Source organism: Flavobacteriales bacterium (genome assembly GCA_020635795.1).
Taxonomy (GTDB): Bacteria; Bacteroidota; Bacteroidia; order Flavobacteriales_E; family Vicingaceae; genus Vicingus.
This window is the reverse complement of sequence record JACJZD010000003.1, coordinates 1-57671: the sequence shown is the minus strand read 5'-3', so window position 1 is coordinate 57671 and position 57671 is coordinate 1. Positions and strand designations below refer to the sequence as shown.

The 57671-nt window shown below is 33.2% G+C and carries 65 protein-coding genes (1 of these 65 running past the window's edge); 13 read left to right on the top strand and 52 right to left on the bottom strand.

The genetic code is table 11. The annotated features are described in order from the left end of the window. From H6589_09395 to H6589_09365, 7 genes are all read right to left on the bottom strand, one after another. Positions 1-4413 carry the 5' portion of a hypothetical protein gene (locus H6589_09395; protein ID MCB9174810.1) on the bottom strand. 1782 nt of this gene lie to the left of the window's left edge, so 4413 of the gene's 6195 nt are visible here — the first part of the coding sequence; it begins with the start codon at positions 4411-4413; the stop codon falls past the left edge of the window. 132 nt (positions 4414-4545) lie between these two features. Further along, positions 4546-5214, bottom strand: a complete 669-nt coding sequence (locus H6589_09390) for a TonB family protein (protein MCB9174809.1) — start codon at positions 5212-5214, stop codon at positions 4546-4548. A 63-nt stretch (positions 5215-5277) separates the two neighbouring features. Continuing rightward, on the bottom strand, positions 5278-5544 hold the full coding sequence (vanZ, locus tag H6589_09385; protein ID MCB9174808.1) for a VanZ family protein: 267 nt from the start codon (positions 5542-5544) through the stop codon (positions 5278-5280). Positions 5545-5657: 113 nt separating this feature from the next. Then, complete coding sequence (gene gcvH / locus H6589_09380; protein ID MCB9174807.1) at positions 5658-6035, bottom strand: glycine cleavage system protein GcvH; 378 nt, start codon at positions 6033-6035, stop codon at positions 5658-5660. A 97-nt stretch (positions 6036-6132) separates the two neighbouring features. After that, positions 6133-13416 (bottom strand): cell surface protein SprA, encoded by a 7284-nt coding sequence (sprA, locus tag H6589_09375; protein MCB9174806.1) that lies wholly within the window; start codon positions 13414-13416, stop codon positions 6133-6135. 59 nt (positions 13417-13475) lie between these two features. After that, a complete protein-coding gene (gene ruvA / locus H6589_09370; GenBank protein MCB9174805.1) occupies positions 13476-14060 on the bottom strand; it encodes a Holliday junction branch migration protein RuvA in 585 nt (194 codons plus the stop codon). A gap of 3 nt (positions 14061-14063) precedes the next feature. After that, a complete protein-coding gene (locus H6589_09365) occupies positions 14064-16334 on the bottom strand; it encodes an NADP-dependent malic enzyme (GenBank protein ID MCB9174804.1) in 2271 nt (756 codons plus the stop codon). A gap of 108 nt (positions 16335-16442) precedes the next feature. Between H6589_09365 and H6589_09360 the strand changes: the two genes are divergently transcribed. Genes H6589_09360 through H6589_09350 form a run of 3 tightly spaced genes read left to right on the top strand, consistent with a single transcriptional unit; the run spans position 16443 to position 18354 of the window. Further along, positions 16443-17126, top strand: a complete 684-nt coding sequence (locus tag H6589_09360; GenBank protein MCB9174803.1) for an NAD-dependent deacylase — start codon at positions 16443-16445, stop codon at positions 17124-17126. A 28-nt stretch (positions 17127-17154) separates the two neighbouring features. Then, positions 17155-17778 carry an outer membrane beta-barrel protein gene (locus H6589_09355; protein MCB9174802.1) on the top strand — a complete coding sequence of 208 codons (624 nt, stop codon included), beginning with the start codon at positions 17155-17157 and terminating at the stop codon, positions 17776-17778. A 3-nt stretch (positions 17779-17781) separates the two neighbouring features. Further along, complete coding sequence (locus tag H6589_09350) at positions 17782-18354, top strand: UbiX family flavin prenyltransferase (protein ID MCB9174801.1); 573 nt, start codon at positions 17782-17784, stop codon at positions 18352-18354. Here the strand turns inward: H6589_09350 and queG are convergent. From queG to hemH, 4 genes are read right to left on the bottom strand one after another with little or no spacing between them, the layout of a single operon-like run. Then, positions 18351-19283: a tRNA epoxyqueuosine(34) reductase QueG gene (gene queG, locus H6589_09345; GenBank protein MCB9174800.1), complete on the bottom strand. Its 933-nt coding sequence runs from the start codon at positions 19281-19283 to the stop codon at positions 18351-18353. The genes H6589_09350 and queG overlap by 4 nt on opposite strands. Before the next feature lie 59 nt (positions 19284-19342). Next, positions 19343-20143, bottom strand: a complete 801-nt coding sequence (locus tag H6589_09340; protein MCB9174799.1) for an alpha/beta fold hydrolase — start codon at positions 20141-20143, stop codon at positions 19343-19345. Between the two features lie 13 nt (positions 20144-20156). Continuing rightward, on the bottom strand, positions 20157-21446 hold the full coding sequence (locus tag H6589_09335; GenBank protein ID MCB9174798.1) for an aminopeptidase P family protein: 1290 nt from the start codon (positions 21444-21446) through the stop codon (positions 20157-20159). Positions 21447-21493: 47 nt separating this feature from the next. Next, positions 21494-22519 carry a ferrochelatase gene (gene hemH, locus H6589_09330; protein MCB9174797.1) on the bottom strand — a complete coding sequence of 342 codons (1026 nt, stop codon included), beginning with the start codon at positions 22517-22519 and terminating at the stop codon, positions 21494-21496. Between the two features lie 70 nt (positions 22520-22589). On the opposite strand from hemH, the gene H6589_09325 reads away from it, so the two are divergent. Continuing rightward, entirely contained in the window at positions 22590-23144 is a 555-nt protein-coding gene (locus H6589_09325) for a CopD family protein (GenBank protein ID MCB9174796.1), read from the top strand. Here H6589_09325 and H6589_09320 read toward each other — a convergent pair. The 4 genes from H6589_09320 to H6589_09305 form a co-directional block, all read right to left on the bottom strand. Further along, positions 23141-23947: a UbiA family prenyltransferase gene (locus H6589_09320; protein ID MCB9174795.1), complete on the bottom strand. Its 807-nt coding sequence runs from the start codon at positions 23945-23947 to the stop codon at positions 23141-23143. The two genes, H6589_09325 and H6589_09320, sit on opposite strands and share 4 nt — an antisense overlap. Positions 23948-24026: 79 nt before the next feature. Then, positions 24027-24647, bottom strand: a complete 621-nt coding sequence (locus tag H6589_09315; protein MCB9174794.1) for a hypothetical protein — start codon at positions 24645-24647, stop codon at positions 24027-24029. A gap of 59 nt (positions 24648-24706) precedes the next feature. Next, on the bottom strand, positions 24707-25324 hold the full coding sequence (locus tag H6589_09310) for a leucine-rich repeat domain-containing protein (protein ID MCB9174793.1): 618 nt from the start codon (positions 25322-25324) through the stop codon (positions 24707-24709). After that, entirely contained in the window at positions 25290-26216 is a 927-nt protein-coding gene (locus H6589_09305; GenBank protein MCB9174792.1) for a bifunctional riboflavin kinase/FAD synthetase, read from the bottom strand. The genes H6589_09310 and H6589_09305 overlap by 35 nt, the downstream gene beginning before the upstream one ends. Positions 26217-26394: 178 nt before the next feature. Between H6589_09305 and H6589_09300 the strand changes: the two genes are divergently transcribed. The 5 genes from H6589_09300 (at position 26395) to H6589_09280 (ending at position 30538) form a co-directional block, all read left to right on the top strand. Beyond that, a complete protein-coding gene (locus H6589_09300) occupies positions 26395-27897 on the top strand; it encodes a F0F1 ATP synthase subunit beta (protein ID MCB9174791.1) in 1503 nt (500 codons plus the stop codon). Positions 27898-27947: 50 nt separating this feature from the next. Further along, positions 27948-28181: an ATP synthase F1 subunit epsilon gene (gene atpC / locus H6589_09295; protein ID MCB9174790.1), complete on the top strand. Its 234-nt coding sequence runs from the start codon at positions 27948-27950 to the stop codon at positions 28179-28181. A gap of 95 nt (positions 28182-28276) precedes the next feature. Continuing rightward, complete coding sequence (locus H6589_09290; protein MCB9174789.1) at positions 28277-28906, top strand: NifU family protein; 630 nt, start codon at positions 28277-28279, stop codon at positions 28904-28906. Between the two features lie 8 nt (positions 28907-28914). Then, a complete protein-coding gene (locus H6589_09285) occupies positions 28915-29622 on the top strand; it encodes a TerC family protein (protein ID MCB9174788.1) in 708 nt (235 codons plus the stop codon). Between the two features lie 55 nt (positions 29623-29677). After that, positions 29678-30538 (top strand): hypothetical protein, encoded by an 861-nt coding sequence (locus tag H6589_09280; protein ID MCB9174787.1) that lies wholly within the window; start codon positions 29678-29680, stop codon positions 30536-30538. A 257-nt stretch (positions 30539-30795) separates the two neighbouring features. On the opposite strand, the gene H6589_09275 is transcribed toward H6589_09280, so the two are convergent. Together H6589_09275 and H6589_09270 are read right to left on the bottom strand one after the other, a co-directional pair. Then, positions 30796-31683, bottom strand: coding sequence for an alpha/beta hydrolase (locus tag H6589_09275; GenBank protein ID MCB9174786.1), 888 nt, complete (start codon positions 31681-31683; stop codon positions 30796-30798). A 160-nt stretch (positions 31684-31843) separates the two neighbouring features. Then, positions 31844-32263, bottom strand: coding sequence for a hypothetical protein (locus H6589_09270; GenBank protein ID MCB9174785.1), 420 nt, complete (start codon positions 32261-32263; stop codon positions 31844-31846). Positions 32264-32307: 44 nt separating this feature from the next. Between H6589_09270 and H6589_09265 the strand changes: the two genes are divergently transcribed. From H6589_09265 to H6589_09250, 4 genes are all read left to right on the top strand, one after another. Beyond that, on the top strand, positions 32308-32592 hold the full coding sequence (locus H6589_09265) for a hypothetical protein (protein MCB9174784.1): 285 nt from the start codon (positions 32308-32310) through the stop codon (positions 32590-32592). Next, positions 32592-33371 (top strand): response regulator transcription factor, encoded by a 780-nt coding sequence (locus H6589_09260; protein ID MCB9174783.1) that lies wholly within the window; start codon positions 32592-32594, stop codon positions 33369-33371. Before H6589_09265 ends, H6589_09260 begins: the two co-directional genes overlap by 1 nt. A 137-nt stretch (positions 33372-33508) precedes the next feature. Then, positions 33509-34261: a response regulator transcription factor gene (locus H6589_09255; protein MCB9174782.1), complete on the top strand. Its 753-nt coding sequence runs from the start codon at positions 33509-33511 to the stop codon at positions 34259-34261. A gap of 5 nt (positions 34262-34266) precedes the next feature. Continuing rightward, positions 34267-37248 carry a histidine kinase gene (locus H6589_09250; protein ID MCB9174781.1) on the top strand — a complete coding sequence of 994 codons (2982 nt, stop codon included), beginning with the start codon at positions 34267-34269 and terminating at the stop codon, positions 37246-37248. Here the strand turns inward: H6589_09250 and clpX are convergent. From clpX to rpsL, 35 genes are all read right to left on the bottom strand, one after another. After that, a complete protein-coding gene (gene clpX, locus H6589_09245; GenBank protein ID MCB9174780.1) occupies positions 37245-38480 on the bottom strand; it encodes an ATP-dependent Clp protease ATP-binding subunit ClpX in 1236 nt (411 codons plus the stop codon). The two genes, H6589_09250 and clpX, sit on opposite strands and share 4 nt — an antisense overlap. Before the next feature lie 252 nt (positions 38481-38732). After that, a complete protein-coding gene (carA, locus tag H6589_09240; protein MCB9174779.1) occupies positions 38733-39851 on the bottom strand; it encodes a glutamine-hydrolyzing carbamoyl-phosphate synthase small subunit in 1119 nt (372 codons plus the stop codon). An 83-nt stretch (positions 39852-39934) separates the two neighbouring features. Further along, positions 39935-40486: a 50S ribosomal protein L17 gene (rplQ, locus tag H6589_09235; GenBank protein ID MCB9174778.1), complete on the bottom strand. Its 552-nt coding sequence runs from the start codon at positions 40484-40486 to the stop codon at positions 39935-39937. Between the two features lie 6 nt (positions 40487-40492). Beyond that, positions 40493-41485, bottom strand: coding sequence for a DNA-directed RNA polymerase subunit alpha (locus H6589_09230; protein MCB9174777.1), 993 nt, complete (start codon positions 41483-41485; stop codon positions 40493-40495). Positions 41486-41508: 23 nt separating this feature from the next. Then, a complete protein-coding gene (gene rpsD / locus H6589_09225) occupies positions 41509-42114 on the bottom strand; it encodes a 30S ribosomal protein S4 (protein ID MCB9174776.1) in 606 nt (201 codons plus the stop codon). Positions 42115-42201: 87 nt separating this feature from the next. After that, a complete protein-coding gene (gene rpsK / locus H6589_09220) occupies positions 42202-42588 on the bottom strand; it encodes a 30S ribosomal protein S11 (protein MCB9174775.1) in 387 nt (128 codons plus the stop codon). Between the two features lie 21 nt (positions 42589-42609). Continuing rightward, on the bottom strand, positions 42610-42987 hold the full coding sequence (gene rpsM / locus H6589_09215; protein ID MCB9174774.1) for a 30S ribosomal protein S13: 378 nt from the start codon (positions 42985-42987) through the stop codon (positions 42610-42612). Positions 42988-43003: 16 nt separating this feature from the next. Next, positions 43004-43120, bottom strand: coding sequence for a 50S ribosomal protein L36 (gene rpmJ, locus H6589_09210; protein ID MCB9174773.1), 117 nt, complete (start codon positions 43118-43120; stop codon positions 43004-43006). Between the two features lie 40 nt (positions 43121-43160). After that, the gene (infA, locus tag H6589_09205) at positions 43161-43379 is read right to left on the bottom strand and encodes a translation initiation factor IF-1 (GenBank protein ID MCB9174772.1); all 219 of its coding nucleotides are present in this window, start codon (positions 43377-43379) and stop codon (positions 43161-43163) included. Continuing rightward, positions 43379-44164, bottom strand: coding sequence for a type I methionyl aminopeptidase (gene map, locus H6589_09200; protein MCB9174771.1), 786 nt, complete (start codon positions 44162-44164; stop codon positions 43379-43381). Before map ends, infA begins: the two co-directional genes overlap by 1 nt. Before the next feature lie 6 nt (positions 44165-44170). After that, entirely contained in the window at positions 44171-45520 is a 1350-nt protein-coding gene (gene secY / locus H6589_09195) for a preprotein translocase subunit SecY (GenBank protein ID MCB9174770.1), read from the bottom strand. Between the two features lie 7 nt (positions 45521-45527). Further along, complete coding sequence (gene rplO, locus H6589_09190) at positions 45528-45974, bottom strand: 50S ribosomal protein L15 (protein MCB9174769.1); 447 nt, start codon at positions 45972-45974, stop codon at positions 45528-45530. Positions 45975-45992: 18 nt separating this feature from the next. Next, positions 45993-46169 (bottom strand): 50S ribosomal protein L30, encoded by a 177-nt coding sequence (gene rpmD / locus H6589_09185; GenBank protein MCB9174768.1) that lies wholly within the window; start codon positions 46167-46169, stop codon positions 45993-45995. A 4-nt stretch (positions 46170-46173) separates the two neighbouring features. Then, positions 46174-46692, bottom strand: a complete 519-nt coding sequence (gene rpsE / locus H6589_09180) for a 30S ribosomal protein S5 (protein MCB9174767.1) — start codon at positions 46690-46692, stop codon at positions 46174-46176. A gap of 24 nt (positions 46693-46716) precedes the next feature. After that, on the bottom strand, positions 46717-47073 hold the full coding sequence (locus tag H6589_09175) for a 50S ribosomal protein L18 (GenBank protein ID MCB9174766.1): 357 nt from the start codon (positions 47071-47073) through the stop codon (positions 46717-46719). A gap of 19 nt (positions 47074-47092) precedes the next feature. Beyond that, positions 47093-47647, bottom strand: coding sequence for a 50S ribosomal protein L6 (rplF, locus tag H6589_09170; GenBank protein MCB9174765.1), 555 nt, complete (start codon positions 47645-47647; stop codon positions 47093-47095). A gap of 18 nt (positions 47648-47665) precedes the next feature. Then, positions 47666-48067, bottom strand: coding sequence for a 30S ribosomal protein S8 (gene rpsH / locus H6589_09165; GenBank protein MCB9174764.1), 402 nt, complete (start codon positions 48065-48067; stop codon positions 47666-47668). Positions 48068-48119: 52 nt separating this feature from the next. After that, positions 48120-48389: a 30S ribosomal protein S14 gene (gene rpsN / locus H6589_09160; protein MCB9174763.1), complete on the bottom strand. Its 270-nt coding sequence runs from the start codon at positions 48387-48389 to the stop codon at positions 48120-48122. Between the two features lie 5 nt (positions 48390-48394). Further along, entirely contained in the window at positions 48395-48946 is a 552-nt protein-coding gene (gene rplE, locus H6589_09155; GenBank protein ID MCB9174762.1) for a 50S ribosomal protein L5, read from the bottom strand. Beyond that, the gene (gene rplX / locus H6589_09150) at positions 48946-49272 is read right to left on the bottom strand and encodes a 50S ribosomal protein L24 (protein MCB9174761.1); all 327 of its coding nucleotides are present in this window, start codon (positions 49270-49272) and stop codon (positions 48946-48948) included. Before rplX ends, rplE begins: the two co-directional genes overlap by 1 nt. 18 nt (positions 49273-49290) lie before the next feature. Beyond that, on the bottom strand, positions 49291-49659 hold the full coding sequence (rplN, locus tag H6589_09145; protein MCB9174760.1) for a 50S ribosomal protein L14: 369 nt from the start codon (positions 49657-49659) through the stop codon (positions 49291-49293). Position 49660: 1 nt separating this feature from the next. Beyond that, a complete protein-coding gene (gene rpsQ, locus H6589_09140; protein ID MCB9174759.1) occupies positions 49661-49918 on the bottom strand; it encodes a 30S ribosomal protein S17 in 258 nt (85 codons plus the stop codon). A gap of 11 nt (positions 49919-49929) precedes the next feature. Beyond that, entirely contained in the window at positions 49930-50124 is a 195-nt protein-coding gene (gene rpmC, locus H6589_09135) for a 50S ribosomal protein L29 (GenBank protein MCB9174758.1), read from the bottom strand. Between the two features lie 18 nt (positions 50125-50142). Continuing rightward, on the bottom strand, positions 50143-50562 hold the full coding sequence (rplP, locus tag H6589_09130; protein ID MCB9174757.1) for a 50S ribosomal protein L16: 420 nt from the start codon (positions 50560-50562) through the stop codon (positions 50143-50145). Positions 50563-50595: 33 nt separating this feature from the next. Continuing rightward, the gene (gene rpsC / locus H6589_09125; protein ID MCB9174756.1) at positions 50596-51330 is read right to left on the bottom strand and encodes a 30S ribosomal protein S3; all 735 of its coding nucleotides are present in this window, start codon (positions 51328-51330) and stop codon (positions 50596-50598) included. Positions 51331-51334: 4 nt separating this feature from the next. Then, on the bottom strand, positions 51335-51730 hold the full coding sequence (rplV, locus tag H6589_09120; GenBank protein MCB9174755.1) for a 50S ribosomal protein L22: 396 nt from the start codon (positions 51728-51730) through the stop codon (positions 51335-51337). Between the two features lie 11 nt (positions 51731-51741). Continuing rightward, positions 51742-52023 carry a 30S ribosomal protein S19 gene (gene rpsS, locus H6589_09115; protein ID MCB9174754.1) on the bottom strand — a complete coding sequence of 94 codons (282 nt, stop codon included), beginning with the start codon at positions 52021-52023 and terminating at the stop codon, positions 51742-51744. A 7-nt stretch (positions 52024-52030) separates the two neighbouring features. After that, the gene (gene rplB, locus H6589_09110; GenBank protein MCB9174753.1) at positions 52031-52855 is read right to left on the bottom strand and encodes a 50S ribosomal protein L2; all 825 of its coding nucleotides are present in this window, start codon (positions 52853-52855) and stop codon (positions 52031-52033) included. Positions 52856-52907: 52 nt separating this feature from the next. Then, the gene (gene rplW, locus H6589_09105) at positions 52908-53198 is read right to left on the bottom strand and encodes a 50S ribosomal protein L23 (protein ID MCB9174752.1); all 291 of its coding nucleotides are present in this window, start codon (positions 53196-53198) and stop codon (positions 52908-52910) included. Position 53199: 1 nt separating this feature from the next. Continuing rightward, entirely contained in the window at positions 53200-53829 is a 630-nt protein-coding gene (gene rplD / locus H6589_09100; GenBank protein MCB9174751.1) for a 50S ribosomal protein L4, read from the bottom strand. 16 nt (positions 53830-53845) lie between these two features. Further along, positions 53846-54460, bottom strand: coding sequence for a 50S ribosomal protein L3 (rplC, locus tag H6589_09095; GenBank protein ID MCB9174750.1), 615 nt, complete (start codon positions 54458-54460; stop codon positions 53846-53848). An 18-nt stretch (positions 54461-54478) separates the two neighbouring features. Further along, on the bottom strand, positions 54479-54784 hold the full coding sequence (gene rpsJ / locus H6589_09090) for a 30S ribosomal protein S10 (protein ID MCB9174749.1): 306 nt from the start codon (positions 54782-54784) through the stop codon (positions 54479-54481). Between the two features lie 12 nt (positions 54785-54796). Beyond that, a complete protein-coding gene (gene fusA / locus H6589_09085) occupies positions 54797-56902 on the bottom strand; it encodes an elongation factor G (GenBank protein ID MCB9174748.1) in 2106 nt (701 codons plus the stop codon). A 25-nt stretch (positions 56903-56927) separates the two neighbouring features. Next, entirely contained in the window at positions 56928-57398 is a 471-nt protein-coding gene (gene rpsG, locus H6589_09080) for a 30S ribosomal protein S7 (protein ID MCB9174747.1), read from the bottom strand. A gap of 22 nt (positions 57399-57420) precedes the next feature. After that, a partial coding sequence (rpsL, locus tag H6589_09075; protein MCB9174746.1) for a 30S ribosomal protein S12 occupies positions 57421-57671 on the bottom strand: 251 nt, incomplete at its 5' end.

The following is a 57671-nucleotide window of genomic DNA, read 5'->3' as shown; positions in this document are numbered from 1 at the left end:
TGATTGATTTCCTCGAATAGGCAAAGGCATACTTTCTGTAACTAACATTCTGTTGGTTAATACTGGAAGCACTTTTTCTTCGCCATCAGAAAAATCACCCGATTTTGCAACTACCTTATAAGTTATAGCTGAATAACCCTCTGGAATTGCAATTTCCCATTCCACCATAGTGCTTTTTGCTTTCTCCACCTTAAACGGATTTTCGGCATTGTCTTTAAGTATAAATGCTGTTACATCTTTCATGGTTAAAGCATCGTAAAAGAAAATTCTTGCCGCACCATTTTCAATGGTTGTATCCGAAAGATTTACAATTTTGGTGGAGAAAGTCATTTTATCCCCCTCTCTAAAAAAACGTGGTGCATTAGGATAAACCATCAACTCTTTTTGGGTAATAATTTCTTCGGTAAGCATTCCCGATTTTAAATCTTTGGTATGAGCCAAGCCCATAAATTTCCATTTGGTTAACGATTCTGGAATGGTGAAACTAATGATAATTTCTCCTGCTTCGTTTGTGGTTAAATGAGGATAGAAAAAAGCTGTTTCATTAAAATTACTTCGTGCTTTTACTTCTCCAAAATTATTATCACGAGCATCTTTTTGTTCTTCGTCTTTTAAATTTGATTGCTCCCTATTAGCCGCTAATTTACCAGTAGATTTTGTTACCGACTGCTGTGATACAGAAGCACCAGTAGCAACGGTTGTAGCATCCATAGCTATTTCTGCTTCAGCAAATTCTGCAAATTTATCTCCTGATGATTCTTCTAAAACACCATCAAAATCATTTTCCAACCCTCTACCAGCAGAATTTTTTGCTAAATAACCATAACGGTAATTTCTACTAAAATAATACCCAAACCAATTCAGTTGGTCGTATTCCTGATACGGAAAATTGATGAGTTTATTCCAGTTTTCACTAATCATGCTCGATGACATTGGTGCAAAGGAATTGTTTCCTTGCCAATAAATGGTTGAATAATAATAGTTTAAAATATCTAACAAAAAGTAGTTGGGGCGAAAAGCATCTAACGACGCATCGTACATTGTTGCTAGCATTTCGGCAGCTACTTTATCTCCTTTTTTATCGCTTATTTTTATTTTCCATTCTTCGTTTTGTCCTGGTAATAATTTGTTTCGAAATGTTTCGAACTTAACATCTAACATTTTGTTGGTGTAAGGCACATAAACCGCATCCGTAAAATTAAAATTTCGACCATGTTTTACAAAAGAAAAATGTACCACAAAGTTCCCTCTATGCTCCTCTGTTATTGGTATTTCTATTTTTTGCTGACTTCCACTTAACTTTATCCAGTTTCTTGAAACGATTTTGCCCTTATGCTCAATTTCGTACAAAACAGTCGCATTTTTTGCTGCAGACCCCACCAAATATGAAGCTTTTTCACCTGGTTCAACCACATTTTTTAGCTTGGTAAAAAAACTAATATCGTTTAACGGAAATGATTTTTCGTTTTCTCCAAACAAGGTAAAATATTTAATTTCTTTTACTTCATTACCAAACACATCAACACTTGTCGCTTCCAACACATAGTATCCAGAATTACACTCAGGCAATTTACCAAAACGAATTATTTTCTGATGTTCAGTATTAAAATTCACATCAAACACCTTCGTTGATTTTTCCCAATTAAATTTATTGTTCTCGTCTTTGTATTCATCAAAAGGAAAATCTTTCTGATATTCTTCTTTAGTCATTAAATGTTTATCAGCCTTAGCCCAAAGTTTTGACCTAAAAACCTGATTGGTTTTTTTTAATTGCCAAACTTTAATGTTTCCTTTTGCAAATTCAACCTCTCCATTTAAATTGGTAGTGCTCAAATAAAAACTGTCGGCTGCATTTTTGTTAACCAATTCAGGAATTGAAATATTGATTAACAAGGCTTTATTACTCACATACACATAAGTGGTGGTACTTTGTGTTTCGCCATTAATATCAACTACATCAGCATAAATAGTGTATGAATAAGTTGGTTCAAAATTTTGGTTTACCGTTTCATCGGGAATGGCTTTAAAATCAATATCAAAAGACCCATCGTTTTTAGTTGTGGTTGTTCCGTTAGTAATTTCCATTTGAGGCGATTGAGGATGATACCCCCAACGATAATAACACCAATACGGAAAACTTGCATTTCGAACCACGCGGTAATTTACCTCTGCACCATCTAAAGCTGCTCCCGAATAGGTTGTGGCTTTACCAACCGCTTTAATGTTCTGGTTAAGTTTATAACTCCCTTTTATGGGTTTAAATTCTGCCTCAAAAGTAGGTCGTTTATATTCCTCTACCGAAAAATATTTATTACCACTTGTTGTTGCAATATGCATCTGCCCGTTCAATCCTCCTTGTGGTGCAACGAAAGAACCACTAAACGTACCATATTCGTTGGTTGTTAATTTTACATCACTCACTTTTTGATAGTTGGCATCGTTAAACGTAACCGTTGTGGTGTAATTGGTTTTAATGTTGTTTTTATCTCCATCGGTATCAATTACTAAACCTTTAAAGTAAATGGTTTGTCCTGGTCGGTAAATGGCTCTATCAGTAAAAAATATAGTGCGTACTTGAGTTTGTTTTTGTTCTCTATAATTTCTATATTGATAATAGGAGTCGTCAGTATTTAATCGGTCTTTTTGATAGCTGAAATCAACATAATAGTTTCTATAATCATTGCTTGGTTCAATATTAAAATAACCATCTTCATTCGTAGTTTTTGTAGCCATTCTCTTTTGTTCGTACTTTCTAGTAATGTAGTTGTATTTATCATAAAAAACATCTGCAACAACATCTTTAAGAGGAGTTCCGTTTTCTCGGTCAGCCACAAAAAACTCAATACTTTGGTTTTCTGTTCTTCGAGTGGTATAACCCAAATTAGAAAACCAAAATGGCGTATAGGTTACTGCTTCATTAATACTCTCAAAATTTTTGTTTGATGCAACTAGCAACACGTAATAACCCATATCTTGAGCTGGAATTTTAAATTCTACCGAATGATTCTGATAATCCTCATCTTTTTCTAAATTAATTTCCCATTCAGAAACCGTTTTTTGAGCTTTTAGTTTTTTCAAAAAGTCTTCATCGCGCGGCATTCTATAATGTTCCTTATAATCATCATAAGAGATTTTAATTAATCGAGCATAAACTTTCGAAACATTTTTATACGATAATAACGCTAGTGCCGGTTTGTTTGGCGTATTAACCTTTTCGGTAGTAACCTGAATAGATTTGAGTTGAATTTGGTTAATTAAATACGCACATTTTTTTGCTCCTAAACTATTTGGAAATGCACCTATTGCATTAACACATACATCATACGCTTTTTTTACCTCTAGTTTATTCTCTGCATTTTTGCTTGTAGTATAATTGATTCCTTTTTGATTATGTATTTGAGCAATAACATAAGCTACTTCGGTACTTATATCGTGCTTACTATACTTTTCTTGAAGTTCGATTAATGCATCATAATAAAGTGAATCTGATTTTGCTAGTATCGAATTATTGTTAACAAACTTTAATCGTGTTAATTCTACATCAACCAAAGCATCAATATTGCCATCAACTACATGAGTTTTTGTTAAGTTTTGTAAGGTTTTTAGTGCGTAGTATTTTAATGATAACGAATCTTTACTCTCTATATTAACCTTGGTAAAATCTTCTGCTTCAGAAAAATAATTCACATTATTTAGTACAAACGCATAAACTGGTTTAATTACGTTTGGTTCTTCGTTCATAAAAAAGCTTAATGCTCTATGTGATAGAAAATCATACAAAAACGGACGAAATTTTTCTGAGCTATCTTTTTTAATGATAACATCTTCAAAAGTATTAACGGGAGTTCTTTTTAGCTCATCGATATCTTTTATTGATAACAAATAATGGTGAATAGTTCTTTCTATTATTTTGGTAATGTCCCAAGTTTCTATATCATCTTGAGCAAACCCAACAGTTGTAGTTCTGTTGTAAAATTTCCAACGGTTGTTTTGGTAGTATTGCCAGTACAATTCGGCAATAACCGAATGCAACATTGGTTTCAATGGATAAGTGGCTCCTTCAGCTTCTTTCTCAATTTCTGACAATGTTAATTTAAAAGCATTTTCTTCAAGATAAGATTGAAACTTGGCTTTTATAATCAATGCCTTTACAATTTGCTGATGATTGTTTTGAGTTCTTGATTTTGCTAAAATCTTCTCCACTTCATCTAAAGCAGACTTAGACAATCCATGCTGTTCCAACGAATCCACTTTTTTCCAATCTTCTACAAAAGCACTACCTTTTGCATAAACCAACAACACTTGTTGCTTGGGTTTAAAAAAACTAACATTTGCATACGAAAATATGCCTACAGAACTTGTTATTAATAATATTCCTATTGCAACAAGGACAACTACTTTTTTAGATTTCATATCGAGCCAATGATTTTATTAAAATTACTATTTTACAAGTAGATGACAAAACATTGTTTATTCCACAAAAAAATTCAAAAAAAAAGCATCCGCCAGCTGACGGATGCTTTTAATTGTTCATTTAAGAACCTATTATCTTAATGTAAATTTAACTGGTAAATTAAAATAAACTGGAACTGGTTTTCCTCTTTGTTTACCTGGATTCCAATTAGGCATAGCCTTCACTACACGTAAGGCTTCTTCATCCAATAATTTATTTACACCGCGCAAAACCTTCGCATCTTTTATCTTTCCATCTTTCCAAACAACAAACTGGACATAGACGGTCCCTTGAATACCATTTTCTTTAGCTATTACAGGGTATTTCATTTCTTTATTAAGGTACTTAAACAACTCCGCTGTTCCTCCTGGATATTCCGCTTGAGTCTCAACAATAGTAAAAATTTCTTCTTCTACTACTTCTTCTTTAATGGCAAATTCTTCTACCACCATTTTAGCATCAGCCTCTGTATCAATCATTTCTACCTCAGCAACTTCAACCTCATTTTCTACTACTTGAATAATTTCAGGAGCAGCTGGTGGAGGAGGTGGTGGAGGTGGTGGCGTGTTTTGTTGAGTAATTGGAATAATTTCTTCTTCCACTTGTTCAACAACCAATTGACCTAATTCGCTTGCAGAAAGATCATAAAACTTCATGTTTACAATGCTATAAACAATAATCATTGAAACTAAAAGACCAGCAGCCATAAAGGTGCCTCTAAGTTTATCTAAATCTGCTTTTGGGTTTTTCTTTAACTCCATAATATTAGTTTTTCAAGTTCTAAAATTAGTATTTTTTTTATTCAGTCGGTTATTTTTTCGGCATCATCTTTTTAACGGTAACAATTTAATAACAAACGGATAAATAATTACACCTATTGTTGCACCAATTGCATTGGCAAAAAAATCATACCAATTGCCACTTCTATTAATAAAGATGTAATGCTGAAGAATTTCCATAAAACCTCCGTAAAAAACTCCAAACAAAACAACTAACACATTGATTTTTAATTGATTATTTTTTTGTTCGTTAGTATAAATTGCAAAACAAAGTGTTACAGAAACCATCAAATAAATGCCAATATGCACCAATTTATCGAAATTAAAAAATGGTGCTTCAGGAATTTTATTACCTGGATAACCGCTTAAAATGGTAACAATAATTAGCCAAACAATAAACGGTAACAGATGTAATCTTTTCGGTTTTATCCTATTAAAGCTTTATACTGATCTGCAGACAATAAACCGCTTGCTTCAGATGAATTGGTCATTTTAACTTTAATCATCCAACCAGCTCCATAAGGGTCTGTATTAACGGTTTCAGGGTTTCTTTCTAAGCCTTTATTAAACTCAATTACCTCACCCGATACTGGCATAAACAAATCAGACACTGTTTTTACTGCTTCAACAGTACCAAAAGTAGCCTCTTGGTCAAGGGTATCACCTTCTGTTTCAACTTCTACATAAACGATATCACCTAATTCTCCTTGAGCAAAATCGGTAATTCCTATAATGGCAACATCGCCTTCTATTTTAACCCACTCGTGGTCTTTGGTGTACTTTAATTCTGATGGAATATTCATTTTAAATGATAATTGATATTATATAATTGATAATTGCGTATAAAAGTATTTATTATTTAGAATTTATCAAGTACAATCTTTGACAAATTATTAACCGTTATTGAGATAATATAAACCTTAAACTAAACCCTGCATTGGTATTGGTAGTTGGGAAAGTAGTTGATATTAAAGGATTTGTTGCGATGTAATCGTAGAACAATCTAAAATTAAGTTTCTGACTAATTTTATAATCTGCAGTAAACTTAACAGAAAATATACTTTGTCCACTTGTTAACTGATTAACACCCTCTACTATTTTACGAATAATAGTATTGTTGTTTCTTAAAGAGAAATCGACTCTAGTATCTATATCACTTTGTATTCTTCGTTTTATAAATGGCACACGAATTTGTCTAAACGTATATCCAGAACCAATACTCCACTCGTTACCTTTAACCTCAGTAATTTGATTATTTGCCATACTTAACGAAGCATTTCTATCTTTTTTGTATTCTACTTTAATTAAGATGTTATTCTCTAAAGTTACATCTACACCTAATAAAGGTCCGAATTGCTCAGTAATAGATACTGAAGATATTTGTAATGCTGGAATAAAATTATTTTCAACATTTCGAGCATTACCATCGGGCACATGAAATAAATTGGTTGTAAACGAACTTACATTAAAAGTAGATCTATACGAATGATTCAAACTGATTTTCTTAAACGCACGATTTAAAATTGGGATTTTCTCTAATCCATCATAAGTAATTCTCCAGTTGGGAATTGGTATGTATTTATCAAAATCTTTTAGCGATGCACTATTTGGATCGGAGCCAGAATATGCAGAAATAAACGTTGGTATTAAAACATCTTGAGCCGTACCACTATAACCATCGCTATAATCACCAACAAAGCCATTTGAATTGGGATTATCTGCTCCTCTACGCCTAGAAATAATTGCTCTGTTTTTTAAGAAATTATCAAACACATCAGAGTTCCAAGTTCCTTCTTCATCACCGCTAAACGCCGTAAATATAGAAACATACGACATACTAAAATTACCCGTCTCAATTGGTCGTGCAAATTCATAATCGCCATTTCCACTATTTAAAGAATCGTTCCAGAAAAACTGTCTAGCCATATTAGTAGCATAGTTTCTATTCATGGTTAATTGAATTCTCAGGTTTTTTAACGGGTTTATAGTTGCTCTTAAATTATACTCCTCTTTATAAGTAGTATTATAGGTATAAAGTAATGAAGCATTTGGTACCAACCAATCTCTTTCATAGGCTCGAACAGCAAAATCATCTTCCTGAATACCTGAAACAAAATTAAATCCTGGAGCTGAAAAATTTGGATTAAACCCTAGAATTGATGTTTCTTGATAATAACCTGGCAACAATGTCCCTCTATTTTTTGTATAAGTTCCAGATATATTTTTCGGACTCATCATAAACAACACAATATGGTCTATTGGCGAAAATGGCAATAATTTTCTCCACATTTCCACTTTTGAAGTATCTGAATCTTTAAACTTTTTTGTTTCAAACTGAATTGTTGCAGGAGGAACTCCAATAGCCCACCCTTTAACTTTAGCATTGTCTGCCTGAGTTTTAGTTTTATCTGGTTTTCTTCTATCTAAAGCACGCCTTTGTTGACGTTCATTAGAACGTTTTTCAATGTCTTTCAAATACTTAAATTGATTGTAAAATTTACCCATGTTTAGTTGGGCATTAAATGCCAATGTATTTGAATTCTGGATAGTATGACCTAAACTATCTGCTCCAATAGGTGCTCTTTGCCAATCAAAATCGCCATTGTATGATGTTGAAAGTGTAATAAAATCTAAATACGGGATTTTTGCAATAGGAATTTCGTAATTAAAACTAAACGAATGATGATAATTGGTGTTAATACCTCCTTCTCTAAAACTTTGATAAACGGTGTCTTTCCAATTTTGATACTCATCTTTATAATCTTTGTTAACTCGACCTTGAGCTGTTAACGGCTCGTTGATAGATGCCTTATTGGTGGCATTAAAGTTGAAAGTAAGTGCTTTAGTTAAATCAAATTTTAAGGCATACACCCTATTCCAATAGAAGTATTTTTGATAATATGTTGGCATCTCGAAAGCAAATCCAGTATTATTTCTTGCTCTTCGCTCGGAATACATCCTATCAACATCTGTTTGGAAGGTAAGTTGTTTTGGTGCTAAATAAAAATTAAAATCTTTAATAAAAGTAAATGCTTTTTTCTTGCCAATTTTTGAGTCGCTAAATGGCGTATAGTTTTTTGGATTATTACTAAAACCATAAGCTATACCTCCTTTGTAGTTTTTCTTAGTATCAAATTGGGTTTCTGCATTTCTCATGTAAGAATTTGAGTAGCCAAAATTGAAAGATAAGTTTGAAACATCATAAAAATGAGCTTTTGTTTGCCCTTTTGGTCTCAGCTTACGAACATTGGTAAAATTGATGCTTTTTCGTTTCATGTATTCTTCTGTTCTAAAACCTACAGAATCTCTATACTCTTGAGAAAAATCATTATTATCTAAAAGTTCATTTAGCAAAATATCTGGGTCAAGCGGATTGTATTTTGGAGTTATTTTACCCTCCGTTTGGCTAAAATACATCGGCAAACTAATCCCCACTTTTTCAGGAATAAATTTACCTAACTCAACACCTGTAGATAAATCATAACTTTTTTTGGTAACAATTTGACGTTCGTTTAACTTTTGCTGAATACTTCCAAAACCTGGTGTGGAGTAGCTTCCTGCCAAAGTTACATTTCCTAAATCTGCAATTTGAGCTGTCATACGTGCTTGTGCTGCCCAACCTCCTTCGTTATCAAAATCTGTCATTCTTAGCTCATTCACCCAAATTTCAGCACACTTTTCCAACCCATCATCACCTGGTCGGAGCGATGACTGTTTATTATTTCTAATACCAATCATAAATACTCTAACCTCAGCTAAGTTCGGATTACCTTTGACCTTTATCTTATTGTCACCATCTTCTTCTTCATAAGCTTTAATAATATTAACTCCCGATTGTGGGTCGGACATCAACTGATTCCGTTTCAACTTCAAATCAGTTAACTTCGTAAAAGTTAAATCTATATTATTGGCTTCAGGCCAAACAGAATATTGGTCGGATTCAATATCTTTATTGTAATATCCTGCAGGAGTAACTTTTAATGGAACTTCATATTCATAATAGTTGTTGTTGAAATCCGTTCCCATTCTTATAAAAACGGTTAAATCATTATCATTCAACGGTTTTGCAGGATTACTTTGTTCGGCATGGATAAACATTTTCATCTTTTTGTACCTACGGATGTCAATGTCCATAATCTTAAATCCTGCTCTAGCATCTCCATCTTTTAAGTTACAAACACTTAATGAAAGTGCTTGCTCATTTAATTGATTCAACCCTGTATTGTTACTTGTTGGATTAGGATTTATTTCTCTTAAAATTCCTGGAGGAATAACATAATTAACTGGTGTTTTACTACTATTTTCTTCAATATTAACTGCCGAAATTATAAAGGAAGTAGTATTATCATCTGTACCTATATAATCTCCTAAACTTAACAAACTACCATCGTATTTTCTCCATTCTCCCCGAACTAATTCTAATTGCGCAAAACGCAGAATTACCTTTTCATTAAATCCTTTCATAAACATTCTCATAAAACGAATGGACTTAAAATCCTGAATATTTCCAACCACTTTTTCAGGCTCTCGAATAGGAATTTTAAACTGATACCATCTAATGTTTCGAGTTTGTCCGTTAGGAGTTCGTACAGTAGTTTCGAGAACATTTGTTATGTAATTGTTACCTACATTATTTGGATTAACTTGTGACGGACTTAAGTTTACCACATATTGATAATAACTTTCTTTAAAATCAAGGTTATTATTTAGGTTGATATCCTCTACATTAGGTCGAGTTGTAGCCGATGTAGAATACGATTCTGTGTACTGTGCGGATGTAGGTGAGTTTCCCTCTGGTCCATTAAATTTTTTATATCGAGTAAGAATGTCTGTTCCTGCAGCATCAAAATCAGAACCTCTATAATGGTGGTAATTATCGGCAGAAGGGTCAGTACCAAATGCAGTACCAAAAAAAGCGGCTTCATCAGCATCATTGAAACCATCATAACCTACATCTTGAAATGGTCTAGTTGAAGGTGTATTATCAAAGGCATTAACCAATGCTTGTACTTTTGGCACTCTACCCCAAATAGTAGTATCAACTAAATTGGCATTTGCTCCTGTTGAATAATCAATAGCCGAAATTGGCAATCCATTTTCAAAACTTTTTCTAGAATCTTTTAAGATATCTTCTGATATATTACCCAAATTAAAATACAACTGCCCTCCACCATGAGCGGGGTTTCCATCTTCATCATTAAACGGGTCCATCACCCAAAACTGAATAAACTCGACATTCGATGATTCAAAATCGGTAGTTTCAATTCTTCTCATTACACCTCCCCAACGAGTAGTAGGGTTTACCAATGTTCCATCAGGAGCAATACCCGCTCCCAAAGAAGTACCATCATCAAAATTGTACGGACCTCTCTCATTAGGATAAAAAGCAAAATCTAAAATTGGCATATTGGTAATTATACCATTGGTTAAACTCTTATTAGGAAAAACCTCCGTTTGCAACACCTCTCTCATGTAGTGGTTCGACTGCATATTAGGGTTACTTTGGATGTGTGGAGGAGTTCTCGAATCATTTCTCCAAAACAAAGGGTCAATTACATACCAAGCAAATTTTGCTCTGTTAAACCCATAAGCAAGTGTATTTGATATTGGCCCATCACCTTCAGGAAACAAATCGGGTTGACCTTGTGGTGTACTAGCTAAGTTCCACATCGTAAAAGTTGATAAATCTATGGTTGATTGACTACCTTCAAAATCATCTAAATAAGCTGTACCTGCCTTGCTAATTGCCGAAGGATTACCTGGTAGCAAATGAGCAAACTCTCCCTCTATGGTTAATGTTGATTTTTCTTTGGTACTATAAATAGGAAGTTTATCTGCCCATCTTGTTAAAAAAGGAGCGTCAGTTGAATAGGTTAAATCAAAACCATAAATGGTATTATTTATTGGTTCATCACCCAAGTTAATTTTAGGAGTTAGTGGTCGCTCTGATAAATTTATTACCGTACCACCAATATTGAATTTCTCACTAATTCTATAATCCAACCTAGTTCCCATTAAGGTTTTAGTTTGAATATTAAACAACGACTGGCTTTCTAACGAAATTTTTATTGGTGTTCCTGACTGTAAAATACCATCATTAATAATTTTTACTCTACCTAAATTATAATCCACGGTATAATCAACATTTTCAGTCAAGGTAGCCCCTCCAGCAGTTACAACAACAGAACCTTGAGGAACATTTAATGCATTCAACGAAATATCGGCACTTGATGAAGATGAATATTTACCTTTTATTGTAAACCTGTTTTTATTTACATCTTGTTTTGCTAAAATTTGGGTAGTGGTATACAATGAATCAAACGCGTATTTATCGGCTGTTGCAGGATTAACAAATTTTGACCTTAAATGTGCCCCAAACGGTTCAAGAACTGGAAAATACACTCTACCAGTATTTGCATTAATGGTTATACCATTGATAAAGTCAAAAACCCCATCAGGGCTAGCCTGATTGTTATTGTTTAATCTATCCAAGTTCATTAACCCAATAATGGGTAAATCACTTAAATTATCTTCGGGAATAAATGGTATTTGAACCCCTGTTGCTGGATTTAAATAATCAATATTTAGAAAGAAATCGGTTGGAGAAATATTGTATGCCCCCAATGCATAAACGTTTTTCATCATTAAATCCCAAGTTGGTAAATTGGTATTTAAGATTGAAGCTTTTAACAACTTAACATAAAGTGCATCTTGCCCTGCAATACCATCTGTTGAAAATTCACCTACTTGATACACTTGTCCATCAAGGGTATACTGAAATGCAACACATAAAATTTGGTCTGGTTGTAAGGTTGAGTTTAAAGAGATATAACCCAACTGCGGGTTTAAAGTATATTCTGAAGGATTAAGCAACCTAGCATTTTCATATTTTTCAAAATCTGTTCCGTTTTCGAAATTTAAAAATTCCAATGCCTGACTAGATGACACAAATCCCCTGATAGAATCCTTATTAAAATATCCCGAATTTAGGTTATCATACAAATTATTTGCCGTATTGAATGGAAAATTGGTGTTTGGACTAATATTCGCATCAGTTACTAAAGCATCGTTATAGATGTTGTTTTGAGTAGCTTCTCCCAAATCCATAAACCCAATAATATTCTTGGTGTTTTCAATGGCGTTATTAATGTTCGATGTCCAAACCTCAACTTTTATAATATTTGCTCTAGAATTGATTACTGGTGGCGAAGACAAAAAACTTTCGTAGTTATCCCTAAAATAATGAGATAAAAAGTAATGTTTATTATCCTCATAATCTGAAGCAGGTTTTTCGTAAACTTGAATTTGAGCCCCTCCCTGAACATTAATTTCTTTTTTCTCACCACGTTCTTGGGAAAGAACACTGGTCACATATAGTCTTCCAAATTTTAATTCGGTTTTAACTCCAAAAAGCGTTTGACTACCCGTAATTAAGGAACCCTTTAAAGGAAGAGAAACGTTCCCTGCTTCAATTTTTTGAATAATCTCATCTTCATAACCAGTATATTCAATTTTCATTTGATTTTCAAAATCAAATGTAGCTTCGGTATTGTAACTTGTAGATAGCTTTAATTTTTCACCAATATTACCAACAACATTTAATTGAATTTTTTGATCAAAATTGAAAGTAGTAGTACTTCGTTGATTAGCAGGTAAAGCAGGGTTATCACGAGTAGAACGATTGAGCCCAAAGGTTAATTCAGCAGAACCTTGTGGTCTAATATCAATGGTGTTTCCTCCAAAAATTCTATCAAATGCTTTACCTTTTACAGTTAATGATGGTCTAAACCCTTTTGTTTGGTTGATATCATCAGCGGCAGCTTTTTCTCTCCAATAATTTTGAAGCGACTTTTTTGAATCATAGTTGATGTACTCCTCAAAATCCATGTAAGTAGGATATTTAACATATTTTCCTCCAACTTTTTCATAGTAATTATAATTCTCCGTTTCGGAATCATATTCAAAACCTTTTTCAACATTTGAAGGGTCATCTAAATATAGTCCGCCACTATTGTTTTCATCAGGATTCCCTACCCCATCTTTAAATGGAAATGGCAATTCTATTTCTGGGCTATCCAAAGGATTTTCCATGTTATATGCCAACATATTGTTGTGAGGAACAGCATTTGACAAACTAGGGTTTGCTAAATAGTTAACAAGGGTTATCAAAACTGATAACCCCACAATTAATAAAATATTATTATATGTTTTTTTACTATTTATCAAAACTAAACGTTAGCTAATTAAAGACTTTTTAAGGTTCGTTTAATCAACTCTTCTACTGTTAAACTTGGTGTTTCTGCCATAATTTTAGTCAATGCTTTCTCAGCTGGCATTTTTGAAAAACCCAACATAACAAGTGCACTTAACGCTTCTTCCTTGATAGTATTGTTTGATGAAGCTGAAAAAATTTCATTACCGTCAGAAGATTTCCCAATCTTATCTCTTAAATCAATTATAATTCGCTCTGCAGATTTTAAGCCAATGCCTTTAACACTTTTTAGCACATTAACATTTCCAGAAATAATTGCAGCTTTTGTTTCGTCGGGTGAAAGTGATGAAAGAATCATCATTGCAGTACTCGAACCAACACCTGAAACTGAGATTAATTGTCGAAACAATTCTCTCTCACTTTTTTCTTTAAATCCATACAATAAATGGGCATCTTCGCGCACTACAAAGTGCGTAAAAAGTAAACAACTTTCATCGTTTCCAATTTTTGAAAATGTATTTAACGAAATGTGAAGTTGGTATCCGACACCACCACAATCTATCACCACATAAGTTGGTGTTTTTTCTATTAATTTACCTTTTATTTGAGCTATCATAATTTATTTTCGTGTTTGAACATCAGCAACAGCAATAGTTACCATGTTTACAATTTCTCGAACCGAACTACCTAATTGAAGAATATGAACAGGTTTTTTCATACCCAACAAAATTGGACCGATGGTTTCAAAATTTGCCATTTCTTGCATTAATTTATAAGCAATATTTCCAGATGATAAGTTTGGGAATATCAATGTATTGGTATTCTTTTTTGATAAATCTGAGAAAGGGAAAATCTCATCTCTTAACTCCGTATTTAATGCAAAATTGGCTTGAATTTCTCCATCAACAATCAGTTCTGGATGTTGCTCATGTAAAATTTTAGCAGCTTCTCTCATTTTTATTGCGTCTTTTTCTTCTGAAGATCCAAAATTTGAATACGACAATAATGCAACTCGCGGAACGATATTTAACCTTTTCACCATTTTTGCAGTTAACAGTGTAATATCAACAATATCCTGAACTGTAGGATCGACATTTACGGTTGTATCAGCAAAAAAGAATGGACCTTGTTTGGTAAACATGATATACATTCCTGCAATTTTACTTGTAGTATCATCTTTACCAATAACTTGCAACGCCGGACGAATGGTGTTTCTATAATTTCTTGTCAATCCAGAAATTAATGCATCGGCATCACCAAATTCAACCATACATGAACCGAAATAATTTCTACTTCGCACCATGTCGCGTGCTTCCATTAAAGTAACTCCTCTACGTTTTCTTTTTTCAAATAGCATTTGAGCATACTTGGTTTTTCTTGCCTGTTCTTTTGAACTTCTTGGATCGATGATTGTTAAGCCTTCAATATCTAAACTAAATTCTTTTGCTATCTCCTCAATTTTTTTAAGCTTACCTAATAAAATCGGTTTTGCAATACCTTCATCATGTACTATTGTTGCAGCTTTTAAGGTTTTATAGTTATCTGCCTCAGCAAACACCACTCGTTTAGGACTTCTTTTTGCTTTTTGGGTAATGTTTTTAAGCAACTTGTTATCTAATCCAAGTCGTTTAGCCAGTTGCTCTTTATATTCGTTCCAATCTTTAATAATAAACTGAGCAACACCTGAGTCGATTGCAGCTTTTGCAACTGCTGGAGCAATAGAGGTTAATAATCTTGGGTCTAAAGGTTTGGGTATAATAAAATCTTTACCAAATACAATATTTTTTTCAGAATAAGCTTCGTTAACTTCTTCCGGAACAGTTTCTTTAGCCAAAGCAGCAATTGCTTTTACTGCTGCAAGTTTCATTTCCTCATTAATACAGGTAGCTCTTACATCTAAAGCTCCTCTAAAAATAAACGGAAATCCTAAAACATTATTAACCTGATTAGGGTAATCTGAACGTCCAGTTGCAATAATAATATCTTTTCTAGCTGCTACTGCATCTTTGTACGGAATTTCTGGATCAGGATTAGCTAATGCAAAAACAATAGGGTTAGCAGCCATAGACTGAACCATTTTTTTAGTTAATATTCCTCCTTTTGAAAGCCCTAAAAACATGTCTGCATCTTTCATTGCCTCTTCCAAGGTATTCAAATCACGTTTGGTTGCAAACTGTTTTTTGGATTCTGCTAAATTCTTTCTATCAGCTCTAATTACACCGTCGCTATCCAACATCACAATATTTTTAGGGTTAACTCCTAAAGTAATGTATAGTTTTGTACATGAAACAGCTGATGCTCCTGCTCCACTTACTACCAATTTTATATCGCCTATTTTTTTACCTGCTAAATCTATTGCATTTAAAAGAGCTGCAGAAGAAATAATTGCTGTTCCATGTTGGTCATCGTGCATCAAAGGAATGTTTAATTCTTCTTTTAACCTACGCTCAATTTCAAAACATTCTGGAGCCTTTATATCTTCTAAATTAATGCCACCAAATGTTGGCGCTATTGCCTTAACCGTATTCACAAACAAATCAACATCAGAAGCATCTACTTCTATATCAAAAACATCAATGTCAGCAAATATTTTAAACAACAACCCCTTCCCTTCCATCACTGGTTTTGATGCCAAAGCACCTATATCACCTAAGCCAAGCACTGCCGTACCATTTGAAATTACAGCAACTAAGTTCCCTTTAGCAGTATATTTATATACATCTTCTGGATTGGCTGCAATTTCTAAACAGGGAACAGCCACCCCTGGAGAGTACGCCAACGACAAATCTCTTTGCGAACTATATGGCTTTGTTGGTATAACTTCAATTTTACCAGGTTTACCTTGCGCGTGATACTCTAAAGCATCTATTTCTTTTCTACTTTTCCCCATGTTTTTATTAATTTCTCGAACCCGTAAAAGTAATAATATTCTGATGAATGAAAAACTTGATTTTTCAATTAATATTTGACTATATTTATGTCGAATTTTAACTCTCGTATGCAAAAAATTGTAGTGTTTTCTGGAGCAGGAATAAGTGCTGAAAGTGGCTTAAAAACGTTTAGAGACTCCGATGGTCTTTGGGAAAATTACAAGATTGAAGAAGTTGCAACACCAGAAGCATGGGAAGCCAACCCTTCATTAGTGTTAGAATTTTACAACATGCGCAGAAAACAACTGCTGGAGGCTCAACCAAATCCTGCACATTATTCTATCCCATTACTTGAAAAAAAATTTGAAGTTAGCTTAATTACGCAAAACATCGACGACTTGCACGAACGAGCGGGCTCTAAAAATGTTTTACATCTTCATGGCGAACTTTTAAAATCAAGAAGTACAAAAACAGAAAAAACTTATTCCATAAAAGGCGACCAACTCAATTTAGGTGATTTATGTGAGAATGGACATCAATTACGTCCAGATGTAGTTTGGTTTGGCGAACATGTACCAAACATGGATAAGGCTGCCAACATTTGTGACCATGCCGATATTTTAATTGTAATAGGAACATCATTAAACGTATATCCAGCTGCAAATTTGGTGGATTGTGTTCCCAACAATTGCTTAATTTATTTAATCGACCCAAAAGAAGTTTCTATTTGGAAACGTAAAAATTTAATTCACATTAAGAAAAAAGCTACCGAAGGACTTCCTCAATTAATTAAAGAACTCTTAGCGGAATAACAGTTTAATTTTTGGTTAATTTTACTACATGAAAAAGCTACTGTTTTCAGTTTTATTTTTTTGTGTTTTCTCCACCTTTTATGCTCAGGTTTTTAAAGTTGGGACTATTGCAGGATTGAGTGGCTCGCAAGTTGAAGGCGATGGTTATGGAGGATATAATAAACTTGGTTTTATTTTAGGTGGATTTACCAACGTATCCATTTCCGAAAAATTCTCTACACAATTGGAAATGTACTACATCAACAAAGGCAGTCAGAGAAACCCTAACACCAGCCAAGGTGATGTCGACGAATTTCATTTAAACATCAACTACATTGAAATGCCTTTAGCCATTCGCTACCATTACAAATCATTTTTGTTTGAAACTGGTGTATATTACAGTGTTTTTCTAAACTACACCATGAGTGATGAATTCGGCACAAGAGATGACCAGCCTTTTCCTTTTAAATCGTATGATTTTGGTGCTTTTGTGGGATTTCATTATAAATTAAACGACCATTATAGTTGTAATTTACGTTCGAAAAATTCGGTTCTACCCATTCGTGATTTTCAAAATCTTGACCAACAAATTGGTATTTTAAACCAACTATTTAATCGTGGTTGGTACAATTTAGATTTAAATTTCACTTTAAGTTATCAATTTAACAAATAAAGCATGAAAAGAAAAATTGTAATAGCCATAACGGGTGCATCGGGTAGTATTTATGCTAAATTGTTGTTGGATTTTTTAAGCACCCTTCGACAAGCTCAGGATGACAATATGCTTGAAGTTGGTGTAGTTATGAGCGATAATGCCAAAATGGTTTGGAAACACGAATTAGACAATGAAGCTTACCGCAATTATAATTTTCAGTTTTATGATAAAATGAATTTTAATGCACCTTTTGCTTCTGGCTCTGCAAGGTTCGACACCATGATTATTGTTCCATGCTCGATGGGAACAATGGGCAGAATTGCTAGTGGAATCTCTAACGACTTAACCACTCGTGCTACTGATGTAATTTTAAAGGAAAGACGAAAATTGATTCTGGTTGCTCGTGAAATGCCTTACAATTTAATTCACCTCAACAACATGAAAACCATAACTGAAGCTGGCGGAATTATTTGCCCAGCAACACCAAGTTTTTATAGCAAGCCAAAAACCATTGAAGAAGTTGCTAAAACGGTTGTTGACCGTGTAATTGATTTAATGGGATTAGAAAACGAAAGTTATCGTTGGGGAAACTAGTCACTAATCAAAAATCTGACATTCCTTTTCAACCCTTCAAATTTGGTTCGTTTTACTGGCGATTTTTTAAAGATTTCATTAAAAATATCTGCGGTTAATTCTGTCCATTCTTTTTTAGAATAATTCAATAAGTTGTGATTAGGACTAAACAATTTTTCTTGTGTCGGCTCAGAAAACCGATTCCAAGGGCAAACATCTTGGCAAATATCACATCCAAACATCCAATCATCAAATTTTCCTTTTACCACATTGGGAATGATTTCATTTTTCAATTCAATGGTAAAATACGAAATGCACTTGCTGCCATCCACCACTTTATTGGGTAAAATTGCCTCGGTTGGGCAAGCTTCCACACAAGCATTACAAGTACCACAATAGTCTTTTATTGGCCCATCAGCATCCAATTCAACATCTAAAATAATTTCAGCCAAAAAGAAAAAAGAACCTTTTTTGGGGCTAATTAACATGGAGTTTTTACCTATCCAACCCAAACCACTTTTTTTAGCCCAAGCCCTATCTAAAACTGGTGCAGAATCAGTAAATATTCGAGCATTTATTTCTCCAATCTCATCAATTAAAAATTGAGTCAATTCTTTTAGTTTATTTTTGATAACATGGTGGTAATCTTCACCGTAAGCATATTTCGAAATCTTAAACGAATCTTCACACTGAAGCTCTTTAGGATAATAGTTATACATGAGCGAAATCACTGATTTTGAACCTTCAACCAATAAAGTTGGGTCTAATCGCTTATCAAAATAGTTCTCCATGTATTGCATTTCTCCATGCATATTTTGTTTCAACCAACTTTCCAATCGAGGAGCCTCTTCTTCTAAAAATTCAGCTTTTGAAATTCCACAGAACGAAAAACCCAAACGACTTGCTTCAGCCTTAATTTGTTGAGTTATATTAATTTTTTTTGAATTCATTATTTTTTTAAGAAACTTATGAAAACACACCCCTAACCCTTCTCAAGAGGGGAAAGCAATTAATTTTTAGAAAAAAAGGTTTGTAGGGCTTTCAATGTTTTGGTTTTTGCTTCTATAAAACCAACATGTCCAACTTCTTCAAGCAACAAGCAAGAACCTTTTTCAGGTAATTCCGCTTGTTCAACTAAGGTTTGATAGGGTAAGATATTATCTTCTTTACCAATAATATAAAATACTGGATAAGGGGCAAAATTCAAAATTATTTCCCTATCCATTCTGTTTTTCATGCCCTCTAAAGCTGCTACTATTCCTTGTAATGAAGTGTTTAATGCTATGGTTTTTATTTGATTAATTTCTTCCTCGTAGTGCTGGTTTTTGGTGTAAAACAGGTTCGGAATGGCTTCATTGATAAACAAATTTTTGTTTTGCTTCACCACTTTTATTGCTCTATCGCGGTCCTTTTGTTTTTCCTCACTATCGCCACGAGCGGTAGAATGAAACATACACAAACCTTTAATATTGTCCGGAAATTCTTCTGCCATGGCTAAACTCACATAACCACCTAAAGAGTGTCCAACTAAAAAAAACTTTCTGATTTTTAATTTTCGTAAAACGAAATAAACCGCTTCTGCCATTTCTTCCATGGTATGGATGTAACTCAAACACTCGGTTTTTCCATGTCCCAACAAATCGACAGTTATTACCCTATATTTTTTTGAGAGTTGAGATGAAAAATCTTTCCAAATGCTTTTATCTTCCAAAAAACCATGTAGCAACACTATAGCTGTACCTTTTCCTTCTTCGGTATAACTAACCTGTATATTTTTAAAAACTAGTGATTTTTCAACAAAAGTATCCAACCTCTAATGTATTTTATGAGTTCATCAAAGCTTCAATTTCGTCAGCTTCAAGCGGAATGTTTTTCATCAAATCAACAGGACCATTGTTGGTAATCAAAATATCATTTTCCAATCTAATCCCTAAATTTTCTTCACGAATATAAATACCTGGCTCAACGGTCAACACCATTCCTGCTTCAAAAGGTCTGTTTCTTTCTTCTACATCATGTACATCTAAACCCATGTGATGCGATGTTCCATGCATAAAATATTTCTTATACAAGGGATTTTTAGGATCTTGTTTTGCCACCTCGTTTTTATCTAACAAGCCTAAACCTATCAATTCAGCTTCCATTATTTGTCCCACTTTTGTGTGGTATTCGTCGTGCAAAGTTCCAGGTACAAGCATTGCTGTGGCAGCTTTCATCACTCTTAAAACCGCATTATAAACTTCTTTTTGTCGTGGAGTAAACTTACCGCTTACCGGAATACAACGCGTTAAATCTGAAGCATAATTCCCGTATTCAGCACCTACATCCAACAAAATAACATCGCCAGCTTTACACTCCTTATTATTTTCAACATAATGCAATACACAAGCATTAAACCCAGACGCAATAATTGGTTCGTAAGCAAAACCACGAGAACGATTCATTAAAAATTCGTGAGCCAATTCTGCCTCAATTTCGTACTCCATTACTCCTGGTTTGATAAACTTTAACAATCTCCTAATTCCTTTTTCCGTAATGTTACACGCATGTTGAATAGAATCAATTTCTAATTGAGACTTAATTGGACGAAGATTTCTCATAATTGGAGCCAACCTTTCGTATTCGTGCAAAGGATATTTTTCTTTACAGGTTTTTCTAAATCTGTCATCACGAGTTTCAACAGTTGTTACTGCTCTTAAATGTTCGTTTTGGTTTAAATAAACATGTTCAGATTCAGTCATTACAGCATGGAAAATTTGATCAAACTGCGAAGTCCAATACACCGTTTCAATACCCGATTGTTCAGTAGCTTGTTCTTTTGTCAACTTAGCACCTTCCCAAATGGCTATCAATTCGCTTGTTTCTTTCACAAACAATATTTCGCGATGCTTTGGATTTGATACATTTGGAGCAATTAATAAAATAGACTCTTCTTGGTCGATACCCGATAAATACAACAAATCGTTGTTTTGACGAAACGGCATTGAACCATCTGCATTAGTTGGCATAATATCGTTAGAGTTAAAAATTGCAACCGAATTCGGTTTTAAGTGTTTTACAAAATTTGCTCTATTGTTAATGTATAACGATTTGTTGATTGGAGTGTATTTCATCTTTTTATATTTTGTTGCTCAAAGGTAATTATTTGAGTCCGTTATTTTTATTTGTTTAAAATCATTTGTTCTATTGCTTCAATCCAAATCGGACTTTCGTTTAAACTTTCAACCAATTGCCAATTTTCTCCACCATTTTCATGGAAAATTTCTTTAAACTCCTCGCCTACTTCAATAGTTGTTTCTAAACAATCGGCAATAAACGACGGAGAAAACGCCAACACATTTTTAACACCATTTTTAGGATATTCGGCAGTCACGACATCCGAATAAGGTTTAAGCCATGGGTCGCGGGCACGAGTTTCTAATCTTGATTGAAAAGCAACATCGTATTCGTTTTCTTTTAAATTCATTGCTTTGGCAATTAAACGAGATGTTTCGTAACATTGAGCACGATAACAAAGTCTGTTTTTATCGCTATACACCGCACAACATTTTTCGTTTAACTCACAATAGCCGTTTTCACAATCTTTAATAATATGTCGTTCCGGTATACCGTGATAACTGAACAAAACCTTTTGATACTTACCTGTTAACCAATGCTTATTTCCGTTTGCAGCAAAAGCCTCAATAAATTTAGGATTACTAACAAAAGTTTCTACCATTCTTACTTTTGGATGATAGTTAAGTTCACCAAAAACAGCCTCTACTTTTTTAATGCTCGACAACGTAGATGAAGACGCATGTTGTGGATACATGGGAATGACTACTAAATCAGTAATATTATTTTTTTTAAATTGTTCCAAAACACTTTTTATAGAAGGATTTTGATAACGCATCGCCAACTTCACAAAATAATCGTTTCCCATTTTTTGTTGTACCAATTCTTCCACTTTTTTACCGTAATACAACAACGGAGAGCCTTTCTCTGTCCAAAGTTCTTGATAAATTTTAGCCGATTTAGGACCTCTAAATGGTGCTATAATTAGATTTACCAATACCCATCGAGTAACAAATGGCAAATCAATCACGTAGCCATCCATTAAAAACTCTCTCAAATATTTTCTTACATCTTTAACAGAAGGACTATCAGGCGTACCTAGATTTACCAACAAAACTCCTTTTTTTTCCATGCTCCAAAATTACTGATTATGCAAAACCAATTAAAAGATTATTGTAATTTAGTTTTTTAAAGAAATCAACATGGATTATTTTTACTTAAAAGCACTTCACATCATTTTTGTAGTTACTTGGTTTGCTGGTTTATTTTACATTGTTCGCCTATTTATATATCATGTTGAAGCTGAAGATGAAGACGAAAATGCTAAAGCCATTTTACAGCGACAGTACAAAATAATGAGTAAAAGATTGTGGTACGGCATTACATGGCCATCAGCAATACTAACCTTAATTTTTGCTTCTTGGTTGTTGTTCGGCACACCTCAAGGTCAAGGTTTTTTACTATCTCCATGGATGCACATAAAATTAACTTTTGTGGTAGCTTTATATGTTTACCACTTTGCTTGTCATCGTATTTATAGCCAACTGCAAAAAAACGAAGTCAAGTATTCATCTTTTAAACTACGTATTTGGAACGAAGTAGCCACCATATTGCTTTTCGCTATTGTATTTTTAGTGGTGCTTAAAAATGAAATTGGTTGGTTCTGGGGTATTTTAGGATTAATTGTTTTCTCTATTTTATTAATGATTGGAATAAAAATCTACAAAAAGAATAGAGAAAAAAAGAATCTGAATTAGTATTCTAAAATAAGCATTCCTAAATACATTATTATCATTGTGCCATCAACAAAGCCAGAAAAAAACAATTCGGCTCTACGATGCGAAGTAAAAGCGATAATAAATCCTGAAAGAAAAATTGTTACTCCTGTAGCAATAAGTTGAGATAAGTTTAACTGTCCTAAATAGGCATATTGAATCCATTTTAGAGCAAACACCAAAACCAATAAACCATGCGACAAGGTAATGGTGTTTTTAATACCTATATATGATGGTATTGTTTTTATATTAGATTCCATATCGTACCTTAAATCGCGCACATCAAAAGGCAAGGTAATCGCTAAAATAAAAAGAAACTGTTCCAACAATAACATCAAAAAAGAGCTATTAGTTAAGCCCTCAAATCCACTAAAATTTACTACAGGAATGGCGACCATAACTACCGACCAAACAATTGAAATCACAAATATTTTGGCAAAAGGCAAATCTCGAATGGCTTTTTTTTGTGGAAAAACTGGAATAACATATAACACAGAAAACAATGCCAATGGAATAATTAATAAAAACACATTCAAACTTAGTTGAAACAAAAAATAAATACTCAAAATCAACGACAAGACGGATGCAAAAAACAATCGTTTTCTGTTACGAATAATCCAGCCTAACCTTATACCAATAAGTTTACCTAATAATTCAACACTTCTTAACCTATAAATACGCTGAAAATTGTAAGTAAAAAATGTAGAACAAAAAATAAGTGCTAAAACATTAAACGATTCTGCTTGTGGAATTTGAAGTATTAGAAAAGTTTGGTGAGCTAACAAGGTTATACAAAGCGAAACAAATAAATTGCTGTAAACGATACTTCTTATTAAAAAAATTAATGACCTCAATGGAATGAAATTAATTAGAATTTCCGTTCACTAAAAAACTAATTAAAAATCCTGCTCCCATACCCAAAAAACTACTTTTAAGTGCATTTTGAGTACGCTTGCTTCGAGCTACACGTTCGTGCCCACGTAAATATTCGTCCTCTTTTAAGAATTGCAAATCAGACAACCTTTTTTGTTTTACTGATGTTGAGAAAGGCAATGTAAAGGTAGTATAAATTAATGGCGCAGCTGCATATATAAACGCTTGTTCCTTATGCATAAAATAGCCTGCAACACCTCCTGCCGCAAACCCCATTGCATTCGAAAATCTTGAATGGTATGATTTGTACGCATCCTTTTCGCCATAAACAAACATTCTCATGTCTTGTTCTTTTAAAAAATTACCCTCTAAAGTATCATATTTATAAGTAAGCGTTTCTTTATTATTTTTATGGTAAGAAAACACCCTGTAGTTGTCTATAACCATTTCTTTACCTTTAAGGTCTTTAAAGGTAATTTCATAATTAGTAACATTAAGTATTTCTCCTTTTAATTCCTTACCATTTAGAAACAACAATTCATCTTGAGCAAAAGAACTCTTTGCACAAATCATTGCTACTAATACAAAAATGATATAATACCTCTCCCTCATTAACTATACTTAAACGATGATAAACCTTTAAAGGTTGTGAACAAAAGTAAATAATATAGTTAGAAACCGCAATTACACGATTTAGAAAAATGGATTTTAGTGGTTGGAAGCAATTCCTTAATTTTTTTATGCTCGGCATCACTCATCATTATCACGCGCATGTCTATCTCTTTGAGTGTTTCTTGTAGTTGACTAATTTCTTCGGGAAACGAGGCTAAGTTCGAGCCCCAAACATCCAAATATTTCAACTCTTTTAGCTTACCAATTTCAGCAGGTAAGGTAGAAATTTCAGTTTGATTTGCACTAAACTCTTTCAAGTATATCAAATCCCCTATTTCGGCAGGTACAGCATCAATTTTATTGTCGGATATATTCAGGTTCTGTAAAAACTTAAACTTAACAATTAAGGATGGAAAATGTTTTAGTTTGTTTTTACTAACATCTAAGGTTTGTAGATTTTTAAATTGTGTTATGCTCTCAGGCAAATCAACCAACTTTTGTCGTTTTAAATCAAGTCGATAAACAGTTAAGGGGTCTTTTTTTAAGGCTTGCTCTAACGTTAACTCAGGTATGGTATCAAGCGATTTGTAATCAAAAACCTGCGACTGAGCATGGATTGAACAAACCAACACGAAGATGATGCTAAGAAAATAGTTGTTGTACTTTTTGTTTGTCATTATTTAATTGTTGTTGTAATTCGGATAACTCGTTAAATTTAATCTCGTTTCTTATCTTCTCAAAAAACTCTATACGAATAGGTTTATTGTAAATCTGTTCGTTAAAATTAAAGATATTTACTTCAATGGTTTCTTCTTCTCCATTTAACGTAGGTCTATTACCTACATTTAACATGCCTGTAAAACTTTGTTGTTCGATATTAACTTTAACTGCATAAACACCGTTACCAGGAATCAACTTATAAGCTTCGTCAACTTTTATGTTTGCAGTTGGAAACCCTAATTCTCTTCCTATCTTATCACCATCAACAACTGTTCCATTAATAAAATAAGGATACCCTAAAAATTGATTTGCCGCCCTAATTTCACCTATTAATAAAGAGTTGCGAATCTTTGTAGAACTGATGTTAATCTGTTGTATTTCCTGCGCTGGAATTTCTTCCACTTCAAAGCCATAAAGTGGTCCATACTCTTTTAAGTGCTGAAAAGAACCTTCTCGATTTTTACCAAAATGATGGTCATATCCAATAACCAATCGTTTGGTATTCAGTTTATTTACTAAAATATCCCGAACAAAATCAAGCGAAGTAATTCTTGAAAACTCCATCGAAAATGGGTGAATAATTAAATGGTCGATTCCAGAATCTTTTAAGAGTTCAATTCGTTCATCAATGGTATTTAATAACTTTAAATCATTGCTTTCTGGGTACAACACCATTCGAGGATGAGGAAAAAAAGTTAAAATAACCGATTCTCCACTTATTTTTTTTGCGGCAGAAACAACCTGCTCAATTATTTTTTTATGTCCCAAATGAACCCCATCAAAAGTACCTGTAGTTATCACTACATTTTTTTTTGACGAAAACTCATTAATATGACGGTAAACATTCATTAAATCAGACTGTAATTTTGGGTTTTTTCTGTACCAAATTCGACTGCAAATATCACTATTAAAATGATTTTAATTTTATAAAAATAATATTATTCATTATGCTTTAGTAATTAAATAAAATATTTTACTTTTGCAGCCAATTTAAAACAGACATTAACACATTAAAATATATATACAAATGTCAACAACACACGGTAAAATAACTCAAATCATCGGACCAGTTATCGACGTAAGTTTTGAGAACGGACAAACTCTTCCAAACATCTTAGATTCATTAGTAATTACTAAAGAGAATGGTCAAAAAATCATTCTTGAATGTCAGAAACACGTAGGAGAAAACACTATTAGAACTATTGCAATGGATGCAAGTGATGGTTTAAGAAGAGGAATGGAAGTAGTTGCAACTGGTGCTCCTATTATTATGCCTATTGGCGAAAAAATTAGAGGAAGATTATTTAACGTAGTTGGAGAAGCTATTGACGGTATAGGGGTTGTTGACAAAGCAAATGGTTTACCCATTCACAGAGAACCACCTAAATTTGAAGATTTATCAACTTCTACCGAAGTTTTATTTACAGGTATTAAAGTAATCGATTTAATTGAGCCTTATTCAAAAGGTGGTAAAATTGGTTTATTTGGTGGTGCTGGTGTTGGTAAAACTGTATTAATCATGGAGTTAATCAACAACATTGCTAAAGGTCACTCAGGTTTATCTGTATTTGCTGGGGTTGGTGAAAGAACTAGAGAAGGAAACGATTTATTAAGAGAGATGATTGAATCTGGCGTAATTAAATACGGCGAAGAATTCAAACATTCTATGGAAAAAGGCGGATGGGATTTGTCTAAAGTAGATAAAGCTGGAATGGAAGAATCAATGGCAACATTAGTTTTTGGTCAAATGAATGAGCCTCCAGGTGCAAGAGCAAGGGTTGCTTTATCTGGTTTAACCTTAGCTGAATATTTTAGAGATGGTGATGGCGACGGAAAAGGAAAAGATATCCTATTCTTTATCGACAACATTTTTAGATTTACACAAGCAGGTTCTGAGGTATCGGCTTTATTAGGTCGTATGCCATCTGCGGTAGGTTACCAACCAACTTTAGCGTCTGAAATGGGTGCGATGCAAGAGCGTATTACTTCAACTAAATCAGGTTCTATTACGTCGGTACAAGCAGTTTACGTACCTGCGGATGATTTAACTGACCCTGCTCCTGCTACAACTTTTGCTCACTTAGATGCTACTACAGTACTTTCTCGTAAAATTGCTGAGTTAGGTATTTACCCAGCTGTTGACCCGTTAGATTCTACTTCTAGAATTTTAACTGCTGATATTGTTGGTAAAGAACACTATGAAACAGCTCAACGAGTTAAAGAAACTTTACAACGATACAAACAATTACAAGATATTATTGCTATTTTGGGTATGGACGAATTATCGGAAGATGATAAATTGGTGGTTCACAGAGCTAGACGTGTACAACGTTTCTTGTCACAACCATTCCACGTAGCAGAACAATTTACAGGTTTAAAAGGAGTATTGGTTTCTATTGAAGATACAATCAAAGGATTTAACATGATTTTAGATGGTAAAGTAGATGAATATCCTGAAGCTGCATTTAACCTTGTAGGTTCTATTGAAGAAGCTATTGAAAAAGGTAAAAAAATGTTGGCTGAAGTATAGAAAGCTGGAAGTCCGAAGGCAGAAGTAATCAATGACAAATAACTAAAAAGATGCACTTAGAAATTATTACCCCAGAAAAAAACATCTACTCAGGCGAAGTTAGCTTAGTTAACTTACCAGGTTCTGATGGCTCGTTTGGTATTTTAGAAAACCATGCTCCAATTATCTCTACATTAAAAGCAGGTACTATTAAAGTTGTGCAAAACGACAAAGAATTGTTTTTTGATGTGAAAGGTGGCGTTATTGAAATGAGCAATAACAAAATCATTGTTTTAGCTGAGTAATTATTCTAGACAATAAATATATAAAAGGCTATCGAAATCGATAGCCTTTTGTTTTTAAACCAATTTCTTGCTTAATTTTACAATAAAAATAACCCATGGAACAAACAAAATCGCCATATACTTTTTACGCTGAAATGACCCCAAACCCAAACACCATGAAATTTGTTTCTAACAGATGGTTGGTGTTAAACGGTAAGTCTTACGAATTTTTGGCTACTCAACGAATCGGAAGCCCTTCTCCTTTGGCTGAGAAACTATTCAATTTTCCTTTTGTGAATGGCGTATTTATTTCAGCCAACTATGTAACCATTACCAAAAGCGACGCAATTGAATGGCAAGACATTATGATGGAATTGCGTGATTTTATTAGTGGCTTTATGAACACAGAAAATGCTGTTGCCATTAACCAAGATTTTTTAGACCAAGAAACTACCGAGGATACTCAACCAACAGGAAACAAAGCAAGTGAAAACATTTCTAGTAAAGATTTGAGCGATTTTGAACTTAAAATTGTAGAAATTTTAGAAGAATACATTAAACCAGCTGTTGAAAATGATGGCGGAGCAATAGAGTTCGACTCGTATGTTGATGGTGTGGTAAAAGTAATTTTAAAAGGTTCTTGCAGTGGTTGTCCTTCATCTACGGTTACACTTAAACATGGTATCGAATCGTTGCTAAAAAGCATGTTACCTGAAGTAAAAGAAGTTGTTGCACTTAACGGCTAATACATAAAATGGAATTATTTTTATCGCTCGATACTTGGATTGCGTTATTAACCCTAACATTTTTAGAAATTGTTTTAGGAATAGACAACATTATATTTATCTCTATAGTTGCGGGTAAACTACCTAAAGAAGACCAGCCAAAAGCTCGTATAATTGGTTTATCATTAGCTTTAGTGGTTCGAATTATTTTGCTTTTGGGAATTTCGTGGCTAATAGGTTTAACCGACCCCGTTTTAACCATTTACGACTTTAAACTAAGTTGGAGAGATATTATTTTAGCTGTAGGCGGATTGTTTTTAATTGCAAAAAGCACCTCCGAAATACACCACAAAATGGAAGGCGACGAGCACGAAATGGAAGTGAAAAAACCTAAAGCATTTAGTAATGCCATTGTTCAAATTGTTTTATTAGACATCATTTTCTCGTTCGATTCTATATTAACTGCTGTGGGTTTAACCGACGAAATTGTTTTAATGATTATTGCTGTTTTCTTATCCATTATAGTAATGATGCTTTTTGCTAAAGCCATTAGCGATTTTGTAAACAAACACCAAACCTTACAAATATTGGCACTTTCGTTTTTAATATTAATTGGTTTTATGTTGGTAGTTGAAGCGGTTCATACCCATGTACCAAAAGGCTACATTTATTTTGCAGTGTTCTTCTCGTTAGTGGTAGAAGTAATTAACATTAGAGCTAGGAAAAAATCGAAGTAGTTTTAAAACATTTTTGATTAGATTTGATAGTAATATATACTTCAGTAGTATTAGAATGAATCAAAAAGGAATTATACATATCATTCTATTTCTATTTATTACTCTAGGGTTACATGTTCTGTTGGGCATACTAAATTGGCCAGGCAAACATACTGTACTAATATTGATTCCATTTTTATTCGGATTTTATCATCTTATTAAATGTATTATTTACATAGCAAAATCTGAATATAAAACCGCAATATACTCAATCATAATATCCCTACTTTTTATCTTAATTACATTAAAAATATCATATGTATATTACAATGTATTAATAAATATTTTCCTAATCATTTCTGGAGTAATTAGCTATTTAAACCCTGTAAAAAATGATGTCGGGGAAAAAATTAAAACAACTAGTATTTTTCTTATAATAATTAATTTCGGTTTATTATTAACTCCAGACAGTACAATTTTAAAATATTTTAACGATAATAATAGAACATGGACTCCTAATATTACATGGGAATTTTTTAAAGGTAAGCCAGATAATAATTCTCCTTATAGTGCCTTAATATCTACAGATTATAGATGGAAAACAAATAAATTATTCAATTACCCTCCAGCGATTCTTTTAGCGGTTGTTATCCCTGATAGCTCTTGGAAAAAGAGTTCTAATACTATTTATGATTATTTATTATTAGAGCACGAACAAGGTCATTTTAATTTAAAAGAAGCATTTAAAAGAGAAGCCGTCGATAGCATTAATAGAGAATGGGGAGAGGGTCCTGAGAAGATAGAGAAGATATTAGAGTATTTTTTTAAAATGGAGAGTGTTTTTCAACAACAATATGATTCAATGACTATTCACGGTTCCGACACCATTGCACAACGAAAATGGAATACAATAATAGAAATTAAAATGAATAAATAAAATACCACACAACCATCAGCCTTTGTTTGTATCCTTACAAACAAACCAACTATCGTTTGTGAGGACGCAAACGGAGGCAATGACATTAACTAAAAACAAGATATTTAACAATAACCCTATTTATTTTAAATCAATGAATTGTTGCTGCTTCGCGGTCAACTTCATTTTTCTATCCCGAAAAAAATCGGAATTAGTAGGAATGAAAAGTTCTAGATTCCTGCCTACGCAGGAATGACGCAGAGGGTTCAAAAAAATCATTACTTCCCAAAAAGCTCCTCCATTTTTTGTAAAATGTTTTCAGCAAAATAAACTGGCCCACAAATGTGGCATTTATCTACTTGGTAAAATTGTTTGGGTTGGTTAGCTAATTCAAATAGCTCTTCTCCCATATGGTAAGGAATAATTTCGTCGTGCGTACTGTGTATAATCAACACTGGTTTTTTAAACTGTTGTATGGCTTTTTTAGCACTGTATTTTTCTGCTATAAGCAAACGAGCAATAAAACCAGCCGAGTTTGCTCCAATATCTTGGTGCGAGGTAAACGCACCTTCTACAATTATCCCATCAATTAATGGCTCGTTAGCCAATGCTACAACTGGAGTTAAATGTCCTCCCAACGATTGCCCATAAATTATCCATTTGTGCGTTGTGTCAGCATCTAAATTGGTAAAATAAGTTATTGCAGCATTTCCATCCATTAACACATTTTTACGCGTGGCTTTTCCTGTAGAAAATCCAAAGCCACTGTAATCAGCCATAAAAACCTTGTAACCAGCTTTTACAAAAGGCAACATCATTTTATGTTGCGAAACCAAATTACCTGCATTGCCATGAAAAAAAATGATGTTCTTTCCGTTGTAAACAGAATCGTTAGCAATAACCCAGGCGTGTAATTTGTTTCCACTTTTGCTGTCAATAAAAAAACTTTCCATGCTATAACCAACTTCTATTGGTTTGTTTTCGACATTTTTAAAATACGGTTTTAGTGTTTCTTTATTTTCTATAATTAAAGTATCTGCTTTTTTGTTGTAAACCGTTTTAAAAGGAAGTTGTGTTGTACTAATTTTTGTTGGTACAAGAAAAACCTTGTTAAACCCACATGAACTAGTAAAAACAAGCAACAAAATATATAAAACAGTCTTCATTGTATCTCCAAAATTATTTTTACCACATAGAAACATAGTTAAAAGTAGTAAAGTTTATCATAGTATCGCATTAGTTTTATCCCGATATATCGGGATATCTATGTAGCACTATACCAATTAGTATTGTTGAAAAGCTACGTGTCTATGTGGTTTATTTGTTTTAATTAAAAACTTGAAGTGTAGCACCATCAAAAGAAGTTCTATACTCCTTTAATGGACGTGATGCTGGTCCTTGTGTAACTTGACCTGAGCTTAATAAAAATCTTGAGCCACAACAATCGTCGATTCCAATTAAATTGGTAACATCAGCCGACACCAACCCACAACTACTTGCTGCATTATAAGGGCAATGCCTATCAAAAGCTTTAAAATCGCTTGCCGAATTTCGGTAAATAATAATACCTCTCGAACCTCCCGAAACATACGTCCAGCCATTGTCTACTTGTAAATGAACAAACTCAGGGTTATTCAAATTAAACGACAAGTTTACCGTAACCAATGGCACAGTAGAATTGTCCTCTTTTTTGCACGACAACACCAATAAAATTATAAAAGTAAATGCAGCAAATAATTTTCTCATCATCGTAAAATTAGTAAATTCGGCTCAACTAAACTTGTTTCATAATGAATCCTATCAAATATCTTTTATTTTGTTTAATATCAGTAAGTGTTTGTTTTACTTCGTGTAAATCAAGTTCAAATAAAATGGTTGAAAAACAAAAAAAGGTATTGCAAAAACAAGAAGTTGAAAAAGCAAAGGCCGAAAAAAAAGCCATGGAACGTGGTAAAAAACGACACGAAAACATTCAAACCAAAGAAGTTCGAAAACGAATGAAACAGTCGGCTAAGAAATCGAAAAACTTAGGCAAACCTAAAAAGAAATTTTTTATTGCTAGATGGTTTAGCTAATGAAAAAAATAACCGCAATAATAGTTGACGACGAAATGATGGCACGTGAAAATTTACACATGCTACTCACCGAATTTTGCCCCGAAATTGAAGTTGTTGGTATGGCTGAAAATGTTGATCAAGCCAGAAGTTTAATAAAAAGCAAACAACCCGAAGCCGTTTTCCTTGACATTAGAATGCCCAGCAACGAAGAAGGACTGGAACTGCTTGACGATGTTAGTACCAATAATTTTCAAATCGTATTTGTTACGGCGTTTAAAGAATTTGCTGTAAAAGCATTTAATGCCAACGCCATACATTACATACTTAAACCCATTGACATTGAAGATTTACGACTTGCCGTTGATAAATTGATTCAATACAAGCAACTTTTTCTTGAAGATAAAAACAACATCAAAACCTATCACGATTCTATCGATAATTTTTCGAAACACATTAACCAACAGCCCAACTCAAACAAAATAACCATTTCGCACATAAAAGGCATTAAAATTATTGAAGACGAATCTATCATTTACATTGAAGGCGAAGGGAATTGCACCAACATTTATTTTAAAGATGGCACTCATTTTTTTGATACCAGAACATTAAAAGTGTACGAAGACATGTTAAATCCTAACCTATTTTTTAGGATACATAAAAAATACATCATTAACCTCAATTACTTAACCGATTACCTCCATACCGATGGATATTTAGCTAAACTAAAAAACAATAAAACACTGCCTGTAGCACGTGCTCGTGTTGCCGATTTTTTGAAGCGACTAAAGAGTTTATAAATGACTCCTTACCATTTAATCAGTCATGAGTACTGTTTAATAAACAAAACCTACCATTCAATTGATTCATGATTCATTGACAAAACTTTTTATCTAAATTTAGGTAAGATTAAGCACTAACTTAAAACTAACAACTTATGGGTATTTCAGCAATAATTATTGACGACGAGCAACATGCTCGAAGCAATTTAAGAATTCTTCTAGAGGATTATTGTCCAAATGTAACAGTAGTTGCCGAAGCACAATCTGCTGATGAAGCTCGAGAACAAATAGCTTTACACAATCCAAACTTGTTATTTTTAGACATAAACATGCCTGGAGAAGACGGTTTTGATTTGTTAAACTCGTTAGAAGATAAAAATTTCTCTGTTATTTTTATCACAGCACACAACCAATTTGCGTTGAAAGCACTGAAAGCTGGAGCTATTGATTACTTAGAAAAACCCATTGATATCGAACAACTTATTGAAGCTGTTGGAAAAATAAAAGTGAGCAACAATGAAATTTCTGATTTCAATACCATCAAAAAATTGATTCAGTATTATCAACACGAAACAACAACTGGCACAATAGCCATTCCTACCTTAACTGGTTACGAAATCATAAAAACTTCAGATATTGTTAGACTTGAGGCTGACGAAAGCTACACCAAAATATTTTTAGCTGATGGTAAAAAATGTGTAAGCAGTATGACCATTGCTCGTTATGAAAAAGTATTAAACGAAAACGTATTCTTCCGCGTACACAAATCTCACATTATTAACACCAAATACCATTTAAAAGAATTTAACCGTCAAGATGGAAACATTGCCATAATGGATAACGGATCAGCAATTCCTGTATCGAGAAGAAAAGTAACCGAATTTATTAATGCTATTAAGACGTTTTAATATAAATGAGATTATTTTTCGCTTTAATTGCAACACTATTTTTATCATTTAGTGCTTTTTCACAACAATACAATTTCATCAATTATTCCGTCGAACAAGGTTTAATTCAATCGCAAATCAATGCGCTTTGTCAGGATGATAACGGTTACATTTGGATTGGAACATTGGGTGGCGTTTCAAAATTTGATGGTATCAATTTTAAAAATTATTCTACCAAAGATGGGTTAATTAATAATCAAGTTAATGCCATATTTAAAGATAATGCTAATAAAATATGGTTAGGCTCGCTGGGTGGTGTTTCCATTTTTCAAGGCAATAAGTTTGAAACACTCCTTTTTAAAGATGAATTGAGTAGTTTTTTTGTTACATCAATTACGCAAGATGAAAAAGGAACCATTTGGCTTTCTACTGATGGTGGTGGAATTGTAAGCTACGCAAACAAAAAGTTTGAGTATTATTCCATTCCATCCAAAAACCTAGCTGAATCAAATTATGTTCGCCATATTTTTTGTGATGCCAAAAACAACAAATGGATTTCTACAAAAAAAGGGGTTTATCGATTAGACAATCAAAACAATATTAAAGACACGATTCCCAATGTAAATGCTTCACAACTTTTTGTAGATTCACTTGGCACTATTTGGTGTTCAACATTTGGCGATGGTGTTTTAAAAATATCAAAAAACAACCAAAGAAATTTCACATCAGAAACAGACGGATTAATCAGCAATCATATACGTTCGTTTAAAGCTAAAAGCGATGGTTCGTTTTGGTTTACATCAAAATCTGGTATTTCTAAACTTGATGACAATACCATTGTTAATTTTTCGGAAAAAGATGGTTTAACTGCTCCGAACATTAAATGTATTATTGAAGATTTAGAAGGCAATGTTTTTATGGGTTCTGATGGGGGTGGCTTAATAAAATTTACCAACGATAAGTTTGTTAGCTATACGCAAAACGATGGTTTAAACAGTAACATCATCATGTCGATTATCGAAGACAATGAAGGAGCTATTTGGTTTTCTACTTACGGCAATGGGGTGTGCAAAATGCTCAACAACAATTTTACTTTTTATACTGAAAATGATGGTTTAGGAAACAATACCGTTTGGTGTAGTATGTTAGGAAAAAGAAACAAGGTTTGGTTTGGAACATCAACAGGTTTTTCAGTTTTTGATGGAAAAAAAATAAAATCGTACAATTCAAAACATGGATTAAATGCCAATAAGGTTTATGCTTTAGCACAAGACGAAAACGAGAACATTTGGATTGGCTCTAAAGAGGGATTATCCGTTTTATACCTTGCAAAAGATAGCTTGTATAATTTTTCCACCGACTTCCAATTACCCACTAACATTAGAAGTATAGTTATTGAAAACCATTCAACTATTTGGCTTTGCTCATCAGAAGGATTGATAAAATTTAACCCTCTCACCAATAAATACATCAAATTTGGTACTGAAAGTGGTTTGCCCGACAACAGTGTAATGACGCTTGTAAAAGACGAGTCAAACAAAATTTGGGTAGGCACAAAAAATGGCTTGGCTTATTTAAAAGATGGAAAATTTATTAGTGTTCCAGTAGCTGAAGATTACCCCTCAAATAACACTAATTTTTTAAAACTTGACAAATTTAATTCGTTGTGGATAGGCACAAACAATGGGCTGTTTCATTTAAAAAATTTAGATGTGAACACTATATCAACGTCTTCATTTATTCGTTATTCAAATTTAGATGGTTTAAAAAGTTTAGAATGTAACCAAAATGCTGTATTTATTGACAGCAAAAACAATCTTTGGTTCGGCACCAATTCGGGCTTAACCAAACACAACATTAAGCTTGAAGCTAAAACCATTCAACTCCCAAAAATAAATTTAAAAGAAATTAGGTTGTTTTTTGAAAATCAAGATTGGAAAAAATATACCTCAGCATTTGACCAAAATCAACTGCCCAAAAACTTGGTTTTACCTTACAACAAAAACCACCTTACCTTCGACTTTGATGGTATTTACCACAAAAGCCCTGATAAAGTACGTTTTAGATTTAAATTAAATGGTTTTGACGAAAATTGGCAACCTGTTACCAAAGCAAATTTTGTAACATACTCAAACATTCCTTTTGGCGATTACACTTTTGAATTAGCTGGTTCTGTAGATATGATTCATTGGTCAGAATCAATAACATTTAACGTTACCATTAAGCCTCCGTTTTGGTTTACATGGTGGTTTTACATTATTGTTGTTCTATTTTTGGCAGGCTTTACATTGTTAATTATTGAATTACGAATAAGAGCAATTAAGCGCCAACAAGCCACTCAATTAATTGTTGACCAAGCCAAGATGCTTTCGTTAGAGCAACAGGCTTTAAATGCCAGCTTAAACCGCCACTTTATTTTTAACGCATTAAATTCTATTCAATATTACATTAACCGACAAGATAAACTCTCGGCAAATAAATACCTGACCAGCTTTGCTAAGTTGGTTCGCAAAAATTTAGACAGTACACTTGAAAACGAAATAGAATTGGATGATGAAATAGAACGCATTGAACTTTATTTAAAATTAGAACAAATGCGATTTCAGGATAAGTTCGATTTTAAAATAGATATTGACGAAAGCCTACGATTTAGCTCAGTTAAAATACCGTCGATGTTACTTCAACCGTATATCGAAAATTCGATTTGGCATGGAATTCTTCCCGCAAACAAACATGGTGAAATTTTAGTTAAAGTCTTTAAAGAAAACGACCAACTTATTATTACCATACGAGATAATGGTATTGGTATTGAAACCAGTTTAAACGAAAAGAAAGACAAAAAACAATTGCACATATCGAAAGGTATGGAATTAACCAAGGGTCGTATAAACCTTATCAACAGAATTACCGATAAATCGTGTTTTGTAAAAGGACCTTACCAAATATATGATGCTAACAAAAACATTGCTGGAACTGAAGTTTCGATAACTATAAAGCTCGATAATTAAGCCACCTTTAAACTAGATAACTTGGTGTTTTTGAATTTTTCTTCAGCAAAAGCCAAGGTAATTTTAAACTCTTTGTTGGTTTTATCCGAAGGCATATCAAACATAGCATCTAACATTATAGCCTCACAAATAGAGCGTAAACCCCTAGCTCCAAGCTTATATTCCATAGCTTTATCCACTATAAAATCCAACACTTCTTTATCAAACGACAGTTTAATGTCATCCATTTCGAACAACTGAACATATTGCTTAATAATAGAGTTTTTTGGTTCAGTTAAAATTCTACGTAAAGCACTTTTATCAAGCGGTTTTAAGTGTGATAAAACTGGTAAACGACCAATTAATTCTGGAATTAACCCAAACGATTTTACATCTTGAGGTGAAATGTATTGCAGCAAGTTATCTTTATCATATTCTTCTCTGTCCTGAGATTTATATCCCACTACTTGTGTTTGTAATCGGTTGGCAATTTTTCGTTGAATTCCATCAAAAGCTCCGCCACAGATAAACAATACATTTTTTGTTTCTATGGCTATTAATTTCTGTTCTGGGTGTTTTCTCCCTCCTTGCGGTGGAACATTTACCACTGAACCTTCTAATAATTTCAACAGAGCTTGTTGTACACCTTCTCCAGAAACATCACGAGTAATTGAAGCATTATCACTTTTACGAGCAATTTTATCTATTTCGTCAATAAAAACGATGCCTCGTTGTGCTGCTTCAACATCATAATCAGCAGCTTGTAAAAGTCGTGTTAAAATACTCTCAACATCTTCTCCAACATAACCTGCTTCGGTTAAAATAGTGGCATCGGCAATGCAAAATGGAACATGCAATAATTTAGCAATGGTTTTGGCTAAAAGCGTTTTTCCTGTACCTGTTTCGCCAACCAACAAAATGTTCGATTTGTCTATTTCAACATCGTCTTTCTTTCTATTCGAATCAAATTTTAATCGTTTATAATGGTTGTAAACAGCCACCGAAAGCACTTTTTTGGCTTCGTCCTGACCAATTACATATTCATCCAAATGATTTTTAATTTCAATTGGTTTAAGCAACTGTAATTGATTGGTTATATCTTTGTTTGATTTTCCAGAAACTTCTTCTTTAACAATGGTTTGTGCTTGTGTAACACAAAAATTGCAAATGTGACCAGTTACCCCAGCTATCATTACATCAACCTCACCCTTTGGGCGACCACAAAACGAACATTTTACTTGTTGCTTTTCCATGCTACAAAGTTAGTAAAAAAGTAAACACTAAATATTTATATAAAAACATCTAACCACATAGGCACAGCGTTCTTTTTCATTATAAATTTAGTTTTGCAGTTAAAACAAATGAAGAAAAACATAGCTTTTCACGCTAGCGTGAAAAATCTATTGTGACTCTATTATTTATTCAGTATCTATAAAACAGAAAACTATGTATCTATGTGGTTAAATTTCTCTAATAAAGAAAATAAGATTGAAATTAAAGCAATACTATACTGTAACTTGGTTTTTTGATTTCACAATATTCTCAACAAAATTGTCAAATAAATATCTTGAATCGTGCGGACCTGGCGAAGATTCTGGATGATATTGTACAGAGAACACATCTTTATATTTAATTCTAAAGCCTGCCAAGGTATCGTCGTTTAAATGCTTGTGAGTTACAACAATATTGTTGTCATTTTTAGCAGAATCCATATCAACCACAAAGCCATGATTTTGAGAAGTAACTTCGCCTTTTCCAGTTTCTAAATTTAATACTGGATGGTTACAACCTCTATGTCCATTATGCATTTTACTTGTAGTCAACCCACATGAAATGGCTAAAATTTGATGTCCTAAACATATTCCAAAAACAGGTAATCCTGAATTTTTGATTTTTGCTACGTTTTCTATTTGAAATTTCATTACCGAAGGATCTCCAGGTCCGTTAGATAACATGAAACCATCAGGATTCCATTCCATCATTTCATCGTAAGAAGCGCTCATTGGAAAAACTTTCAAGTAACAACCTCTATCAGCTAAACATCTTAAAATATTCTTCTTTACCCCAAAATCGTAAACAGCTACTCTAATGTTAGCATTTTCATCACCAAAATAAAAAGCCTCTTTAGTACACACTTTCGATGAAAGTTCTAAACCTTCCATTGATGGAACTTTACTCAATCTATTTTTAAGATCGTTGATGTCAAATATTTCTGAAGATATTATTGCATTCATAGCGCCTTTATCTCTTATATGACGAACAATTGCCCGTGTATCAACATCAGAAATTCCAACAATTTTATCTTTTTCGAAATATTCTTGTAACGATGAATCAGCAGCTGGTCTTGAGTAAACTTCAGAGAATTTTTTACAAACTAATCCAGCAATATTTACATGGTCGGATTCTATTTCTAGATTAGAGACTCCGTAATTACCTATATGAGTAGTTGTTGCCACTAATATTTGACCATAATATGAAGGGTCAGTGAAAATTTCTTGATAACCAGTCATTCCTGTGTTAAAACAAATTTCGCCAGTTGTGGTACCAATATGTCCAGCAGCTTTGCCTTCAAATACCGTTCCGTCTTGTAATAATAGGATTGCTTTTTTGGTTGAATTTTCCATATAAATCGTTTTTTTGGGTCAAAAAAAAAGGATAGAGCAAAAATACTTTATCCTTTTCTTATTATCTAAAAATTAAACTTCAATTATTGATCTTTTTTATCTTCTTCAGTTGAGTTTGATTCTTCACTAGCTTCATTAGTTGGTTCTTCAACTATTGGCTCTTCCACTTTCACTTCTTCAACTGCTTTTACTTCAGTTGGAGCGTCAGCTTTTTTAGCACTTGGTTTTCTTCTTCTTGTTGATGAAGATTTTTTCTTAACATCTTTCAACATGTTTTCGTTGTAATCAACCAACTCAATTAAACACATTTCAGCGTTATCACCAATTCTGTTGCCAGTTTTTAAAATTCTTGTGTAACCACCTGGTCTATCAGCAATTTTAACTGCTACATCTCTAAATAGTTCTGTAACTGCTTCTTTGCTTTTTAGGTAACTAAACACAACTCTTCTAGAGTGTGTTGAATCAGTTTTTGCTTTAGTAAGCAATGGTTCAACATACAATTTAAGAGCTTTTGCTTTTGCAACTGTTGTATTAATTTTTTTATGCTCGATAAGAGAGCATGCCATATTAGAAAGCATTGCTTTTCTGTGACCAGATTTTCTTCCTAAATGATTAAATTTCTTTCCGTGTCTCATGTCTTTTTACTCCTTATCTAATTTATAAGCCGCAACGTTCATTCCGAAGTTTAAGCCTTTATTTTCAACTAACTCATCTAATTCAGTCAATGATTTTTTACCAAAGTTTCTGAATTTCAACAAGTCATTTTTATTAAATTGTACTAAATCACCTAAAGTATCTACATCAGCAGCTTTCAAGCAGTTTAATGCTCTTACTGATAAATCCATGTCAATCAACTTCGTTTTTAACAACTGTCTCATGTGTAATGAATCTTCATCAAATTCTTCAACAGATGATTTTTCTTCTGTGTCTAATGTAATTCTCTCGTCAGAGAACAACATAAAGTGGTGAATTAAAATTTTAGCTGCTTCTTTTAAAGCATCTTTTGGATGTATTGATCCATCAGTAGTTATTTCAAAAACCAATTTCTCGAAATCCGTTTTTTGACCAACTCTAAAGTTTTCAATATTGTATTTCACATTCTTAATAGGGGTGTGAATAGAATCGATAGCGATAACACCAATACTTGAATCAGAAACAGTATTATCTTCAGATGGAACATAACCACGACCTTTGTTAATCGTTAATTCCATTTGAATTTTTACATTTTTCTCAAGGTGGCAAATAACGTGATCTGTATTTAACACTTGGAAAGCTGATGTAAATTTACCTATATCCCCTGCAGTTACAGTTTCTTGTCCGCTTATTGAAACAATAAGTTTCTCGTTTTCTGTATCTTCAATTTGTTGTTTAAAACGAATTTGTTTTAAGTTTAGGATAATTTGAGTAACATCTTCAACAACACCTTTAATTGTAGAAAATTCGTGATCTACTCCTTCAATTTTTACTGATGTTACAGCAAATCCTTCAAGTGAGTTTAATAAAACTCTTCTTAAAGCATTTCCTATTGTAATACCATAACCTGGTTCTAACGGACGAAATTCGAATGTTCCGAAATGATCGTCAGAATTAATCATGATTACTTTATCTGGTTTTTGGAAATCTAAAATTGCCATAGTATATATTTAGTTAAAATAAATTATTTAGAGTAAAGCTCTACTATTAATTGTTCTTTAATGTTTTCAGGTATTTGTTCTCTTTCTGGAGTTTTAATAAATCTACCTGTCATTAATTGTTTATCCCAATCTAACCATTCAGATTTAACTGGATGTGCAGCTAGTGAAGAAGTAATCGCCTCTAATGATTTTGATTTTTCTCTAACACCAATTACATCACCTTCGTTAACAATGTATGAAGGGATATTTACTAAATTACCGTTAACGGTTATATGTCTATGTGCAACTAATTGTCTAGCACCACTTCTTGATGGTGAAATTCCTAATCTGTAAACTACATTATCAAGTCTAGACTCACATAATTTTAATAAGTTCTCACCAGTAATACCTTTAGTTCTAGAAGCTTTGTTAAATAAGTTCTCAAACTGTCTTTCTAAAATACCATAAGTATATTTAGCTTTTTGCTTTTCAGCTAACTGAATTGCGTATTCTGATTGTTTACCTCTTCTTTTGTTAGGACCATGTTGTCCTGGAGGGTAATTTTTTTTCTCCAATACTTTATCAGGACCAAAAATTGGCTCTCTGAATTTTCTTGCGATTTTTGACTTTGGACCTGTATACCTTGCCATTTTACTTTGTTGTTTTATAAAGGAACATTATGAATTAAGGTCAATATCCTTCGATAACTTAAATTCCTTTCGGTTTATATTAATTTACTATACTCTTCTTCTTTTTGGAGGACGACATCCATTGTGAGGTAGTGGAGTAATATCTACTATCTCAGTTACAAGGATACCTGCATTATGGATTGTTCTGATTGCAGACTCTCTTCCTGCTCCTGGTCCTTTTACAAAAACTTTAACTTTTCTAAGTCCATTTTCATAAGCTTCTTTTGAACAATCGGCAGCAGCTAATTGAGCAGCATAAGGAGTGTTCTTTTTAGAACCTCTAAAGCCCATTTTGCCAGCCGAAGACCATGATATAACTTGTCCACTATTGTTAGTTAAACTAACAATAATATTATTAAAAGAGGCGTGAATATGAGCTTGTCCGTAAGCCTCAACAATTACCTTCTTTTTCTTCTTTACGTTTGTTTTTGCCATTTTATAAAGACTCTTTATTTATTATTTAGTTACTTTTTTCTTGTTAGCAACTGTTTTCTTTTTACCTTTTCTTGTTCTAGAATTGTTTTTTGTGCGTTGACCTCTTAATGGTAAACCAGATCTATGTCTAACACCTCTATAACAACCTATATCCATTAAACGCTTAATGTTTAATTGAACCTCTGATCTTAAAGCACCTTCTACTTTAAATTCATCATTAAGAATCTGTCTGATTTTTGACAAATCATCATCATCCCAATCTTGAACTTTTTTATTTTCATCAATACCAGCATTACCTAAAATCTTCGTAGCTGAAGATTTTCCAATACCATAGATGTATGTTAGGCCTATAACGCCTCGTTTGTGTTTTGGTAAATCTATACCTGCAATTCTTGCCATAATTACTAATTATATTTTATCCTTGTCTTTGTTTAAACTTCGGGTTCTTTTTGTTAATTACGTACAAACGTCCTTTTCTGCGAACAATTTTACAGTCTGCACTTCTTTTTTTAACTGATGCTCTTACTTTCATCTTTTCTAATATTTATCCGTTAATCAACGGAGTAATTAATTTATTTGTATCTAAATGAAATTCTTCCTTTTGATAAATCATAAGGAGACATTTCCACTTTTACTTTATCACCTGGTAAAATTCTAATGTAATGCATTCTCATTTTACCAGAAATATGTGCCGTTAATATATGGCCATTTTCTAACTCTACTCTAAACATTGCGTTTGACAATGCTTCGATTATCGTTCCATCTTGTTCTATAGATGCTTGTTTTGCCATTAATTTTTATTATTTAATACTTCTTCTATAAATTTATGTGATGATAACACTTCAGCTTTTCCTTTTCTTACCACAACATCATGCTCAAAGTGAGCAGATGGTTTTCCATCTTTAGTTATTATCGTCCAACCGTCTTTATCTTGAATCACATTTCGAACTCCCATATTAATCATAGGCTCTATTGCAATTACCATCCCTTCTTTTAACATTAACCCTGTACCTCTTTTTCCATAATTTGGAACTTCTGGTGCCTCATGTAAATCTTTTCCTAATCCGTGTCCAACCAACTCTCTAACAACACCAAAACCGTTCTCTTCGGCATGACTTTGAACTGCGTAACCAATATCTCCAATTCTGTTACCAGCAACTGCAGCATCGATAGCTTTATTCAAACATTCTTTTGTTACTTGTAAGAGTTTTTTAATTTCATCGCTAACATTACCTACTTCAAAAGTATAAGCAACATCGCCATAGAAACCGTTTTTTAAAACTCCACAATCAACTGAAATAATATCGCCATCTTTTAACGGTTTATTATTCGGAATACCATGAACAACAGCAGCATTTAAAGAAGTACATAAGGTATTAGGGAAATCATACATTCCTAAAAAACCAGGAACTGCATTGTTATCTCTAATAAACTCTTCTGCTATTTTATCTAACTCTAATGTTGTTACACCAGGCTTAATAATTTTAGCAACTTCCGCTAATGTTTTACCAACAAGTAAAGAACTTTCTCTTATTAACTCAATCTCTTCTTCTGTTTTATAAAAAATCTTTCCCATAAAACATTATCCAGCCATACCCATTCCTGTGCTAGATCTTCCTTTTATTTTCCCTGTTTTCATTAATCCATCATAATGACGCATTAATAAATGACTTTCAATTTGTTGCAATGTATCTAAAATAACACCCACCATAATTAATAGTGAAGTTCCACCGTAGAAATAAGCAAATGAATTATTTACTCCAGCAACCATAGCAAAAGCTGGTAATATTGCAACCAATGCTAAAAATATAGATCCTGGCAATGTTATTCTCGACATCACATTATCAATAAACTCTGAGGTTTTTTTACCTGGTTTAATACCTGGTATAAAACCACCATTACGTTTCATATCATCAGCCATTTGATTAGGATTTACTGTTACCGCTGTATAGAAGTAAGTAAATGCAATAATCATTAATGCAAATGTTAAGTTATATGCAAAACCAGCTGGATTACTAAATGTAGTTACAAACCATGATGTTACCGAACCTTCACCAAAACCAGCTAATGTTAATGGAATAAACATAATTGCTTGAGCAAAGATGATTGGCATAACTCCAGCAGCATTAACCTTTAAAGGAATATACTGACGAACACCACCATATTGTTTATTTCCAACAATTCTTTTAGCATATTGTACTGGAATTCTTCTAGTGCCTTGTACTAACAAGATAGATAATACAATAACTAATAAAAGTAATGCAACCTCAATTAACAAGATAATTGGACCACCAACACCACCAATACCAAATCTCGAAGCAATTTCAAAGATAAACGCAGATGGTAGATTAGCTACGATACCAATCATAATCAATAAAGATATACCGTTTCCAATTCCTTTTTCAGTAATTCTTTCACCAATCCACATTACAAACATAGTACCTGTTACAAGTAACAATACGGTAGAGAACCACCACATTGGACCTGCATCAGGAACAACTCCTTGATGGGTTGTAATTTGTGAAGCAATGTAACCTGGCGCTTGAAATCCAGTAATAACTATGGTTAAAAATCGAGTAATTTGATTAACTTTTCTTCTACCACTCTCTCCTTCTTTTTGTAACCGCTGAAAATATGGTATAGCCATACCTAGCAACTGAATAACAATAGAAGCAGAAATGTAAGGCATAATCCCTAAAGCAAATATCGACGCTCTAGAAAAAGCTCCACCGGCAAATATATTAATCAAATCCAATAACCCTCCACTTGCATTATTAGCATTTGCTGCCTCTAATGCTGAAGAATCTACACCTGGAAGAACAACATAAGAACCCAATCTATACACTAATAATAATCCTAGTGTAGTAATAATTCGAGCTCTTAGGTCTTCAATACTCCAAATGTTTTTTATTGTATTTATAAATTTTTTCATTCTTTATTTAAAGAGTATTTGCTGTACCTCCTGCTGCTTCAATAGCTGCTTTAGCAGTTGCTGAAAAAGCGTGAACAGTTACATCTAATTTTGCTTTTAATTCACCTCTTCCTAAAATTTTAATTTTATCATTTTTAGAAGCTAAACCGTTTTCTAAAATCACGTCAATTGTAATTTCTTTAACTTTTTTGTTGTCTACTAAAAATTGAAGAGAGTCTAAATTGATTCCTTTAAATTCTTTACGATTTACGTTGGTAAATCCAAATTTAGGGACACGTCTTTGAAGAGGCATTTGACCACCTTCAAAACCAATTTTTCTTGAATAACCTGATCTAGATTTCGCTCCCTTGTGTCCTCTTGTTGAAGTACCACCTCTTCCTGATCCTTGACCACGTCCTACTCGCTTACGCTGTTTTGTTGAACCTTCCGCAGGTTTTAAATTTGATAAGTTCATCTTAATTATATTATATTATTATTTTTCAACTTGAACTAAATGTTGAACAGTTCTAACCATTCCTAATATTTGAGGAGTAGCTTCATGTTCTACAGTTTGGTTCATTTTTCTTAAGCCAAGAGCAACTAACGTCTTTTTTTGGTTAGCTGGTCTTTTAATTTGACTTTTTACTTGTTTGATTTTAATTTTTGCCATTTTCTTAACCGTTAAATACTTTATCTAAATCAATACCTCTTTGGTCAGCAACACTGTAAGCATCTCTTAATTGTTCTAAAGCATTTAATGTAGCTTTTACAACGTTGTGAGGATTTGAAGATCCTTTTGATTTTGCTAATACATCAGTAATACCAACACTTTCGAATACAGCACGCATAGCACCACCAGCAATAACACCAGTACCGTGCGATGCAGGTCTGATGAATACTCTAGCACCACCAAACTTACCGTTTTGTTCGTGAGGTATTGTTCCGTTTAATACTGGAACTTTAATTAAATTTTTCTTAGCAGCCTCAATACCTTTAGTAATTGCTTCGGTTACTTCATTAGCTTTACCTAATCCGTGTCCTACCACATTTTTCTCATCACCAACAACTACTATTGCTGAAAAACTGAAATTTCTACCACCTTTAGTTACTTTAGTTACTCTATTAATAGCAACTAATTTATCTTTAAGTTCAGTTTCTATTGATCTAACTCTTTTTGTGTTTGAATTTGTCATAACAATTTTCTCTAATACTTTTATTTAGAATTTTAATCCACCTTCACGAGCACCTTCGGCAAGAGCCTGAACTCTTCCATGGTATAAATAACCATTTCTATCGAAAGCGATATTTTCTATTCCTGCTTTTACAGCTTTTTCAGCAATTGCTTTACCAACTAAGGCAGCAATTTCCTTTTTAGTTCCTTTTGCAGATTTAATGTCTTTTTGAACAGAAGATGCAGCAACTAGAGTTGTAGCTGTTTCGTCGTTAATAATTTGAGCATAAATCTCATTATTACTTCTAAAAACAGATAGTCTTGGATGCGAGGTAGTACCTTTCACAACCTTTCTAATTCTTCTTTTAATTCTTAATCTTCTATCTTTTTTACTTAGTGCCATAATACTTTTTTATTATGAATTATTTTTTACCTGCAGATTTTCCTGCTTTTCTTCTTAATTGTTCACCAACGAACTTAATACCTTTACCTTTATATGGTTCCGGTTTTCTTAGTGATCTGATTTTTGCAGCTACATGACCTATTAACTGTTTGTCATGTGACTCAAGAATAATTGTTGGATTTTTCCCTCTTTCAGTAGCAGTAGTAACTTTAATTTCTGCTGGTAATTGAAAAACAATATTGTGAGAAAATCCTAGAGATAATTCAAGATTTTGACCTGTATTGCTTGCTCTATATCCAACACCTACTAATTCTTGTTCAGTTTTAAAACCTTTAGAAACACCTTCAACCATATTGTTGATTAAAGATCTGTAAAGACCATGTTTTGCTTTGTGAGGAATTTCCTCAGTTTTTCTCTTTACATTAATAACTTTATCTACCACTTCAACAGTAACACAGTCATCAACTTCTTGAGTCAAAACACCCTTTGGACCTTTAACTGTAACAAGACCATTTTCAACTTTTATTTCAACACCACTAGGTATATCAATTGGTGCATTTCCTATTCTTGACATAATTTTAAATCTTACTAATTAATAAACGTAACATAAAACTTCACCACCAACATTCTCTCTTCTTGCTTCTTTATCTGTCATTACTCCTTTTGAAGTAGAAACGATAGCAACACCTAAGCCATTAATTACTCTTGGTAATTCAGCTGAGCCAGAATATTTTCTTAAACCTGGTTTACTTGCTCTTTCGATATTCGTAATTGCAGAAACTTTAGTTTTAGGATGATATTTTAAAGCTATTTTAATATTTCCTTGAGTATTAGTATCCTCAAACTTATAGTTTAAGATGTATCCTTTATCAAAAAGAATTTTAGTCATTTCTTTTTTAATATTAGACGCAGGAATATCAACTATTCTATGTTTTGCGCTTGCAGCGTTTCTGATTCTTGTTAAAAAATCTGCTATTGGATCTGTCATTGTTATTATAATTATAGAATTTGTTTATTTCAAATTCTTCATTCTGTATTATTGTTAATTACCAGCTTGCTTTTCTAATTCCAGGTATTAATCCTGAAGAAGCCATTTCTCTAAAAGTAACACGAGAAATACCAAATTGTCTCATATAACCTCTTGGTCTTCCAGTTAATTGACATCTATTGTGTAATCTAACTTTCGAAGAGTTTTTTGGTAATTTTTGTAACGCTTCCCAATCGCCAGCTTCTTTCAATGCAGCTCTTTTTTCTGCATATTTAGCAACCATAGCTTCTCTTTTGCGTTCTCTCGCTTTCATTGATTCTTTAGCCATATCTCTTATTTTTTCTTAAACGGTAAACCGAATTCAGTTAATAATGCCATTCCTTCCTCGTTGGTTTTAGCAGACGTTACAAAAGTAATATCCATACCAGTTACATTTTTGATTTTATCAATATCAATCTCTGGAAAGATAATTTGTTCTTTAACACCAAGTGTATAATTTCCTTGACCATCAAAACCTCTTGCTTCAACTCCTCTAAAATCTCTAGTTCTTGGTAAAGCAACAGCAATTAATCTGTCTAAGAATTCATACATTTTGTCACCTCTAAGCGTTACTCTTGCTCCAATTGGAATACCTTTTCTTAACTTAAAGTTAGAGATATCTTTTTTAGAGTAAGTAGCGTTAGCTTTTTGACCAGAAATAATAGTCATTTCTTCTAATGCAGATTCAATTAATCTTTTATCAGAAACAGCTTCTCCAACTCCTTGGTTTAAACAAATTTTTTGTAGTCTAGGTACTTGCATTATTGAGCTGTAACCAAACTTATCTTTTAAAGAAGAAACTATTTCTTCTTTATACTTAACTTTTAATCTAGGTGCGTAATTCATTATGCTATAACCTCCCCTGATTTTTTAGAATATCTTACTTTTTTACCTTTTGCATCCACTTTTCTACCAATTCTTGATGGTTTACCCGATTTAGGGTCAATCACCATTACGTTAGAAATATGAATAGTTGCTTCTTGGTGTACAATTCCACCTTGAGGATTTGCAGCATTTGGTTTTGTGTGTTTTGATACTTTTTTAATATCATCACCCTCAACAATAACTCTGCTTTTCTCTAAGTACACTTTTTTAACTGTACCCTCAGCACCTTTAGATTCTCCTGCAATAACTTTTACAGTGTCTCCCTTTTTTATATTAAATTTAGTCATAACTAAAAAATTTCTTATTTATAGTACTTCTGGAGCTAATGATACAATTTTCATAAACTCTTTTTCACGTAGTTCTCTTGCTACAGGTCCAAAAATCCTTGTTCCTCTCATTTCACCAGCAGCATTTAAAAGAACAGCAGCATTATCGTCAAATCTAATGTACGAACCATCAGGTCTTCTAATTTCTTTTCTTGTTCTTACCACTACTGCTTTAGCAACAGCACCTTTTTTTACGTTACCTGAAGGCATAGCGTGTTTAACACTAACAACGATGGTATCTCCAACAGAAGCATATCTTCTTCTTGTACCACCTAATACTTTTATACAAAGTACTTCTTTAGCTCCGCTATTGTCTGCAACAGATAATCTTGATTCTACTTGTATCATATTATTTAGCTCTTTCTAAAATTTCAACTAATCTCCAACATTTGTTTTTGCTCAATGGTTTTGTTTCCATTATTTTAACTGTATCACCAATGTTACAGTCATTTTTTTCGTCATGAGCCATGAACTTTGTTGTAGTTTTAACAAACTTACCGTAGATAGGGTGTTTCACCTTTCTTTCTACTGTAACGGTAATTGATTTGTCCATTTTGTTACTAACAACCAAACCAACTCTCTCTTTTCTTAAGTTTCTATCTTCCATCTTAAGTTATTTTATGCCTGAAGCACTCTTTTTCTAAGTTCTGTATTAATTCTAGCAATTGTTCTTCTAACAACTTTAATTTGTGAAGGGTTTTCCAATGGAGAAACCGCATGGCTCAATTTAAATTTATTTAGAACACTTTTTTGCTCTTGTAGTTTTTCAGTTAAATCATCAACCGAAAGATCTTTTATATCTACTTGCTTCATCTATCTTTGATCTTAATATTATTCTGTATAATCTCTTCTTGTAATAAATTTGGTTTTAATCGGTAACTTTTGAGCTGCTAATCTTAATGCTTCTTTAGCAATTTCTAATGGAACACCATCAGCTTCAAAAATGATTCTTCCTGGTTTTACAGTAGCTACCCAAAGCTCTGGTGAACCTTTACCTTTACCCATCCTTACTTCAGCAGGTTTTTTAGTTACAGGTTTATCAGGAAATACTCTTATCCAAATTTGACCTTCTCTTTTCATGTATCTTGTTACGGCAATCCTTGCAGCTTCAATTTGACGAGCTGTCATCCAACACTCTTCCATTGATTTGATTGCAAACGAGCCAAATGCAATTTGAGATCCTCTTAAAGCGTTTCCTTTCATACGCCCTTTTTGCATTTTTCTATATTTCGTTCTTTTAGGTTGTAACATCTTACTATATCTTAAATTATACTACTAATCTTATTATTTATTTCCTCTTCTTTTCGCTCCGCCTCTAAACTTTTTATCGTTAGCTGGTGCTTGTGCATTAGATTTTGCTTTAGATTGTCCAACGTTTGGAGATAAATCTCTTTTTCCGTAAACTTCACCTTTACAAATCCATACTTTAACACCTAATCTACCATATGTTGTGTGAGCTTCACTTAAAGCATAATCAATATCAGCTCTAAATGTATGTAATGGAGTTCTTCCTTCTTTATACCCTTCTGAACGAGCCATCTCAGCACCACCTAATCTACCAGAAACTAACACTTTAATTCCTTCTGCACCCATTCTCATTGTAGAAGCGATAGACATTTTTGCAGCACGTCTGAAAGAAATTCTTCCTTCAATTTGTTTTGCAATACCATCAGCTACTAATTGAGCATCTAATTCTGGTCTTTTTATTTCAAAAATATTTATTTGAACGTCTTTTTTAGTGATTTTCTTCAATTCCTCTCTCAACATATCAACCTCTTTACCACCTTTACCAATGATAATACCTGGTCTTGAAGTGTTAACAGTTACAGTAATTACCTTTAGAGTTCTTTCAATAATAATTTTAGAGACACTAGCTTTTTGTAAACGAGCCATTAAATACTCTCTAATTTTATAGTCTTCAACAATCTTGTCGGCATATTTATTACCACCGTACCAATTTGAATCCCATCCTCTAATGATTCCTAGTCTGTTTGATATTGGATTTACTTTTTGTCCCATTTTATTAATTTAAACTGTCAACAACTAATGTAACGTGATTTGATCTTTTTCTAACTCTATGAGCTCTACCTTGTGGAGCTGGTTGAATTCTTTTTAACATTCTAGCACTATCAACCATAACTGATTTAACAACTAAATTGTTTTCTTCAGGTCTAAGGCCTTCATTTTTTGCTTCCCAATTTGCAATAGCAGACTTTAATAATTTTTCAAGTCTTCTTGATGCATCTTGCGAGCTAAATTTTAACATTGATAAAGCTTTAAATACTTCTTTGCCTCTAACCATATCAGCAACTAATCTCATTTTTCGAGGAGAAGTAGGGCAATTGTTAAGCTTAGCAAAACTTACCGTTTTCTTAGCTTCTTTTGATTGCTCAGCCTTTATTCTTTTTCTAGCACCCATAATAATCTATTTTATTTTCTTCCTTTATCTTTTTTATTTCCACCATGACCTCTAAAAGTTCTTGTTGGAGCGAATTCACCTAATTTATGTCCTACCATATTTTCAGTAACATAAACTGGAATAAATTTATTTCCATTATGAACTGCTATAGTTAAGCCAACAAAATCTGGAGAAATCATTGAAGCTCTTGACCAAGTTTTAAGAACAGTCTTTTTTTGAGTTTGTTGAGACTCTTCAACTCTCTGCTGTAACTTATAATGTATAAACGGTGGTTTTTTTAACGAACGACTCATATCTTAATTATTTCTTTCTTCTTTCAATTATATATTTGCTTGAGCTTTTTTTCTTAGATCTTGTTTTGTAACCTTTAGCTGGTAAACCTTTTCTAGATCTTGGATGTTGTCCAGAATTTCTTCCTTCACCACCACCCATTGGGTGATCAACTGGATTCATAACAACACCTCTTACTCTTGGTCTTCTTCCTAACCATCTACTTCTACCTGCTTTACCTGATCTTTCTAACATGTGTTCAGAATTAGATACAGAACCGATAGTTGCTCTACAAGTAGCCAAAACTAATCTAGTTTCACCTGATGGTAATTTAATAACAACATAAGCACCATCTTTTGCAGTTAATTGAGCATAAGAACCAGCACTTCTTGCCATTTTAGCTCCTTGATTTGGTCTCAATTCAATGTTATGGATAACTGTTCCTAAAGGAATTTCTGATAAAAATAATGAGTTTCCAACTTCAGGTTCAACACCTTTTCCAGAAACTACTTCTTGCCCAACTTGTAATCCGTTTGGAGCAAGAATGTATCTTTTTTCACCATCCTTATAAAACAAAAGAGCAATTCTAGCAGTTCTGTTTGGATCGTATTCAATTGAATTAACAACACCAGGAACGCCGTCTTTGTCTCTTTTAAAATCTATTTCACGATATTTTTGCTTGTGACCACCACCAATGTAGCGCATAGTCATCTTTCCAGTGTTATTTCTACCACCAGATTTAGAACCACCAGACACTAAACTCTTTTCAGGTTTAGATGCAGATACTTCTTCAAAAGAATTTGCAATTTTATGTCTTTGCCCAGGAGTTATGGGTCTTAATTTTCTTACAGCCATTTTTGTTTATATCTTAAGAGGGTTGGAGCCCCCGTATAGGTTAATAAAATTTTTAAATATTACTATAGAAGTCAATCGCGTCTCCTTCAGCAACAGTAATGATAGCTTTTTTATACTTATTTGTTCTACCACTAACTAAACCTGCTTTAGTAAATCTTGATTTTGCTTTTCCATAATAATTCATAGTATTTACTGATTCAACAGTAACACCATACATTTTCTCAACAGCATTCTTTACCTGTATTTTGTTTGCTTTACAATCCACCAAAAAGCCATATCTATTAAGCTTTTCAGTTAGATTAGTCATTTTTTCAGTAACAACAGGTTTAACAATTACACTCATCTTATTTACTTAAAATAGTTTCTAAAGTTTTAACTGAACTTTCAGCTATAATAACACTGTTCGCATTCATTAAATCGTAAGTATTTATTTGCGAAGCGGTTACCACTTTAGCTCCCTTCAAATTTCGGGACGACAAATATACGTTTTTATTTAATTCAGAAAGCACTAATATAGATTTTTTATTCAAAAGTTCTAAATTATTTAAAATATCAATGTATTGCTTGGTTTGAGGACTATCAAAATTAAAATCCTCTAACACTAATATTGAACCTTCTTTAGCTTTGTATGATAAAGCAGATTTACGAGCTAATCTTTTTTGTTTGATATTTAATTTAAACTCATAGTCTCTTGGTCTTGGTCCGAACATTCTTCCTCCACCAACTCTAGTTCCAGATTTCAAACTACCAGCCCTTGCTCCACCAGTACCCTTTTGTTTTTTAATTTTTTTAGTACTCGCGGTTATTTCTCCTTTTTCTTTTGCTTTATGAGTTCCTTGTCTTTGATTAGCTAAGTATTGTTTTACATCTAAATAAATAGCATGATCGTTAGGCTCAATAGCAAAGATAGCGTCAGATAAAGAAACTTTCTTTGAAGTATCTTTTCCTTTTATATTTTTTACAACTAATTCCATTTTTAACTTCTCCTTGTTATTTCTCTAATAAAACAAATGAACCTTTAGCACCAGGAACAGATCCTTTAACTACTATTAAGTTCTTTTCAGCATATACTTTAACTACCTCAAGGTTTTCAATCTTCACTCTATCTCCACCCATTCTTCCGGCCATTTTCATTCCTTTGAAAACTCTAGCTGGAGTAGAACAAGCACCAATAGAACCTGGAGCTCTTAATCTGTTGTGCTGACCGTGAGTTGCATCACCAACACCTCCAAAGTTGTGTCTTTTAACAACACCTTGGAAACCTTTACCTTTTGAAGTTCCAACTACATCAATCCATTCTCCTTCTTCAAATAAGTCAACACCTACAATGTCTCCTAAATTTTTTTCATCGAATCCTGCGAATTCAACTAATTTTCTTTTTGGTTCTACACCTGCTTTTTTAAAGTGTCCTTGCATAGCTTTTGGAGTTCTCTTTTCAGATTTATCTCCATAAGCTAACTGAACTGCTTCGTAGCCGTCGGTATCTACCTTTTTGACTTGTGTTACTACACAAGGACCAGCTTCTATAATCGTGCATGGTATATTTTTACCCTCAACACTGTAAACGCTAGTCATACCTAATTTTTTCCCTATCAATCCTGGCATTTTATTAATTTTTAATTGTTATACTTTTATTTCAACATCAACTCCACTTGGCAATTCAAGCTTCATTAAAGCATCAACAGTTTTAGATGTTGAACTATAAATATCAATTAGTCTTTTATAAGAAGATAATTGAAATTGCTCTCTTGCTTTCTTGTTAACGTGTGGAGATCTTAATACTGTAAAAATTCTTTTATGAGTAGGTAATGGTATTGGACCACTAACTACAGCTCCTGTACTTTTAACAGTTTTAACGATTTTTTCAGCTGATCTATCAACTAAATTGAAATCGTAAGATTTTAGTTTTATTCTAATTTTTTGGCTCATTCTTTATATATATTAAGCTACTACTTTACCTTTTGCTTTTGCTATTACTGCATCTGCAATATTTTTTGGACACTCCGCATATTGAGAGAATTCCATTGATGATGTTGCTCTACCTGAAGACATTGTTCTTAAAGCTGTAACATATCCAAACATTTCAGACAACGGAACTTTTGCTTTAATCACTTTTGCACCATGTCTATCATCCATTCCATCAATTTGACCTCTTCTTCTGTTCAAATCACCTACTATGTCACCCATGTTTTCTTCAGGAGTTACCACCTCAATCTTCATTAATGGCTCCAATATTACTGGATTAGCTTTTGGAATAGCTTCTCTAAAAGCCATTTTAGCTGCTAACTCAAATGATAATTGATCAGAATCCACTGCGTGGAATGAACCATCAAATAATGTTACTTTTAAGCTATCAATAGGATATCCAGCTAAAGGACCATTTTTCATAGCCTCTTTAAATCCTTTTTCTACTGAAGGAACAAATTCACGTGGGATATTACCACCTTTAATGTCATTAACAAATTCTAACCCTTCTTTTGAAGTGTCAGCAACTGACTCAATTCTTACTTGAATATCAGCAAATTTACCTCTACCACCAGATTGTTTTTTATAAACTTCTCTATGATCAACAGATCCAACAATAGCTTCTTTATAAGCAACTTGTGGTTCTCCTTGGTTAACCTCTACTTTAAATTCTCTTTTTAATCTATCAAGAATAATATCTAAATGTAATTCACCCATTCCACTTAATACTGTTTGACCTGAAGCCTCATCAGTATGAATAGTTAATGTTGGATCCTCTTCTGTTAATTTAGATAACGCCATACCCATTTTATCAACATCAGCCTGAGTTTTAGGCTCAATTGCAATACCAATAACTGGATCTGGGAAATTCATAGATTCTAATACGATAGGTGCTTTTTCATCACATAAAGTATCTCCTGTTTTAATATCTTTAAATCCAACTAATGCTCCAATATCTCCACAAGCTAGTTCTTCAATTTGATTTTGCTTGTTAGCGTGCATTTGGAATATTCTAGAAATACGTTCTTTATTTCCTGAACGAGTATTTAATACATAAGAACCCGCTTTTAAAACACCAGAGTAAGCTCTTGTAAAACACAAACGACCAACAAATGGATCTGTTGCAATTTTAAATGCTAATGCTGAAAAAGGCTCATCAAATGATGGTTTTCTAGCAATAGGCTCATCAGTTTTTGGATTGATTCCTTCAATAGCTTCAACATCTAATGGCGAAGGTAAAATTTCCATTACCATATCTAACATTGCCTGAACGCCTTTATTTTTAAAAGCCGATCCACACATCATTGGCACAACTTTACCACTAATTGTTGCTGCTCTTAAAGCATCTAATATTTCTCTTTCTGTTAAAGAATTTTCATCTTCAAAATACTTCTCCATTAAAGTTTCATCAAACTCAGCTACAGCCTCTAAAAGTTGACCTCTTAATTCTCTAGCTTCATCAATAATATCCGCAGGAATTTCAATTTCTTGAAAAGTCATACCTTGGTCTTCTTCATTCCAAGTAATACCTCTGAAATTAATTAAATCAACTACTCCCTTAAATGTATCTTCAGCACCAATATTCAATTGTAATGGCAAAGCATGACTACCTAACATTTCTTTAACTTGCTTACATACGTTCAAGAAATCAGCCCCTGATCTATCCATTTTATTAACGAATCCAATTCTTGGAACATTGTAATTGTTAGCCAATCTCCAGTTAGTTTCAGATTGAGGTTCAACACCATCAACAGCACTAAACAAGAAAACTAATCCATCTAATACTCTTAACGATCTATTTACTTCAACCGTAAAATCAACGTGACCAGGAGTATCAATAATATTAACATGATACTTCTGACCTCTATAATTCCAGTTTAATGTTGTAGCAGCAGAAGTAATTGTAATACCTCTTTCTTGCTCCTGTGCCATCCAGTCCATTGTTGCAGCACCATCGTGCACTTCACCAATTTTATGACTAACACCACCATAATACAATATACGTTCAGTTGTGGTTGTTTTACCTGCATCAATATGTGCAGCAATACCAATATTTCTTGTGTATTTTAAATCTCTTGCCATTTCTTTATTCCCTTATAAACTAAAATTAAAATCTAAAATGAGAGAAAGCTTTATTAGCCTCTGCCATTCTGTGAGTGTCTTCTTTCTTTTTGAAAGCTGCACCTTCTTCTTTATAAGCAGCTAAGATTTCTCCAGCTAATCGTTGAGCCATAGTTTTTTCATTCCTCTTTCTTGAAAAGGATATCATCCATTTCATTCCCATCGAAACTTTTCTATCTTCTCTAATAGGTTGAGGAATTTGGAAAGTTGCACCTCCAATCCTTCTGCTTCTCACTTCTACTCCTGGCGTAATATTTTCTAAAGCTTTTTGAAACACATCAACACAGTTGACATCTTCTACTTTTTTTGAAACCAAATCCATTGCATCGTAAAAAACTGTAAAAGCTACACTTTTCTTACCATCAAGCATTAAATTGTTTACAAACTGAGTAACTTTAGTATTATTAAACTTCGGATCTGGAAGTAATACTCTTTTTTTCGCTCTTGCTTTTCTCATAATATTTAATCCCTTTTAAGAATTATTTTTGTTTAGGACGTTTTGTACCGTATTTTGATCTTCTTTGAGTTCTACCATCAACTCCAGCTGTATCTAAAGCACCTCTTACTACATGATACTTAACCCCTGGTAAATCTTTAACTCTACCACCTCTAACTAATACAATCGAGTGTTCCTGCAAGTTATGACCCTCTCCTGGTATGTAGGCATTCACCTCATTACCATTAGTTAATCTTACCCTTGCAACTTTTCTCATAGCTGAGTTAGGTTTTT

Bases quoted from the DNA above. Each gene is read 5' to 3' on its own strand.
- H6589_09270 (MCB9174785.1), bottom strand. From the start codon at position 32,263: ATGAGAAAATTATTTGCTGCATTTACTTTTATAATTTTATTGGTGTTG.
- H6589_09355 (MCB9174802.1), top strand. From the start codon at position 17,155: ATGAAAAAGCTACTGTTTTCAGTTTTATTTTTTTGTGTTTTCTCCACC.
- rpsG (MCB9174747.1), bottom strand. From the start codon at position 57,398: ATGAGAAAAGCAAGAGCGAAAAAAAGAGTATTACTTCCAGATCCGAAG.
- H6589_09305 (MCB9174792.1), bottom strand. From the start codon at position 26,216: ATGAATGTTTACCGTCATATTAATGAGTTTTCGTCAAAAAAAAATGTA.
- hemH (MCB9174797.1), bottom strand. From the start codon at position 22,519: ATGGAAAAAAAAGGAGTTTTGTTGGTAAATCTAGGTACGCCTGATAGT.
- ruvA (MCB9174805.1), bottom strand. From the start codon at position 14,060: ATGATAGCTCAAATAAAAGGTAAATTAATAGAAAAAACACCAACTTAT.
- rplN (MCB9174760.1), bottom strand. From the start codon at position 49,659: ATGATACAAGTAGAATCAAGATTATCTGTTGCAGACAATAGCGGAGCT.
- H6589_09255 (MCB9174782.1), top strand. From the start codon at position 33,509: ATGGGTATTTCAGCAATAATTATTGACGACGAGCAACATGCTCGAAGC.
- H6589_09175 (MCB9174766.1), bottom strand. From the start codon at position 47,073: ATGGCACTAAGTAAAAAAGATAGAAGATTAAGAATTAAAAGAAGAATT.
- H6589_09315 (MCB9174794.1), bottom strand. From the start codon at position 24,647: ATGAGGGAGAGGTATTATATCATTTTTGTATTAGTAGCAATGATTTGT.
- rpmD (MCB9174768.1), bottom strand. From the start codon at position 46,169: ATGGCAAAAATTAAAATCAAACAAGTAAAAAGTCAAATTAAAAGACCA.
- rplW (MCB9174752.1), bottom strand. From the start codon at position 53,198: ATGAGTGTAATTGTTAAACCTGTTGTTACTGAAAAAATGACTAATCTA.
- rplC (MCB9174750.1), bottom strand. From the start codon at position 54,460: ATGCCAGGATTGATAGGGAAAAAATTAGGTATGACTAGCGTTTACAGT.
- map (MCB9174771.1), bottom strand. From the start codon at position 44,164: ATGGGAAAGATTTTTTATAAAACAGAAGAAGAGATTGAGTTAATAAGA.
- H6589_09350 (MCB9174801.1), top strand. From the start codon at position 17,782: ATGAAAAGAAAAATTGTAATAGCCATAACGGGTGCATCGGGTAGTATT.
- H6589_09250 (MCB9174781.1), top strand. From the start codon at position 34,267: ATGAGATTATTTTTCGCTTTAATTGCAACACTATTTTTATCATTTAGT.
- rpsE (MCB9174767.1), bottom strand. From the start codon at position 46,692: ATGACAAATTCAAACACAAAAAGAGTTAGATCAATAGAAACTGAACTT.
- rplF (MCB9174765.1), bottom strand. From the start codon at position 47,647: ATGTCAAGAATAGGAAATGCACCAATTGATATACCTAGTGGTGTTGAA.
- H6589_09230 (MCB9174777.1), bottom strand. From the start codon at position 41,485: ATGGCAATTTTAGATTTCCAAAAACCAGATAAAGTAATCATGATTAAT.
- fusA (MCB9174748.1), bottom strand. From the start codon at position 56,902: ATGGCAAGAGATTTAAAATACACAAGAAATATTGGTATTGCTGCACAT.
- rplB (MCB9174753.1), bottom strand. From the start codon at position 52,855: ATGGCTGTAAGAAAATTAAGACCCATAACTCCTGGGCAAAGACATAAA.
- infA (MCB9174772.1), bottom strand. From the start codon at position 43,379: ATGGCAAAACAAGCATCTATAGAACAAGATGGAACGATAATCGAAGCA.
- H6589_09265 (MCB9174784.1), top strand. From the start codon at position 32,308: ATGAATCCTATCAAATATCTTTTATTTTGTTTAATATCAGTAAGTGTT.
- H6589_09285 (MCB9174788.1), top strand. From the start codon at position 28,915: ATGGAATTATTTTTATCGCTCGATACTTGGATTGCGTTATTAACCCTA.
- queG (MCB9174800.1), bottom strand. From the start codon at position 19,283: ATGAATTCAAAAAAAATTAATATAACTCAACAAATTAAGGCTGAAGCA.
- H6589_09360 (MCB9174803.1), top strand. From the start codon at position 16,443: ATGCAAAAAATTGTAGTGTTTTCTGGAGCAGGAATAAGTGCTGAAAGT.
- secY (MCB9174770.1), bottom strand. From the start codon at position 45,520: ATGAAAAAATTTATAAATACAATAAAAAACATTTGGAGTATTGAAGAC.
- H6589_09290 (MCB9174789.1), top strand. From the start codon at position 28,277: ATGGAACAAACAAAATCGCCATATACTTTTTACGCTGAAATGACCCCA.
- rplP (MCB9174757.1), bottom strand. From the start codon at position 50,562: ATGTTACAACCTAAAAGAACGAAATATAGAAAAATGCAAAAAGGGCGT.
- carA (MCB9174779.1), bottom strand. From the start codon at position 39,851: ATGGAAAATTCAACCAAAAAAGCAATCCTATTATTACAAGACGGAACG.
- rplD (MCB9174751.1), bottom strand. From the start codon at position 53,829: ATGGAATTAGTTGTAAAAAATATAAAAGGAAAAGATACTTCAAAGAAA.
- rpmJ (MCB9174773.1), bottom strand. From the start codon at position 43,120: ATGAAAGTAAGAGCATCAGTTAAAAAAAGAAGTGCAGACTGTAAAATT.
- rplE (MCB9174762.1), bottom strand. From the start codon at position 48,946: ATGAATTACGCACCTAGATTAAAAGTTAAGTATAAAGAAGAAATAGTT.
- clpX (MCB9174780.1), bottom strand. From the start codon at position 38,480: ATGGAAAAGCAACAAGTAAAATGTTCGTTTTGTGGTCGCCCAAAGGGT.
- H6589_09260 (MCB9174783.1), top strand. From the start codon at position 32,592: ATGAAAAAAATAACCGCAATAATAGTTGACGACGAAATGATGGCACGT.
- gcvH (MCB9174807.1), bottom strand. From the start codon at position 6,035: ATGAATATTCCATCAGAATTAAAGTACACCAAAGACCACGAGTGGGTT.
- rpmC (MCB9174758.1), bottom strand. From the start codon at position 50,124: ATGAAGCAAGTAGATATAAAAGATCTTTCGGTTGATGATTTAACTGAA.
- rplV (MCB9174755.1), bottom strand. From the start codon at position 51,730: ATGGGTGCTAGAAAAAGAATAAAGGCTGAGCAATCAAAAGAAGCTAAG.
- H6589_09275 (MCB9174786.1), bottom strand. From the start codon at position 31,683: ATGAAGACTGTTTTATATATTTTGTTGCTTGTTTTTACTAGTTCATGT.
- rpsS (MCB9174754.1), bottom strand. From the start codon at position 52,023: ATGAGTCGTTCGTTAAAAAAACCACCGTTTATACATTATAAGTTACAG.
- rpsM (MCB9174774.1), bottom strand. From the start codon at position 42,987: ATGGCAAGAATTGCAGGTATAGATTTACCAAAACACAAACGAGGCGTT.
- rpsQ (MCB9174759.1), bottom strand. From the start codon at position 49,918: ATGGAAGATAGAAACTTAAGAAAAGAGAGAGTTGGTTTGGTTGTTAGT.
- H6589_09390 (MCB9174809.1), bottom strand. From the start codon at position 5,214: ATGGAGTTAAAGAAAAACCCAAAAGCAGATTTAGATAAACTTAGAGGC.
- rpsD (MCB9174776.1), bottom strand. From the start codon at position 42,114: ATGGCAAGGTATACAGGTCCAAAGTCAAAAATCGCAAGAAAATTCAGA.
- H6589_09365 (MCB9174804.1), bottom strand. From the start codon at position 16,334: ATGGGGAAAAGTAGAAAAGAAATAGATGCTTTAGAGTATCACGCGCAA.
- H6589_09280 (MCB9174787.1), top strand. From the start codon at position 29,678: ATGAATCAAAAAGGAATTATACATATCATTCTATTTCTATTTATTACT.
- rpsJ (MCB9174749.1), bottom strand. From the start codon at position 54,784: ATGAGCCAAAAAATTAGAATAAAACTAAAATCTTACGATTTCAATTTA.
- rpsC (MCB9174756.1), bottom strand. From the start codon at position 51,330: ATGGGACAAAAAGTAAATCCAATATCAAACAGACTAGGAATCATTAGA.
- rplQ (MCB9174778.1), bottom strand. From the start codon at position 40,486: ATGAGACACGGAAAGAAATTTAATCATTTAGGAAGAAAATCTGGTCAC.
- H6589_09300 (MCB9174791.1), top strand. From the start codon at position 26,395: ATGTCAACAACACACGGTAAAATAACTCAAATCATCGGACCAGTTATC.
- atpC (MCB9174790.1), top strand. From the start codon at position 27,948: ATGCACTTAGAAATTATTACCCCAGAAAAAAACATCTACTCAGGCGAA.
- H6589_09310 (MCB9174793.1), bottom strand. From the start codon at position 25,324: ATGACAAACAAAAAGTACAACAACTATTTTCTTAGCATCATCTTCGTG.
- rplO (MCB9174769.1), bottom strand. From the start codon at position 45,974: ATGAACTTATCAAATTTAAAACCTGCGGAAGGTTCAACAAAACAGCGT.
- H6589_09325 (MCB9174796.1), top strand. From the start codon at position 22,590: ATGGATTATTTTTACTTAAAAGCACTTCACATCATTTTTGTAGTTACT.
- rpsK (MCB9174775.1), bottom strand. From the start codon at position 42,588: ATGGCAAAAACAAACGTAAAGAAGAAAAAGAAGGTAATTGTTGAGGCT.
- H6589_09335 (MCB9174798.1), bottom strand. From the start codon at position 21,446: ATGAAATACACTCCAATCAACAAATCGTTATACATTAACAATAGAGCA.
- rplX (MCB9174761.1), bottom strand. From the start codon at position 49,272: ATGACTAAATTTAATATAAAAAAGGGAGACACTGTAAAAGTTATTGCA.
- rpsN (MCB9174763.1), bottom strand. From the start codon at position 48,389: ATGGCTAAAGAATCAATGAAAGCGAGAGAACGCAAAAGAGAAGCTATG.